Origin of the sequence: Pseudoalteromonas amylolytica (assembly GCF_001854605.1) — a bacterium.
GTDB lineage: Bacteria > Pseudomonadota > Gammaproteobacteria > Enterobacterales > Alteromonadaceae > Pseudoalteromonas > Pseudoalteromonas amylolytica.
Genome location: NZ_MKJU01000025.1, coordinates 115,343 through 173,013, shown reverse-complemented (window position 1 = coordinate 173,013; position 57,671 = coordinate 115,343). Strand labels below are relative to the sequence as shown.

Here is a 57,671-nt window from a genome sequence, read left to right as displayed (position 1 = left end):
ACGAAATCGACTTACTAAGAAATTATCCAAAGTCTAAACGTGACACAAAAGGTCGAGCAAAAGTTATTACTGAAGCTGATCGTGAAATAGCCCGTCAATACGGTAAAGACTTTTTCGATGGCGATCGTACCTATGGATACGGCGGTTTTAGCTACATGCCACGTTTTTGGCAACCAGTAGTACCCGACCTACAAGCGCATTTTGGCCTTACAAACGACAGCTCTTTGCTAGATGTCGGATGTGCCAAAGGGTTTATGCTTTATGACTTACAACAGCATATTCCAGGGATCACGCTACGTGGCGTGGATATTTCTCAGTACGCTTTAGAGAATGCAAAAGAGGAAGTTAAAGATTTACTCTCTCAAGGTGATGCAAAGGCGCTGCCTTTTGAAGACAACAGCTTTGATGTTGTGATGTCTATCAATACTATCCACAACTTAGACGAGCATGAATGTGCGATGGCGCTGAGAGAGATCGAGCGTGTGAGTCGTGGGAAATCATTCATCACTGTGGATGCTTATCGCAACGATGAAGAAAAAGAGCGTATGCTCGAGTGGGCATTAACAGCAAAAACCATTATGCACGTAAATGACTGGAAGCAATTTTTTGCTGATAACGGTTACACGGGCGACTTTTACTGGTTTATACCATAAGGGAACGAGTTCATGAAAAAAGTTGGAATAGTCGGAACAGGTAAAGGCGCCAAAGAACTTTTCCAGTTCTTAACCAAAGTCAACCATAACATCGAAGTCAGTTGCTTTGTAGATGAGCCCAGAGAGGTCTCTGAGCTACCTGCCACCTATTATCATATTGACGAGTTTCTTTTTGAGAAACCTAAATTGGACATTTTATACCTAGCGTCAGAGCGACAAATGTTCAACGACATCGTGCATCTACATTTAAACGCAAGTTATGAATGTAGAAGATACAACTGGCCGATGCATAACTATCTGTTTGATAACAAAGCTAAACTGATTTACAAGCGCTGTCCAAAAGTCATGAACTCATCTGTTTCGAGTCATTTTTACACCGCTACCTATGGTCAAGCACCTCAATTTGATCCTCAAACTCAACGTAGTCTGGACCTCGATCGATACTTTATGGAAAGCCAAAGTATTTGGGAAATGGACTCTGACCTTCAGCAATACTTTAAGTTTGCCATCATGCGAGATCCAATCAAGCGATTCATTTCCGCATATAACCATATTGTATTACGTTCAAAACGTTTTAAATCGAACGATATCAACGATTTCATTAGTAACTTTGCGTTTTACTTAGGTAACTATGATATTCATGACCATTTCTGCCCACAGAATGAATATGTTGGCGATAACATCAGTTTCTATGACCAATTGGTTGATATCAAGCAAGTCTCAACGCTCGAGCAAAAACTAGGGGTGACATTTGCTGAGCATAATGTAACCAAATCGGTTGCGCCTTCATTGGATGGAGAGTCAACCTATGAAATGCTAAGTGAGCAATCTCTCAGCACGCTTTATGCCTATTACCAGCGTGATTACGAGCTATACGCGGATATCGTTGGTTGGGATGTCAGGAGAACCTAAGTGGTAGAGTTAGAAAAAATCAGCGCAAATATTCGCTATACGCTGTGTGATGTATCATCCAAAACATCAACACCTCACTTGGGGAGTTGTTTGTCGTGTACAGACATTCTTAGCACGCTATATTGGCAAGTGCTAAATGTAGAGCCACAGCAACCAAAGAGCAAAGACCGAGACTACTTTTTACTGGGCAAAGGCCACGCGGCCAGTGCACTGTACACTACACTCGCCTATCGTGGGTATTTTCCCATCGAAGATTTATATCAACATGGTAGCGACGGTTCTCAATTTGAAGAACATCCAGGCATTCACGCACCAGCCGGCGTAGAAACCGTATCAGGTTCATTAGGGCACGCATTGTCTCTTGCCTCTGGCATGGCCTTGAGCGCTAAAGTTCAGGGTCTGAGCAATCGATTTTATGTGCTTATGGGTGATGGTGAAATCAATGAGGGCACGGTGTGGGAAGCTGCTATGTTTGCGCCTGCAAAACAATTGAATAACTTAGTTGCGATTGTTGATTTTAATAAATTGCAAGGTACTGGAGAAAGCTGCGAGATCATGCACCTCGAACCTCTTGATGAAAAGTGGCGTGCTTTTGGCTGGCACACCATACGAGTGAATGGACATGATCATCAAGCACTGATAGAAGCGTTTGATGCAGCGCAAGTACAACAACAACCTGTTTGTATTATTGCAGATACTATAAAGGGGAAAGGTATCTCTTTCATGGAGAACGATAACAACTGGCATTACCGAATTCCTACTGTTGATGAAGTCATGATGGCAAAAGAGGAGCTAGGCCTAAAATGAGAAACGCATTTGCCGCCAAACTAACAGAATTAGCCAGTAATGATGATAGCATCATGCTGTTTTATGCGGATATTGGTAACAGGCTGTTCAACAACCTAAAAGAGGTTGCACCCACTCGTACAATTAACGCAGGGATAGCGGAAGCGAATATGGCGTCCATGGCATCTGGTGCAGCCATGATGGGGCATAAACCCTTTATTTATACTATTACACCCTTCACCACCGCTCGTAATTTTGAGCAAATCAAAATCGATATTGCATATCAGAATCAGCCAGTGATCATTGTTGGTACGGGCTCAGGTTTGTCTTACGCTAATTTAGGACCAACTCACCATTCGTTTGAAGATATCGCATTAATGCGAGCGTTACCAAATATGAATATCGTGTGCCCAGCTGATGCTGACGAGCTGGCTATCTTGATGCCTCAGTTAATCGCTCTCAATGCACCTTGCTACTTTAGAATTGGTAAGAAAAATGAACCTAAAGTACACAGTACACTACCAGCTCTAAAGTTTGGTCAAGCTTACGTGATGAATCCAGGAAAATCTGTAGCCATCTTGGCGAACGGTACAATTATGCCCGTAGCCCAACAGCTTCACCAAGAATTGCTGCAACATGGTATCGAAGCCGAGCTAGTGAGCTTTCATACGGTAAAACCACTAGATTCCACATACCTCAGCAACGCAGCATCAAGGTTTGAACACCTTATCACACTCGAAGAGCACAACGTCAACGGTGGCTTTGGTAGCGCAGTATTGGAGTATTACAATGAACAATGTATGGCGGTGAATGTACATCGCTTCGGTATCCCTGACAGGTTTATTGATCAGGTGTCATCACAACACACTGCTCGGATAAAAGCAGGGCTTGATATAGATACTATTGTGAACACGTTAAAAAGCAGGCAGGTACTATGAGGCTCGGAATAGATTTCGACAACACCATCGCCAATTACACAGGGGTGTTTCATCGAGTTGCTCATCAGCTAGGCTGGATGCCTGAACATATCGGGCACTCAAAAGAGCAGGTTAAGCAGTACTTTTTTGATCAAAATAACGAAGCACAATGGACGCAATTGCAAGGCATAGTGTATGGCGAAAAGATCAATGAAGCTTCACCATTTCCTCATTGCTTGGAGGTACTCAAAGCGCTTCAAGCACAAGGGCATGAGCTATTTCTCATCTCACATAAAACACAGTACCCTTTCATTGGCAAACAGGTGGATTTGCATGAAGCTGCACGTAATTGGCTGGTGGACCAAGGCCTGTTAGGGGGTGACGATGCTGTTTTTTGCGACAATCGGATATTTTTTAATACCACAAAGGAACAAAAACTAGAAAGGGTTGCAACACTCCAAATTGATGTATTTGTCGATGACTTAGAGTCAATCCTGTTGGCGGAGTCTTTCCCAAGTACAACGATAGGTGTTCTGTTTGCAGAGCAATCACACCCAGTGTTATCCAGCATTCAATGTTGGTCTAAACTGCCTGCATTGGTGGCCAATCTGCACGCAAAGAGCATTTAGCTGTTTTTAAGAGTAAGAATTTATCGTTATGAGTAAAGAGATTACTATCGTCTATGGCGTAACATCTTCTGCCTATAAATTTATTGGCTCAGTGTTTAATACTGGGAACAACCTTTTTGTAACCACAGACGGTGGGGAGTTTTTTGAAAATGAACGTGCGCTGTCACTCAAAGAGCTGGCTGACGCCAAGGATTTGCACATTGCACGCATAGTTATTTGTTCAGAAGCTGTTACTGCTATCTTGTCATCGTTATATGAAGCAAATTTGCCGGTTGAAAAAAGTTTCTTTTACAATCACTCCATCAACAAGCTTGTGCCATACAACGAGCTAAAAACACCAACCATCAATGAACATTCAGTGTTATATGCGGTATATGATTTGTCGTGCAACTTGCCTTGCTTTGACATCACGAACTTTGTAATTTTGTCTGAATTTGAAAGACGACAAAGAGGCCTTGAACACATATGCTTTGTGATCTTACCCAATCAATCATGTTCTGAGTCATACATGGGAGTAAGGCAGTTTCACGCAGTTGACGACTATCAGTGGCGCATAGACCATATAATAAAGAGTATGATGCGCTGTATTCCTAGTTGCATCTCTATCGTTGAGTTACCTTTTAGGGAAAAACTGTCTACGTTAATTGGCACTCATACTCATGTTTACCCCGAAGAGGTCGTTTCTGGTTCAGCAAAACAGAAATCATCGACTCTTCTCCTTAAACCACTAGCCGATGCAGGACATAGCCTGTCTTTTTTGCAGCCTCCGAAAAATGCTGTTGCGCTAGTAAAAAATTTTCTCGACCAGCGCGTACAAGGGAAAAAGCTCATTACAGTGACTTTGCGTGAGTACCAAGAGCAAGCGGTTCGTAACAATGATTTGAACAGTTGGGGCCAGTTCTTAAGTGAGCTGGATACTCGTGAATATTATCCTGTGATTATTCGGGATTCATACTACTTAACCTCAGCCATGCCTGAGCAACTTAAGCAATACAGTACATTTACAGCGGCATCGTCTGACTTTTTGGTCAGATTAGCACTGTATCAGGCGGCCTATATAAACATGGGTATTTCCACTGGACCAACCTACACGATTAGTTTTCTGCAAGGCGCTAAATCACTTATTTTTCATCCCATAAATGAAGATAACCCAGCATCAAGCTCCATGACCGCTGAGCGTTGCGGATTAACTGTCGGCCAAGATTACTTTTTTAACGATAACGCATTGCAAAAAACCATTTGGCAACGTGATACACATGAGAATATTACTAGTCAATTTAACCAGTTAGTCGCGTTAATAGCTCAACAAGACAATGCAAGAGGCAACTATGGCAACTAAAGACAACCAAGCTGACTATCTAGAAAGCTACCACGATTTCTTAGATGAAACAGAAGTAAACCGTTTAGGCCTGATGAGTAACGGCACATGGGATCTAGACCCAAGACGCCTCGGGATCATGCTATCGCGCTATAAATTCGTATCAAAAATGTTTGCTGGCAAACAAAACGTCATCGAAATTGGCTGTGGTGATGCTTTTGGCAGCCGAATTGTAAAGCAGGAAGTGGAACAACTTACAGTAGCAGACATAGAGCCGCGATTTATTGCCGATGTAAAACAGCGCAACTCCAAAAAGTGGCCACTTATTCCGATTGTGCATGACATTCTTGAAAAGCCTCTGGACGCAAAATATGATGCAGCCTATTCTTTAGATGTCTTGGAACATATTCCAGCAGATCAAGAAGATAGATTCATCAGTAATATAACCTCTTCTCTAAGCAGTGATGGTATGGTGATTTTAGGTATGCCTTCTTTGGAGTCGCAGCAGTACGCATCACCGGCAAGTAAAGCTGGCCATATAAACTGTAAATCAGGACTGGACTTTAAGGCACTGTGTAATAAACACTTTAAACACGTATTCTTATTTTCCATGAATGACGAAGTCGTGCATACTGGCTACTACCCCATGGCTCACTATTTAATTGCCTTGTGTATTAAATAAACGATGAAAGGTTTTGTCCATCAGCATGTCGTTGCCCCATTTGAGTTACAAGCGCTATCAGGTGGTGCCAACAGCCGCGTGTATTGTGTTCGTAGTGCATGTGGCCAGTACATACTTAAGCAATTCTTTACTCGCTCAGAAGATTATAAAGAAAAGTGCTTAAGAGAGCTTAATTTTCTTAATATGCTGATGCGCAAGGGTATGCCAAACACAGCAAAAGTGATAGCCCATGACATTGAACTGGGGTTGCTACTGACAACACATTTGTCTGGGGAGAAAATCACCTCACCTACAGCTGAAAATGTAAAAAAAGCGTTCGAGTTTATCGTTGACTGCAACCAGACCTGCGCCCAGCCGCTGCGTTCATTGCCTCAAGCCAAAGATGCAGTAACTACATTACGTGATTTCATCACGTTAGTTGAAAACAGAATAGCCGCTACAGAACAATCAGGTATATCGCCCGCCTATCAAAGGCTCGTAAACACGAAAATCAAACCTTTGTTCGCTGACATTCTTACAACACACAGTCAATTGAATTGGGAGCAGTCTGTTAATTGCGTCCACCTGTCTCCTTCAGATTTTGGTTTTCATAATATTTTACAAGCTCAAGATACACTATACTTTTTTGACTTCGAATATGCGGGCATTGATTCATTATGGAAGCTCACAGCAGACTTTTTTGCACAGCCGCAAATACCTGCGCCAATAGAAAGTATTTCGGTACTCAAAGATATGCCATTGTTTGGTTTCATATCTGAGTTTAAAGAGGAATTTATCTTTGCATATCAACTAACAAGAATTAAGTGGTGCTTCATAATTGGCAGTTGTTTTATCACTCAGGTTCAAAAAAGAAGAGCATTTGCCGATAAAGGTAATGTGCTAGATGAGCATCAAACAATTAAGACGATAGAGCACTACCTTGCACAAACTGCACAACACGTGCAATTAATGACCAAACAGCTTTAAGGACACGCTCGTGAAGTGTATTGTTTGCGAACAAATTTCCAGTAATATTACTCACTCTATCACTGTGAGTAAATCTATTGCCTCTGATTGCCGGCCATTGAACTTCGCCGCACAGATACAGCAGTGCCCCCATTGCAAACATTATCAAAAATACGCAGATGAAACTTATCTGACAAACACACAAAGCATCTATTCCAGCTACGCACCATACGATATCAATCAAGGCAAAGAACAACAAAACTACAGCGCTGATGTCCCTTTTACACGTTGCAGTGAGATTCTGTCTATATGTGCTCCAATGCTCCCCGACACAGCGCGATTTCTAGACATCGGTACTGGCAGCGGTGTAATGCTAGAAGCGGCCACACAAAGCTTTAAGCACTGGCAGTTAAATGCCCATGATGTATCAGATCACCAACAACTCAAGTTACAGGAAAAATATAACCTACACGCGTTTTTTTGCGGTGATCTATCACTAATAAACACAGTGTTTGATGTCGTGACATTAGTTCATGTGCTGGAACATGTTCCTACACCCAACGCATTCCTAGCACAGTTATCGTCACGGTTATCAGAACAAGGTATCGCAATAATTCAAGTGCCAAACATCACTGAAAATGAATGGGACTTTGCCATTTACGATCATGTCTCCCATTTTTCAAAAGAAACGCTAGCTAAGCTGCTCAACAAGCACTTTAAACATGTATTCTTTCCAAGCGCACAGCTGAACAAAGAAATCACCGTGTTGGTCTCAAATTCAATGTCATTTGATTCAAACAAACAAGCATGTAAAGACGAACAAAGTAATCCAATCAAAAAGCTGTCAGAAAAGTTGGACATGTTAGCGCAACTCCCTCAATGTTATGTACTGGGTACAGGGCCTGCTGCCTGCTTTTGTGCACATCTGCTTGATAATAGATTTCTGGGGTGGTTAGATGAAGATCAAAGTAAAATAGGTAAGTTCATGGAGAACAAGCAGATTCTACCTGCTAACCGATTATATAATGCACCCATACTACTCCCTTATCCACGGGCACAAATTGAAAACATTTGTGCCAGATTGCCCGACAATCACTACATATATTAAATGGAACAATCAATATGAAAGCTGCTGTATTATTTAAAACTGGTGAACTACTGACTTTAGTCGACAATTTGGTCGCACCCGAACTGATTAGCGGTCAAGTCAAAGTCGACATCATATACACAGGTTTATGTCACTCTCAGCTCATGGAAGTAAAGGGACTACGTGGTGAAGACAAGTATCTTCCTCATCTGCTCGGCCATGAGGCCGTTGCCAAGGTCAAGGAAATTGGCCCACAAGTAACAAAAGTACAAGTAGGTGACATCGTCGTTTTGGGCTGGATCAAAGGTGAAGGTTTGGATGCACCTGGCGGTATTTACAGCTACCAAGGCACGAAAATAAATGCCGGTGGTGTGACAACATTTTCCCAAGAATCAATTGTCTCAGAGAATAGGGTTGTAAAATTACCCGCTGGTATACCGTACAAATTAGCCATTTTACTTGGCTGTGCACTTCCCACTGGTGCAGGGTTGGTACTCAATCAGCTCAAACCGCAGCACAACGCTAAAATTGCGGTGTTTGGTTTAGGTGGTATCGGTCTCAGTGCACTTATCACCGCTAGACTGTTCAAACCAAACATGCTTATCGCCGTTGATATTGAACCTAAAAAACTTGAGCTAGCCGGTGCGCTCGGCGCAACACACTGCATCAATGCGCAAGATGAGAATTACCTCGAACAAATTGTCGAACTTACGCAAGGTGGATGTGATTACACAATCGAAGCTGGAGGTACATGTAGCTCAATTGAAGATGCCTTCACAGCGGTAAAAGAGCATGGTGGACAATGTATTTTTGCATCTCACCCAGAAGAAGGAGCGACCATACAATTAGAGCCTCACGCATTTCACCGTGGCAAACAAATTATGGGGAGCTGGGGCGGCAGTTCACACCCAGATACTGATATTCCAAAACTCGTAGAGCTGTATAACGAACATAAACTACCGTTTGAAAAGCTACTATCCGACAGCTACAGCTTGGATGAGATAAATCAGGCCTTGCAAGATTTAGATGAGCGTAAAATAACCCGAGCACTCATTGCCGTGAACCCACAACTGGATCCGGATAATGGCTAATGAGTAAAAGCAAAACGCTAATCATAGGTGGTGATGCAGCATTAGGCCGCTACTTGTGTCAACAGGATAATACTTTGCGTTATACATCAAGGCGCAATACACCAGGTGCAATCACGTTTGATTTAGCAAAGCCTGAGCATTTTGACTCTCTTAATCACTTCATTAAGTCGGAACGAATCCAAAACGTGGTCGTGTTAGCAGGCATTACTAGCATAAAGCTGTGTGAACAACAGCGAGAATACAGTGAATTTATCAATGTTGAGCGCACCAAACTATTGTTAGATATGTTACACACCGCGGGTTGTTTTAGTATTTTTCTATCTACAAATCATGTTTTTAGTTGTAACAAGGCTTATACGCCATGGAATGAGCCGTCTTCTCCGTGTTCTGTGTATGGCCGCCAGAAGCACCAAGTAGAGCAGTTTATTCAATCACACGATTTAAATACCATGGTAGTCAGGCCTTCGAAAATACTGACTAAACCATTTCAACTTATTGATAACATGGTAAATACCTTAATACAACAGCAAACGTTTGATGCCTTTGACGACCACTACTTTTCGCCTATTTCAGCACCATTTATCGCGCGCCACATAAACACTATACTTAATAAGCAAACCAGTGGGATTGTTCAAATAAGTGGTGCACAAGATATTTGTTACTACGAGTTTTTAAAAAAGGTGGCTGGCATGCTTAACTTGAATGCAAATTTAATTAACCCAATAAAGGCTGCAACAAAGGGCGTACTAGCAACTAAGTTTGGCACATTGCAGCCATATACCCCTTATCAAGAAACAACGTCAAGTCAGAGTATCGAAGATGCCATCAATGATTACCACTATTTAGGGGAGCGATAATGGCCAAAACAAAAAAGACAGTGCTCGTTGTAGGCAATTTTGACGTCCTACACCCGGGCCATATTCGGTTATTAAAATTTGCCAAAGAGTGTGGCGATCACCTGATTGTAGCGGTAAATGAAGACGACAATATGAGTGTGAAAAGTCGCATATCAGAACGCCACCGCCTCGAAATGGTTCAATCACTAGAATGTGTTGATGAAGCATTTTTAAACGAAGCCGACAGTGTCACCTTAATTAACCAATATCAGCCGTATGCTGTGGTAAAGGGTAAAGAATACGAAGAAAAAGACAACCCAGAATTAGACGCATTAAAAAGCTACGGTGGTAAGCTCATTTTTGGCTCTGGAGAGTTTGAGACCAATGCGGAGCAATTTATTCGCCGAACGCCAAGTATTGGTAAAAACTTCGATTATTCGGAAGCTAAGCGCTACGCCAGTCGCCATAGCATCACTCTAGAATCAGTATTAGAAGCTTTTGACTCAATAAAGCAACTTAACGTGTTGGTCATCGGCGAAGTAATTGTTGATGAATACGTACAAGGTAGCGCCGTGGGCTTATCGCAAGAAGATCCAACTATTGTAATGACGCCCAATAAAACGGATACCTTTTTAGGTGGAGCGGCTATCACAGCGGGACACATCAAGGCCATCGGTGCCAATGAAGTGAGCCTTATTTCAGTACTCGGGGAAGACAGTGCCGCTGACTATGTAACTCAACACATTGATAAATATAATTTGAGTGAACACTTACTGGTTGACAACAGCCGCCCAACTCCGCTCAAAACGCGCTACAGAGCCGGCAATAAAACCCTGCTAAGGGTGAATCAAGTACGCCAACACAAGATTTCCAAAGAGTTACAAAACACCATTATCGATATTGTTAAGTCAAAAGTCTCTAGTCTCGACTTGTTGGTTTTCTCTGACTTTAACTATGGACTGTTACCACAAAGTTTAGTCGATGCTATTACCCTATTGTGCCATGAACACTCAGTAAAAGTAGTCGCTGATAGCCAAACCTCTTCCCAAGTAGGGGATATTTCAAGATATAAAGGTATGGATCTTATTACACCGACCGAGAGAGAGGTTCGAGTCGCACTGAACAACCCTGATGATGGCTTAGTTATACTCGCACAAAAGCTGGCTCGTAAATCTGGTGCCAAAAATATTGTTATCACCTTAGCCGAAGAAGGCATTCTGATCCATTTACCCAACAAAGACTTTAGCAACTGGGAAAATGATAACCTTTCAGCTGTTAACAAGCATGCCGTTGACCCTGCAGGTGCTGGAGATTGCTTTCTTGCAGCCAGCTCACTGGTTATTGCAGCCAACAAAATGCCTTGGCTGGCCTATTACTTAGGAAGCATTGCAGCAGCTTGCCAGGTCGGCGCTGTGGGTAATACTCCTTTAGATTTTAATGTGCTTAAGAAAGCCGTAATTGACTCATTTGAATAAACTATGAAAGCAATACTATTAGCGGCGGGTTTAGGGACGCGCTTGCGTCCACTCACCAACCATATTCCAAAGTGCTTAGTACCAATTGATGGAGAGTGTTTACTTGGTTTGTGGATAGATAAACTCATTCATTTGGGCGTAACTGAAATTCTAATTAACACCCATTATTTCTCACAACAAGTTGAGCAGTATATTGCCAAACACCCTCATCGAGATTTGATAACGCTTGTTTACGAACCTCAATTGCTAGGTACTGGAGGGACATTAATTCAAAATAAGGGGTTTTGGAAAGACGATACATGCTTCGTTATACATGCTGACAACTACTGCCATAGTACACTGACCGATATGCTCCGAGCGCACCAACACAGGCCTAAACACACAGACCTGACTTTGTTGCTATTTCAAACGGAACACCCAAGTAGCTGTGGGATAGTAAAGTTAGATAAACATCAGGTTGTCTGTGAGTTTCACGAAAAGGTCGCTAACCCACCCGGTAACTTAGCTAGCGGTGCACTATTTCTCTTTTCGCCACAAGTCTATGAAAAGTATTTTCGCACTTTGTCTGAACAAAAATTCTATGATCTAAGCTCAGATATTGTGCCTAATATGATTAATGCAATGCTAGGTTGGTGTACAGATGGCCCCTACTTAGATATTGGCACTATGGACAATTACAATAAGGCGCAAGAACTACACCGCCAAAGTGGCGGCACTTAGTTTCGCAGTGACAATACCCAAGTAAAGGATTGTAGCCAAAATAAGACTACAATCCCCAGTCACATTTGGACTCTATGTTGATTGCATAGTCCTCTTTTATTTCTGTGACATAATCAATCCACAGCTGATTTAAGCCTGCGAATTTTTCTAACGTAAATTGCTCATCTTGATAGCTATATAGCAATGTGAGCAGCGGACAATGGTAATACAGCAGTGAGCCTTTAATTAGATGGAACAAGTGTCCTAACGCAGTATCACGATATGCATATACATAACGTTGTTGCCGCTTTAAGTTATCGGCAGCTTGCTCTCTGCTGGTTACAGTTTCATTAGCAATCGATAGAATATTGTCACATAGAGCGTTAAACTTCTCGATAGCTTTATACTGTTCAGTCACCTCATCTACCGGTAGCGAGCTGAAAAAACGTTGCTTGATGCGTTCAACTTCTTCAAGCTTATCTACATCAGACTCAAGATCAATAAGGTCGTCAGCTCGCAGAGGAACCGCATTCGCGATTTTAGCTCCGTTGCCAACATTCATGACACTTGTTACATGATAGTGCTCGATCAACTTTTCCAGCTGCGCATGCGCTATCATAAACAAATCATTAGAGACGACCTCACCACCAAGGTTACCCGGCAATTTCTTGCCCTTAATGGCCATGCTCTTATATCCTTGTGTATCATCATCATTAGACACCTTATAGATACTGTCTTTGCTGTGATGTTGGCCATTTTCAGTTTTTCCATTATCAACACCGAATAGATAAATATTGCGATATCCCATAAATAAGAAATACGACAATGCAGTATTTGCCACAACGGGATTACAGTATGGTATTTTGGGCAGTGTTCTACCCAATGTCTTCAATGAGATAAGATCCATTAACGAAGTCCCTGCCTCGTTACCCTTAACCGCAACTCCGGACCACTTGTAGCGAAAGTTAGTATCAGGGTACAGCATGTTCAAGCCAAGTAGGTTTACCTGCTTGTACTCATGCTCGGGGAGAATTTCACCAAATATTTTGTAATTTTGATAGGGCCTTTCAACTAACACATGAAAGTCAGTCCGAACCCCTTTTTTGTATAATGACGATATAGAGGTGCCAGCAGATACAACAATGGCCTTATCACAATTGTTTTTAATAAATGTTTCAGCTTCATCTAAAGAAGGCCCATTACCGACAATAAAAATGGGGGTGTCATAATCAATATCTTTGCTTTCTTTGACTAATATCGCAGCTTTATTTCTGACATGATGAATACTGTGCGCCAACCCAGTAATGGCATCATTGTAGAAGCCGTGGCCGAACTGAAATCTAAAATAATCCGAACACCATTTTCTAATCAGCGTATTTACATCTGCACCCGGTGTGTGTTGATAACAAAAGCTGCGAACCAAAGAAAATGCACCAATGTCTTCACCAATTTTCTCAACATCTTGTATAAAAGATAGGTGGTCAGCGCCCAAGTGAAAAAACAAACACCCACCTTGTTTGTCTACCTCTTCAATCACTTCGTACCAGTCAGTACAAAACAGGCTAGCAAAAAATTGCTCAAAGTCTGGCTCGATCAAAAATGTGTAGTCAAATTTAGTTCGTTGCATTAATTGAGGTACATGATAGCCAAGACCAATACCAAAAATAATCGCGGTTGGAAATGAGTCTGGTAACGACTTTATCATTTCTTGGCTATCCTCTCGCACTTTTATCATGTAGCGAGTTAGTTTAGTCATATACTTAGTGTGTATACGGCCGTCTTCTTTTTGAGGATAACCAGTGTAGTCTGTCAAACTGTAAACAGGTGATTGTGTTTGAGCTTGGATCTGCTCTTTTGTTTGCTCAATAGGATCTTGACTATAAAGCAATGCAGACATGCCTTTAGGGATAAAGTTTCCGTGACCACTTTTGGTAACATGTAAACAAAAGTCATCCCTAACTTGGAATGATTTAATTGCATTAGCAATGTCTGGATAGTATTTTTCAAAACACTGAACGTTCTTCTCAAACCTTACATTCGCTTCTTCTGCGAACTTGGCCTCTCGCTGCTGATGTTCAAGTGTTTCAGATAAACGCTGATCAAGCGCTTCTATTTGCTTTTCGAGTGAGTCTTGCTTCATTACATCAACCAGCGATGTTAAGTTTGTTTATAGGCGTTGATTTTCTTTTTATTGCCATGCATTTTCGCTAATTCCGATGCCGTTTTGGAACGTTCATCGGAAAGCGTATTAGAGAGCAACTGAATTTTATCTTGAAGGTTTTGTAGTTCAAAAATCAAGGGATCACCTTCTTTTATTCCCTTGTCAAAGATTTGGCGAAGCTGACTATCAAGCGCTCTCATAAGCCCTGCGGCGATATCATGTTCACCATTTCTTACTGCCAGCTCAATCTCATTTAGATGTTCACTAAGAGACTTGCCATTATCCTGCATGCGCATCCGCACCATTTTGGCTTAGTGTTTGCTCTCGTACATCATGTGGAATCGCGTCCCATGCTGATTTAATTTCTTTCAGTAAGGTCGATGTTTCTTCTACAAACTTAGCTTCATTTTGTATACTGGCATCCAGTAACCGATCTAACATGTACGAGTATAGTGCATACAGATTTTCCGTTACTTCACCACCCACGTCAAAGTCTAAACAACCTCTCAGTGCTTCGATTATCGCTGAGGCTTTTGAAATATGCTCAGCCTTTGCTTCAAAGTTACGTTTTTCTATCGCCACCTTAGCTAATACCATTTTTTCAATCGCACCAGCCATCAGCATTTGGATTACTTCGTACCGATCAGCCCCTGCAATTTGCGTTTTCAAGGCTTCTCGTTGATAATTTTTTACTCTCGCATTGTACATAGTAATACCCTCTATGATTTAGCTTTTGTGAAACCTGGCAAATTAGCAAGTTGAGCGCCTAAATACTGCTGAGTCTGTTGCATTTGTGCAAGCAACACATCTAAGCCAGCATATTTCTTACGTAATCGCTCTTCCAGTGATGCCATTCGATATTCATGATTTGCAATATCATCTTCAAGATCATCTAACTGACCATTTAAGTTAGTCTCACGTTCTTTAATCAGGCCACCCGAATCGATATAGCCACTAAGTAACGTCTCAAGTTGTGACGCCACCCCTCCCTCTCCAGCAAAAGCCGTGCCAATATCATCGAAGTTACTGTCCATTGCTTCACTTAGACTTCGTACCAAGGAGGTTTTTTGCAAGTAGCCTTCTTTATCAACACTGATACCAATGTCAAAAATAGATTCAAAAGGCCCTGCATCGGTTAGTGGGGTAGAAAGGGTATTAACCAACTGACCGCTTAATGAACGCATTGACGCATCACCGTTAAGTGGTTTGCCAATTCGAGTTTGAAAACCAATATTACCAATTAGGTTGTTGTAGGCTGTAACAAACTCATCAATCATCTTATTGACTGACTCTCGGTCATATTCAACGCTCAGTTTCGCTTCATCATAGATGCCTGCTCCAGCCGTTTGTTCACTTTCAGCCAAAGCTTTGATGGTCATATCCTGAACGGCATCTTCAAAAGTGTTCGTGTCACTGTTTACCGTTAACCCATCGACCAAGATAATTGCATCTTGTGCTGATTGCTCTGATGTCATACCACCAGCACCGCCGGCAAAAGCAGTTGTACTGATAGCATCCAGCTCTGCGGTATCTGAGGTCACAGTAAGATCATTAGTATCACCCGTTACGTTCGAGGTTAACACTAACTTAGAACCTACAGCAGGATCACCGGTGTTCACAATGTTTGCTGTTACGCCAAAGTTATCTGACGAGCTATTGATCGCATCTCTAAGCTCAGACAACGTAGCTCCAGCGTCTAGCGTTAGAGAAAAAGAGTTGTCAGCACCAGCGCCGAAGGTAAGAGTACCTCCAGATGCAGTTACCACATCATCTACAGAAGAAAATGCGGCGTCCGCAGAAACCAACCGACTACCTTGTGCAAGTTGTTGCACTGCAATATCAAAAGTACCGACTGATATATCAGAAGTCGGTGTAACACTAATGATATCTCCTGTAGAGGGCTGTGTTATATTAGCAACACGTTTACCGAAGTTGTCGGGATCAGCTAATTTCTCAACGATGTCCTGCAATTTAGACATGGCCGATTTAACTTCGCCTATTGCCGATAACTCAACCTGAAGCGACTCCTCTTTTTTCATAAAAGAAAGCATTTTCGGGCGATTTTCCGCATCAACTGACGCCTTGATAATACTCTCTAAATCAAGACCTGAGCCGATACCTGCAGATGTAATAAGTGGCATAAACGACCTCCAACTCCAATAATACTAGGCTGTTCTGTCGAACAAAAAGCCCTTTCCATTTAACTTATCGGCAAATTCGTCCAAAGCTTTAGCTACCGCTCTAAACTCTTCCGACGGGATTTCCCTAATCACCTTATCATTATCTCTATCAATCACCCGAATAAACGGAGGATCACCATCTTCATCAAACTCAAACGACAAGTTTGTTGAAGTCACAGGTATAAACTCATTGAGCTTTTCAAGGTTTTGCTTCACCTCGTCCACAAGTTGCTGCCTGTTTTTTTGAGTATCCAGTTGCGAACCTTCTTCCCCAGCTGCTTCCTTTTCAGACTTAGATGGTTTTTCAATCGCACGCGCCGACTCTTGATTTTTCACTTCATTCAGTTGAGATGAAGGAGAAGTCAAAACATTGGCTACTAGATTTGAAGAGTCAAAATCTTTCATTGAACACCTCCTAGACCCTATACATTATAGCATACGCCAAATCCGGATACCTTGCATCCGGACTGGCTGTATACTTCAAGCTAAATTAACCTAATAGCGACAATGCTACTTGAGGTCTTTGGTTAGCTTGACTCAAGATCGAGCTACTAGCTTGCTGCAAGATTTGCATCTTAGTTAGCATTGCTGTTTCTTGTGCAAAGTCAGTGTCTTTGATTCGTGAACGTGCAGATTCTAAGTTCTCAGAAACGTTTGATTGGTTACGAATTGTAGACTGGAATCGGTTCTGCACCGCACCTAGCTCAGCACGTTTCTTATCAACAACTGCGATAAGTTGGTCCATACCAGCGAGCACTGCTTGTGCGTTTGCTTGCGAAGACACAGAGATGCCACTTGCAGTGAATACGCCAGAAAAAGAAGCATTGTCCGCCGATGCACCAACCACAGTACTGATAGTACCCGCTACGGCACTTAATGATGCACCTGTAACTGAACTCGCAATCCCCGCGATACCAGAGAGAGTAAAGCCATTGTTTGCTGTTAATGAGTTGGCCGTGCCACCCACGTTTTGCATACTAAAGCCGATTGTTTGGATAGCATCAGCACCAACTTGGAAGTTAGCGTCATAAGTACCGTCCAATAAGTTTTGACCACCAAAGGTTGTATCCGCTGCGACACGGTTTACCTCTGAAGAAAGAGAACGGATCTCTTCTTGAATTGCCAAACGGTCTTCATCAGTGTTTGAACCATTAGATGCCTGTTGCGCTAGCGTACGAATACGCTGAAACATTGATGTTGTCTCGTCAAGCGCACCTTCAGCAGTTTGCGCAAGAGAAATACCATCATTAGCATTTCGAACACCTTGGTTCAGACCATTGATCTGGCCTGTTAAACGGTTCGAGATTTGCATCCCCGCCGCGTCATCTTTCGCACTGTTGATTCTGAAGCCAGATGACAATCTTTTAAAAGATGTATCAAGCGACAGAGCTGAGTTATTCAGCTGTCTTTGTGCGTTCAATGAACTCACATTTGTATTTACATATAAAGCCATAATAGCCTCCGCTTCTTTGTTGGATTGGTGAGTAACGGGATACCCCTACCCTGTTACACCCAAGTTAGAGTCCTAGATTTATAGTTCTCTAAGTCAACTATCGGCTTATGAAGCGGAAGCTTTAGCTTTATTTGTAATTTTTTTTAATTTTATCCTTGTAGCAAGCTCAATGCTGCCTGAGGTCTTTGATTTGCTTGACCTAATATTGTTTGGCTTGCTTGTTGTAAAATTTGGTTTTTAGTCAATTTTGCCGTCTCTAACGCAAAATCTGCATCTTTAATTCGTGATTTCGCAGCTTCTAAGTTCTCAGAAACGTTTGACTGGTTTCGGATAGTAGATTGGAAACGGTTTTGCACAGCACCAAGCTCTGCACGCTTTTTATCTACCACGGCAATCATAGCATCCATCCCCGCTAATACGGCCTGTGCATTTGCCTGTGATGACACTGAGATACCACCTGCGGTAAAGACGTTCGAGAATTCTGCAGCATCTGCCGGTTGACCGACAACATTACTAATGGTTCCAGCAGTTGCACTAAGTGAAGCGCCCGATACGCCACTTGCAACGCCCGCCACACCTGACAATGTAAAACCATTGTTGGCAACCATGCTATTTGCAGTAGCGCCCACATATTGCATACTAAAGCCAATGGTCTGGATAGCATCAGCACCCACTTGGAAGTTAGCAGAGTAAGAGCCATCCAATAAGTTTTGACCACCAAAGGTTGTATCGGAAGCAACGCGGTTTACCTCGGCTGCTAATTGGCGAATTTCTTCTTGAATTGCCAATCTATCTTCATCCGTATTCGAACCGTTCGCAGCTTGTTGCGATAAGGTACGTATACGCTGAAACATGTTTGTGATTTCATCCATCGCACCCTCAGCGGTCTGCGCTAATGAAATACCATCGTTGGCGTTTCGGTTACCTTGGTTTAGACCATTGATCTGTGACATTAGACGGTCAGAAATTTGTAGACCCGCAGCATCATCAGCGGCACTGTTAATACGTAAACCTGAAGATAAACGTTTGAATGACGTATCCAATTCATTGCTTGAATTAGATAGCTGTCTTTGTGCATTCAATGCACTGACATTAGTGTTAACAAATAAAGCCATAACTCATTCTCTCTTTACTAACTCGAACCAACAAATGGGTCCATAAGTTCAAATCGAATACAAGGCGGCATTTTTGTCTATCGCGTTTACTTTAGACGGGGCCAAAAATTGCCGCTTTGCGCATAGAAAAACTTCTTATGTGAGTTAAAGCAAAACATGGGCCAACTTGTTTAAGTGGCAGAATAGTTTATTCAAGGCGAGAAAAAAGGGGCTGTATAGCCCCTTTTAAAAGTTTGAGAGTGAGTGTCAATAAATTAGCATAAACATTGGCATAGCTTATGCCTATAAATACTTGTTCATTGAATTTGTGAACAAACTTGGATTTAAAGTACTCCGCTTTTTTGTCCAAACACGGTGTCCGCGTTAATACCCCATTAAGCGCGGACACCCCTTCTAATCTATTCCCTATTATCCTAGTAGACTTAAAGCAGCCTGTGGACGTTGGTTAGCTTGGCTCAAGATTGTTTGGCTAGCTTGTTGTAAGATTTGCATCTTAGTTAGGTTTGCCGTTTCTTGTGCGAAGTCTGTATCTTTGATACGAGATTTAGCAGCCGATAAGTTCTCAGAGATATTTGACTGGTTACGAATCGTTGATTGGAAACGGTTTTGTACAGCACCTAGCTCAGCACGTTTCTTGTCTACTACAGCGATTAACTGGTCCATACCTGCAAGTACTGCTTGAGCATTTGCTTGTGAAGATACAGAAATACCGCCCGCTGTGAATACGCTAGAGAACGCTGCCGCATCAGCTGATTGGCCAACTACATTACTGATAGTACCCGCTGTTGCACTTAATGATGCACCTGTCACAGCACTGGCAATACCTGCAATACCTGATAATGTGAAACCGTTGTTGGCAACTAGCGAGTTAGCTGTACCACCTACGTTCTGCATACTAAAACCAATGGTTTGAATCGCATCAGCACCAACTTGGAAGTTTGCCGCATAAGAACCATCTAAAAGGTTTTGACCACCAAAGGTTGTATCAGCAGCAACACGGTTAACCTCTGAAGATAGAGAACGGATCTCTTCTTGGATTGCTAAACGGTCTTCATCAGTGTTTGAACCATTCGCCGCTTGTTGTGAAAGTGTACGAATACGTTGGAACATTGATGTAACTTCGTCCATCGCACCTTCAGCAGTTTGTGCTAGCGAGATACCGTCGTTTGCGTTACGGTTACCTTGGTTAAGACCATTGATCTGTGAAGTCAAACGGTCAGCGATTTGTAGACCTGCTGCATCATCAGCTGCGCTGTTGATACGGAAGCCTGAAGATAGACGCTTAAATGATGTATCTAAAGCGTTACCTGAATTGTTTAATTGTCTTTGTGCGTTCAACGAACTTACGTTAGTATTTACATAAAGTGCCATGATAGTTCTCCCAATGTAAACTTTCGGTTTACTCTCAAACTTATAACTTTAAGCCTTCAATTTAATTTTTAATCTCTGGCTCGGTTACTTAAGTTATCGGAAGCCAAAAAAAATCCTTTAGTATTTTTTTTAAAAAAATAATAACCAGCTGAATTTAAATAGAAAACAACCAGCGCTGTGAATTAATTGGTAGAAATGACATTTGTAGCTTAACTGTGAGATACAGAATTATTAATAAATAAAAAACAAACAGTTATAGGTTTAAAGCGGGGAAAACAACGTGAAAGAATAAGAAGCTGCCAAAGTTTTGGCAGCCTCAATTTAACGAATATAGTCTAATAAGGATAGATTGGATAAGCGGCCAAATGTTGCCTGTGATGCTTGAAGTGCCGTTTCGTGTTTAGTTAACTCAGTGATTGCTTCGGCCATATCTAGTTCTACTAAGTTTGCTTTAGACAATTTATTGTTAATGTCTAGGTCTGAATTCGCCGCTTCAATTCGTTTAGTTGTGTTTAAACGCCCACCCAATACAGACTGTGTTTGCGATACTAAATTTTTAGCGTTATCCAGACCAACCGTCGCATCAGCGAGAGCCTGCTTATATTGTTCTTGGTCCAAGCTTGTATCCGTCAAGGTGTTGACCAAGTCGTCAAGCGTATTTAACACATTTTGTTTCTGCGGTGCTTCTAGATCGAAGTCAATACTTGCAGGGGCCCCCGTAAATGTGACTTCAAAGCCGTTAACAGAGACTTTATTACCAGAAAACGTACCTGAATCAATGGTTGTTCCGCCAACTTGCAAATCAAACGTGGTGGCTGATGTAAAGTTGATGGTTACCGTGTTGGCATTCGCTGGTGCAGTAGGGTCCGCGTTATAGTTAGTTCGGTGAAAAGTATCAAATGCCCCTTGCTCCTGAACATACACGGTGCTTGTTGCAGGCACAATCGTTGTTTGGTCCACATCGAGACGCTTGCTTGCCTTTTCAAACACATCAAAACCATTATCACTGGATTTAATGCTCACCCCTTCAGCTACTTTAATACTGTGTTGACCTTGATCGCCTTGATACTCGTAACGTCCGGTACCACTGTTGTAAACATATGCCTGCTTGCTATCTTGATAACCGGCAAATATAAACCCACCATCTTCGGATTTCGCATTCATCAACTCAAAAATTGACTCTTTTAGAGAGCTAATCTCCGCAGCGACCCCTTCTCTATCAGCATCAGACAGCGCACCGTTACCTGCTTGCACAGTCAACGTTTGCGCTTTCGCAATCGCGCCTTTGATATTTTCTAAGACACTTTCTTCCATTTCTAGACGACTACTTAGCATGGAAGAGCTTTTCGCAAATTGCTCGTTAGATTGGATCTTATCTGTGTATAGCATTGAGCTGGCAATCGCAGAGGGATCATCTGAAGCTGTGAGTACCCGCTTTTGCGTGTTAACTTGCTGCTGAGCCCTGTTCACTTCCTGCTGATTGTTCAAAATCGTGTTCAGGTTATTTCTGAACATTAAATTGTTAGATAATCGCATGATTAATTACCTCGCCGCACTGAGTAGCGTATCAAATATGGTACGCGCCGCAGATATTATCTGCGCTGATGCTGAATAAGATTGTTGAAAGCGTAGTAAGTTGGCTGCTTCTTCATCTAAGTTTACACCCGATATGGACTCGAACCAGGTCTCAGACTGCGTTGCTAGCGCATCAAAAGCAGCGCCATTAGTTTTAGCTTGATTAGCAATCACCCCAATTTCAGTGACCAAACCTGCGTATGACTCATTAAATGTTTTCAAATTATCTGCACTGGCTATCACACCTTGGCGAACTAGTTCTGTATCTTTCAATTGACTCAAAGCCAAACCATTTCGGTTATCATCAAAACCATCGGTATTTATATCAATGGTAAATACATCACCTGTAGCAGGCTGCCCTGAAATGTCGAAGTCAAAACCATAGCTATCATAAGGCGCACCAGCTTGGTTAAGAACCCCATTACCCGGTGGCGTAATGGTAATTAAGTTCGTACCATTGCCATCATTGATTTGATACTGGTTTGCCACTGCCGTTTTGGTAATAGTGATCTGCCCTTGTGTCAGTGTGATCGGCGGACTCGAAAAGTTACTCGTCGCGCCAGTGTCTGTTACCGTGCCAGCAGAGATGCTTGCCGTACTAATATTGTTCGCGCTCACTTGTGTTCTGATTGGCGAAGCTAGCGCCAAATGCTCTGGTCGCTGTGTCGCCATATCAAGCGAACCCGCAGCGATTGAGTTGAGTTTAACCACATAACTGTCGCCCGCAACCGGTGCACCGGTGACTGTCATATCTAAACCGAAAGATTCACCAGAAGTAATAGTACCCGAGTTAATTGCCCCTGCCGTTACATTCGCAGTTGACGGTGTACCAATGACGTTCCCCTTACTATCTATTGCTGCGATTTCAACAGTCGTTGCAGTTAGAAAAGTTACTTGGAAATCAGTTGCTGGTAATGAGTTACCCAAACCCGACTCTAACGTCGCATTCACCACACCCGTACCGGTATTATCCGAAAACGCATAGCCTTGGACTGTCGGTATATTAAAAATATCACCACCAAAGTTGCCATCTAAATCCATACCTAAGGCATTTTGCTGATTAAATGCATCCGCGATTGAAATACCAATTTGACCCAGCTGGTTTTGTGCCGGTTGTAGGATTTCATCACGAAACGCCAACAGGCCACCAATTTTTCCTTTCAGCGAGCTAAGATCTACCTCCAACGCTATGGCGGTGCCGCCATTTACGTCTAGCTTCAAATCTTTCACGTTTGGATCTGGGTCACCATCCAGTGCAAACGCATTGAACGTACCATTTTCCATCACAAGGGACTGACCAGAACCCAAAAAGATGAGTTTTTCACCGTTTGGGCCATCCAATGTTTCAATATCAACTAACTCTGATAAGTCTCGAATCGCTTGATCTCGTTCATTTAAAACTGAAAGTGCTACAGTTCGGTCATCACTGGTATGCGTTGACGCAACTTTATTATTTAGTTCACTGATCTTCTCAATCAAACTGTTCGCTTCATCGGTGTACAAGCTGAGTTGCTCGTTAACGACGCTCTTTTGGTCAAACACGATATTCGACAAACGATGCATTTGCTGAACAAGTCCCTCGGCAGAGTTCATGAACAAAGAACGAGATACGGTAGATGCCGGCTGGTTCATTGACTCTTGCAAGCTATTAAACATATTGTTTATGCTTGTGCTCAAGCTATTTGACTCCTCTGCGAACAAAGTATCTATGCGAGAAGACTCTGTCACAAATTGATCATAATACGCTTTGTTTGAGGTATCACGGTTAAGTTGTTTAACTGCAAATTCATTGATCAACCTTACGGTTTCACCACGCCCAACCAAATTGCCCACGGTTGTCGCATGCTCTGTACGTTCGCGAATATAGCCTTTCGTATTAAGGTTTGAGATGTTTCTACTGGTGGTTTGCAGTAACTCCGTGCTGGCACGAACGCCGCTGGTACCAATATGCATTAAATCGAATGACATCTTAGTTTACTCCTTGACGAATAAGCGATGTCAGCATTTGCTTGAACTCGCCACGCTGTAACACACTTTTAATTTTTTGCGCATAATTTGGATCTGTCGCGTACCCTGCTTGCTGCAACGCATCCAAGTACTGAGCCGGTTGTTTCACTTTTTTCAGTGCCTCTTGATAACGAGGGTTACTTTGTAAAAACTCGATGTAGTCATTAATACTCTCTTTAACAGAATCATACGCTCTGAAGTTTGCTTGTTTTTGCACTGGCAAACCTTGTTCAAATTCCAAAGTCAACTTTCTGGCGCTTTCGCCCTGCCAAGACTTATCGGACTTGATGTTGAATAAATTAAAACTGCTAGAGCCATCTTGTTTGGCTATCACGTGTTTGCCCCAACCAGTTTCAAGCGCCGCTTGAGCGATCATAACCGCAGGATTTAGACCTATTTTTTCAGCAGCTTCTTTTGCATGGTCCCACATCGCTGTAATGAATGATGCGGGATCATCAAAGCTACCTTGTGGCGTGTCTTGCCCAGTTTTATCACTCTTTTCAACGGCATCTGTAGCCACGCTTAATGGAGCTTGACCACTTGCGATTTTGTCACTTTGCAACTCAGCGTTTGTACGTAATACAGAAGCAGGGGTATAGCCTTCACTATTTGGCGATAGTTGTTGCACTATCAAGTCTGCCAACCCAAGGCTGCCTTTGCCTGAGAGCTCAATCGATAGTTGCTGGTCATGCATTTCTTCAAAGAACTTCACGCTACTTGAATTAAATGGACTGTCTTTGTCTTCTAATACTTCGTTGGCTTTACGCATACTCTTTAGCAGCATCTGCGTAAAAATGGATTCAAACTGTTGGGCAGCCTTTTTTAACGCGTCATTCGATGCCTTTTGATCTGAAGCACTTTTTAAAGCATCCTGACGTAGAGAATCTAGGTTCCCCAAATCAAAAAAGTTCTGCTTGTCTAACTGATTGGTATTCATCTGCTCAACGACACAAAATAAAAATTCATAGTTAAATAAATGCAAGAAGCGAGCCAAAAAAAAGCCTCGATATTTCGAGGCTAACCGTTTGATTAAAAATAAAACTTTATATGACGACTAATTGACCATTAATTGCACCGGCTTCTTTAAGTGCTTCTAAAATCGCCATTAAGTCGCCAGGTGCAGCCCCAACCTGATTTATTGCTCGCACCAAATCATCGAGGCTCACACCTGGGTCAAAAACAAATGCTCTAGAATCGTCAGAATCGATATCGATGATGCTCTGCTGAGTAACAGCGGTTTCACCTTCAGACAACGCTTGAGGTTGAGACACATTTTGCTGCTCAGCAATGGTTACTGTTAAACCGCCATGAGTGATCGCCGCAGGTTGTAGCTTGACATTTTTGCCTATCACGATGGTACCTGTGCGCGAGTTAACAATGATTTTGGCATTGGTGTCAGCAGGTTTGAACTCTAAGTTTTCCAAGGTCGATAAATAGGCTACACGCTGTGAAGGATCACGAGGTGCGATTACTCTTACAGATGCTGCATCCATAGGTTTAGCACTATTAGGGCCAACTAATTCATTAATCGTATCCGCTAAACGCTTGGCGGTCGTAAAATCTGGGCTATTTAGATTAAAAGTAATATGATCACCTTGTGTAAAAGGACTCTTTACTGCGCGCTCTACCGTTGCGCCATTTGGTACTCTACCAACCGTTGGGGTATTGATTACAACACGACTACCATCTAGACCTTCAGCGCCAAGGCCTCCGACTATCAAGCTACCTTGAGCAATGGCATATACATTACCATCAACACCTTTTAAGAAGGTTTGTAACAGTGTGCCACCACGTAGGCTTCCTGCACTACCTATTGATGAAACTGTCACGTCAATTTGCTGGCCCGGTTTTACAAATGGTGGTAAGTCTGCGTGCACCGCCACCGCTGCGACATTCTTAATTTTCGGTTTTAGACTTGCAGGCATGGTGATACCAAAACTGCTCAACATGGCTTTAAAACTTTGCTCTGTAAAACGGCTTTGTTCACCCGTACCAGGCAAACCAACAACCAAACCATAACCGACCAATTGGTTCGCCCTTACACCTTCGACCATGCTGACATCTTTTATACGCTCAGCATATGTGTTTTGCGCGAACAAACTGCCAAACAAAACGCATACTACAAGAAACAATCTCATCGTCTTTACCCCTAAAATGGCATTAATGTACTCATGAAGAAACGCGCCAACCAGCCGGGACTTTGCGTTTCTTGTTGTTGACCTTTGCCTGAGTACTGGATTCTGGCATTGGCGATGCGATTCGACTCGACAGTGTTATCCGCTTTAACATCTGCGGCTCTAACTAAGCCTTCAAGGCGAATAAACTCTTCTCCCGTGTTAAGTGTTAACCACTTCTCACCACGGATCACTAAATTTCCGTTTGGCAATACGCGCATCACATTCACTGATATATTACCGAATAAGCTGTTAGATTGATTGGCTTGACTGTCACCCTGAAATGAAGACTCTGACTCCATTCCAAACTGAATGCTTTCTCTGCCAATATTCACTGCAGCCCCACCTAGCCCAATAATAGGGTCCAGCTCTATCTCTGATTCTTTATCCATTTGGCTGTTTGCCGCTTTTGACGCTTGCGTAGACTCTCGCAGCACAACCGTAATAATGTCACCAGTTCTCAAGGCTTTTTTGTCAGAGTACAGGTCATTGGCACGATGCTGATTAAACAAAGAGCCCGTTGCAACGATAGGTTCCGCCTCCTGCTCTGGATACATAGGCGCATAGTATGGATCATCTCTGACCACATCACTATTTTGTGTTGATACACACCCTGAAAGTAAAGCAGTCGCTATAATAAATAAGCTAAGATCACGCATACAGCCCCCTAATGCTTATAACTGTTGATTGATGTAACTAAGCATTTCATCAACTGACTTAATTACTTTCGAGTTCATTTCGTATACTCGTTGAGTTTCGATAAGATTTACTAGCTCTTCGGTAACGTTTACGTTGGATGTTTCTAACGCACCTTGTACTATCGTACCTAACCCATCAACACCTGGGTTGCCTTGTACAGGAGCACCACTTACTGCTGTCTCTGTATAAAGGTTTTGCCCCATAGGCTCTAAACCAGACGGATTGATAAAATCACTTATCACTAATTGACCAATCACCACGTTCTCGGCTTGTCCGGAAATGGCTACCGAAACCTCTCCATCTTGAGACACCGTTATTGATTGCGCATCGTCGGGTACGTTCATTTCTGGCTGCACAGGAAAACCTGCCCCCGATGTTACAACACGACCTTCTTCATCCGTCGTAAACTGACCATTACGTGAATAGGCGGTTGTACCATCTGGCAATTGAATTTCGAAAAAGCCTGGGCCCTGTATCATCCAATCCAATGAATTTTCAGTGCTCAGTAGATTACCCTGAGAGAAATTCTTTTGGTTCGCGACAACCTTCGAACCGGCACCTAACATCAAACCTGAGGGTAACTCAGTATCTTGTGACGAGCGACCACCTGGTTGATTGATATTTTGATAAAGTAAATCTTCAAAAATAGCGCGGCTTTTTTTGTATCCAACCGTACTGGCGTTTGCAAGGTTGTTGGAAATAACGGCGATGTCTGTCTGCTGTGCATCTAAGCCTGTTTTACTGATCCATAATGCTGGGTTCATAATATCTACCTCACTTGGTTAGACTATACGCAACAGAGAAACATGGCGTTCATCCATCTCTTCTGCGGTTTTCATTAGTTTCATTTGCATTTCGAATTGGCGCTGATGGTTAATCAAATCAATCATTTCATGAACTGGATTAACATTAGAGCGCTCCAATGTGCCACTCATAACGCGTGCTGTGGGTGAAATATCACAAAACCCACATAACCCATTTACGAGGGCATCTTCTTTGGGGCGAAATAGACCATCATTGCCCTTTTCAAGCTGACTGTTGTCTGCATCAATGATTTTGAGTCGATCGACCACTTCCATAAAGTTGGCAGGAGCACCTTGCGGGCGCACTTGCACAGAGCCATCGTCGCTAAAAATCACCTTATCAATAGGGATAGGCAAAATAATTGGACCGCCCTCGCCAATAACTTGACGTCCGTGACTTGTGATTAATGCACCATCGGCACGAATGTTAAGGCTGCCCACTTTGGTATAAGCCTCATTACCCGCCTCATCAACCACACTAAGCCAAGACTCCTGCGTTACAGATATGTCTAGGTCACGTGCTGTTTCAACAATAGGCCCAGACACTAAGTTTGTGCCAGGCCTTTCCTGCATCGCGAAAACTCGCGTAGGTAACCCTTCACCAAACGCTTGCATAGAACGAGCTTGCGCAAAGTCGGCCTTGAAACCTATGGTATTGGCATTGGCAAGGTTGTTTGCTTTTACAGCGACACCACGTAAGTTTTGCTTAGCGCCTGACATAGCGATATAAAGCACTTTATCCATATCACTAACCCTATTGTTAAATTCATCTGGTTAGATAAAGCAATAATGGTGCCAACAAATAAATGACAGTTATTTTGAGAAATGAGCAGTAATAAAAAAAGCCGCATGTAGCGGCCTTTTCTGTAGGTTTGATATTATCGGATCTGTAGGATGGCTTGTTGTAGTGTTGAATTCACTTCTAGCGCACGTGAGTTCGCCTGAAAATTACGCTGAGCGCTGATCAAATCCACCAGCTCATTTGTTAAGTTAACGTTTGATTGCTCAAGTGACGATGAACTGATACTGCCCAAGGTTCCTGACGCAGGCTCACCCGCAATAGGCTCACCTGATGTTAAACTTTTCTTCCAAGCAGTGTTACCAACAGGCGATAAGCCTTGTGAGTTGGAAAAACGTACCATTGCTACTTGGCCTAAGTAAGTTGAATCACCGTTACTATAGGCCGCGATGATCTTACCATCAGACCCAATGTCGATACTTGATAAACGACCAACTGTTGCACCATCCTGCTCAAGTGCCTTCACTTCAAAGCGGCTTGCATATTGTGTTGGCAGCTTGTTTGTCGTGTTCGCCTCGTCTCGCCAGTTCATCGTAACGTCATTTGGGAATGTCGCACCATTTGAAAGCATACCAGAGAGGTTAGCACCTGTTAGGGTTAACGGGTCAAACGTAGAGCCTGTATTGGCAGTACCGTCTGTTGTTGATGGTAAACCACTGGCATCAAAACCAAATGTTGTGATTGGTGTGCCTGCACCCGCTGTACCCGTATTATCAAATTGCGTACCATCCAATGTCCCAAACACCTCCCACGTATTGGCAGCGGACTTTCTGAAGAACAGCTGCATGACATGTGGTTCACCCAAAGAATCATATACCGTGGTCGACGTTGACGAGTTAAACGAAGCGCCTTCCGTTGGGTCAAATGGAATCGTTGGCACTTGTTCACGAGAGTCAACATTAAATGATGAGTAAATCGTTGACGTTGCGCGTGGAGAGCCCGAAGCATCCGGGATCTGTAACGCGGTAGAGGTGCTTAGACTTACTGAGGTTGTGTCACCTGTTGATGCATCAACCGGGAAACCTTGTAAAAAGTTACCCTGCGCATCAACAATGAAATTATCACGGTTTAACTTAAACGCACCTGCGCGAGTAAAAGTGTAATCCTGAGAGCCAAATTCTTCGCTCATTGCAAAGTAGCCTTCACCTGTAATGGCCAAATCCAATGAATTATTGGTGAACTTCAGCGAACCTTGGTGAAACTGCTGGGCAACCATGGTTGTTTGTGCACCATCACCAGCTTTAGTCTTCGCAGAACTGAATACTGATGCGGCATATACATCTGCAAACTCGGCTCGTGATTCTTTAAAACCTGTGGTATTCACGTTTGCAATGTTATTTGCGGTCACATCTAAATCTTTTTGCGCGGCCGCCAAACCTGTTAATGCAATATTGAAACTCATACTCTCACCTCTTGTACTGTAAGGTTAATTCTGTGACTAACGATAGTTATGCGATTTCTGCGACATCAGTGAGTTTCACCGCGCCAGAAGATGTGTTGATTATGATGCCATTGGCACCATTCACATTTACACTATCTATGTTTTTAAATGTTGCTATCGGCAAACTGGTAAATTGACCATTCGCTCTACCTTCTGCCTTAACTGTATACTCACCATCTGGCATCATAGTGCCATCTTGGTTTTTACCGTCCCACTCGAACCTTAATGCTCCAGCTGTGCGACTCCCCATATCCATGGTTCTAACCAATTGGTTCTTTTCGTCGTAGATACTAATGGTCAGGTTTTCAACAGGCTCTGTTGTTATAACCGATCCCTTCGCAAGCTGATCTGCGCCAATATTAATCGTATCTGATTCGAGTAATGCTTTTTTGCCAACTAGCGTCGATGCCTGTAATGCGGAGTTGGACGTCATTGACGCCGAAAGCATTTCAAACTTTGAGTTAAGATTTGAGATACCTTCTGCCATGGTAAAGTTCGTCATTTGTGCGATCATCTGATCGTTATCCGCAGGCTTACTTGGATCTTGATATGACAATTGCTGTGTTAACAAGGAGAAGAAATCTTCCTGCGTCAACGTGTCATCCTTTTCTTCTGGTCTATTTTTTTCAGACCAACGAAGCGAATCCAAATAAGAAGACGATGCGGCATTAATATCATTACTCATCAGCTATACTCCCGTTAACGCTGACCAAGTAGTAAAGTTTTGCTAAGCATTTGTTTAGCGGCGTCTGCTACTTGTACATTTGTCTGGTACGAGCGTGAAGCGGAAATCATATTGGTCATTTCTTCCACGACATTCACATTCGGTTTATAGATATAGCCATCCTTATCTGCACTTGGGTGGTTAGGGTTATACTCCACTTGTAGTGGTTTATTGCTTTCCACAATACCTAACACCTTTACACCAACTGATGCACCTAACTTAGTGGGATCTTGCACCGATGATGCTTTCGTTAACTCAGCAGCAAAAACAGGGTGTCTCGCACGATATACTTTATCTTGGCTCGAACTAATACTGTTTGCGTTTGAGATGTTACTGGCAGTGGTATTGAGGCGAATATTCTGAGCACTCATACCTGAACCTGCGATATCAAATACGTTATATAAACTCATAATAATTACCCTTGACTACCGAGGGCTTTATTTAGCCCTTTAAACTTACCAGAAAGAAACTGCAAACTTGCTTGGTACTCTAATGAGTTTTGTACATACAAGTTCCGTTCCACTTGTACATCTACCGAGTTCCCATCACCTGTATCTGCTTGATTTGGATTACGAAATAGTTCAACGCCGCCGGTCATTTTAGTGCCACCATTGAGGTGATTTTCATTGGTACGGACCATAGTGTTGCCGCGCTGCTGGCTCGATTTTGCCGCCTTAAATGCCTGTGCAAAATCGATATCTTTGGCTTTATAGCCTGGGGTGTCGGCATTGGCGATATTACTTGCTAGAATTTCCGCTCGTTGAGACCGAATGAGCATTGCATGTGGATGTACGCCCAACGCCTTATCAAAACTAATTGCCATAACACAACTCCAAAAATTTGACTCTTAGGAGTTAAAGCAAAAGGTGGGCCAAAAATAATGCCGGCGGTAAAACCGCCGTATACTATTGTTTTTTCTGGTAAATAATTCCTGGGTTACAGCGGATCATATCAAATGAATCGCTTAACCCTGCCATTGATTCGGAAGCGCCAAGAAACAAATATCCCTTAGGATTTAATGCTTGGGCAAACTGTGAAATGATCTTAGCTTTGACTTGCGGAGAAAAGTATATCAGTACATTTCGGCAAAATATAACATCAAACTTTCCCATTAACGCATAGGAATCGAGCAAATTAAGGTGCCTAAAATTAACCATTTTGCGAATAGGGTCGACCACCTGAGCCATACCATTACCACTATCTTTAAAAAACTTCTTTCTACGCTCAGCCGACAACCCTCTGGCAAGAGCAAGCGCATCATATTCTGCATTTTTGCACATATCCAGCATGGTGTTAGAAATATCGGTGCCCGTTATTTGGACACCCATCTTTAGACCACCTGGGCTTTTGCTTTGAAATTCGCTCGCAGACATGGCAATAGAATATGGCTCTTGTCCTGATGAACTGGCCGCTGACCATATCTTAACTGGCCTTCTTAAATCGCTAAATTCAGGAAAGATCTTAGTTTTTAGTAACTCAAATGGATAGGCATCCCTAAACCATAAAGTCTCATTGGTGGTCATAGCATCGACCACCGCGGCACGTAATTGCCGCTCATGAGGGCTTAAAGTCTTACTGACCAATGCAGATAACGTATCAACACCAAATCGAGCCATCAATGGTGCCAAACGACTTTTCACCAAATAAAGTTTGTTATCGCCAAGTACGATACCACACTGCTGCTCTAGAAAAGTTCTGAATTGATCGTATTCGCTTTGTTGAAGGTGTTTATTTTCCAAAGTATTACCGCCATTCATTAGTCACAGTGAACCCACTTTTTAACGGCAGCTGCCAATTCATCCGGGTTAAACTTTGCGATAAAATCATCTGCACCGACCTTTTCGATCATGGCCTGATTAAATACCCCGCTCAAGGAAGTATGTAAGATAACGTGTAAGGGTGCCAATTTTGGATCCGCTTTTATTTCTGCTGTTAATGTATAGCCATCCATTTCAGGCATTTCAACGTCAGAAATAAGTAAACCTACTCGCTCGGTAATATTATTTTGACAATCTACTTCAGCGATTTCCCGAAGCCTCAATAGCGCTTCTTTACCATTTTTAGCAAGCTCAGTTTGTACACCTAACGGCTCAAGTGCTCGTTTTACCTGATTTCGCGCTACCGCTGAGTCATCAGCAATAAAAACAATTCGCTCACCTAAATCTTTTTGCATTTCGCCATCTGATACTATGTCTTGACTAACCTCGGTATCCACAGGACATATCTCATTGAGAATTTTCTCGACATCTAATATTTCAACTAGTTCATTTTCAATCTCAGTGACCGCGGTAAGGTATGAATAACGGCCTGCACCCGAAGGCGGTGGCATGATCTTTTCCCAGTTCATATTTACGATGCGCTCTACAGCACCAACCAAAAACCCTTGAACAGAGCGATTGTATTCGGCAATGATGATAAAGCAGTTATGGATGTCTTCAATAGGCGGGCCACCTACAGCCAAAGACATGTCTATCACCGATATGGTTTGCCCTCTAATATGTGCTACTCCCCTAACGAAAGGGTTTGACTTAGGCATGTTCGTCAATGGTGGACATTGGAGCACTTCACGTACTTTAAATACGTTAATGCCGAAACGTTGTCGACCCTTAAGCCTGAAAAGCAACAACTCTAGGCGGTTTTGCCCAACCAACTGTGTCCGTTGGTTTACTGAGTCTAAAATACCTGCCATCTCAATCTCCTACCTATAACATTGCTTAACGGAACGATACTTGCAGACGCTAATAAAGGAACTTTAACTCTTGAAGAGGTGCCACAATTAACGCAAAATCTTTATACCCTTTTTCACATGATAAGCATAGTCGAAACATCATGAGTTTGTTAAAAAAAACCAAAACCTTCGGGTTTTTTTCCACAATGGTATATATTCTACTCAGTTGTGAAGTTTATGCTCAAAATTACAACAATCAAGCACTTGAAGAAGCTGCTAGGACCTATATTGCAGACTTAATTGCAATGAAGCCTGATAGTAAACTTCAAATTAGTGCAATTCCTTTGGATGCAAGACTTCCAATCCGTTACTGCGAGCAACCAATCGATATATCTACAAATGCGTCGCCACCGTTTAATCGGCAGGTAACCGTACAACTTAAATGTGACGATTTATCTGGTTGGACACAGTACGTTCATATTCGTGTTGAGGAACTATTCCCTGTCATCGTCAGTAATGCCCTTATTTCCAAAGGCGAACTGTTGACTGAAGAGCACCTAAAATTGGAGTATAGAGCCAAGCACTTCGTCAGAGCTTCATATATAGACGATAAAAATTTACTAATCGGCAGCCGAAGTAAGCGAACTTTGCGAGAAGGTATGCCTATTGGGATGCATCAAATCTGCATGGTATGTAAAGGCGATATCGTCAGCATTTATGCCAAAACAGCAACTTTGACTATAAAAACAACGGGAATAGCTTTGCAAGATGGAAACATCGGTGAGCAAATTCAAGTTAAAAATCAAAAGTCTGGAAAAATACTTTCGGCAAGGGTAAAAGATGTTGATTCTGTTGAGGTCAATATCTAAAATTTTTGCTAAAGTTATACAAGTAGCAGCCGATATTCTAAACAAGAAAGTAATTTTTGGGTCACAATCATGGTAAATAACGTTAAAGGTCAAACGCAATCTAGCAGCGTGCTTAATAATATTAAGCAACAAAAAGCTGAGTTGCAAAAAAATGAAGCAAATGCGAGTAGCAATGCGCAAACTAAAGCGCCTGAAAAAGCCGCATCTGATTCTGTTAGCCTAACACCTCAAGCTAAGCAGTTGAAAAGCCTGCAGGACAAAGCGCAAGATGCGCCAGCATTTGACAATGAAAAGGTAGCTGAACTTAAAAAAGCTATCAGCGAAGGCAAGTATCAAATAGACGCTCAAAAGTTGGCGAAGAATATTGCTGCATTCGAGTTTGACATGTATGGATGATCAACTCTCACTTTGCATACATAAGCTAGAGAAGCAGCTCACTCATTTAACAACTCTGACCCAGTTGTTAGATAGTGAGCTTGATGCGCTGGCGGCTAAGAAAGGTGATGGACTGAAGGGTCTCGCTAAGGAAAAGTTACAGCTACTCAACACAATTCAAAAAGTTGACAAAGAACTGTCAGGCTTTGATAAGAGTTTATTTCAACAACAAGAAGCCAAAGATTACGCTTCAAAAATTGATGCACTACTGCGAGAGTGTAAGCACAAAAACGAAGTAAATGCGCATGCAGCACACTTAGCACATCTAAGTGTAAGAGAGTTAAAAGATATTTTGATAGGTGTGCCCTCTTCCGTTACCTACAGCCAAGATGGTGCTGTCGTTTCACGAAATAACGAACTCGTTAAAAATCTAAAAGCATGATCGTCAGGCTCTGTGATTAACAGAGCCTCAAGCCACATCAGTAATAAGTAACCCGCTTGATTTTTCTAGGTTTCACTTGAGTAATGTACAAATCATGTACACGCTTCATATCAAGCTCTAGTTCTGTCACATATGTGTCGCCTGCTGAATAGCTCTTCACTACTTTTGCGCCTCGAATGACACCATTCACTTGACTCTGCAATCCATCGTTTTGTGCTATCGCACCTTTTACCGTCATCGTTGACGAGATATTTTGGCCATAAACCTGCTCAGTCAGTTCACGATATGCTTCTAGTTTTGAAACCTTAACAGCCATAAGCATTTTTTGCGTGTCATTTTCTCCAGGCTGAGCACTCAATGGCGCATACCCAATTGCTTTTAACACGGGGTAATGATCTGGTTCAATGTACTCGTATTCAATATGCTTGTCGAAAACACTACTACAACCAGTTAGAATAAACAGTAAACTTGCCGTCACTATAAAATTAGCTAGATTTATCGTTCTACTGATGTCCATCTTTGCTCACCTCATAAAAATAATGCATTTCACGATGCACAATCCTTGCCAAAAATTATGGTACATGAATTGCTTTAGTTAACTATCAATCTTTCGAGGTTCTATATTATGATGAAGGCAATCACATTATTCGCACTATGTGTGATGAGCTTAGGCGTTAAGGCTGAGTGGTATGAGGTAGTTGGCTATGCTAGCACCCAAGGGCGTGATGTATCTCAAGCTCGTCAAGCAGCCGTAAAAGATGCTATCACACAAGCACTTATATTCTCAGGAGCAACCGTGACTAGCGTGCAAAGCGTTGCTGATGGGGTCTTGGCTCAAGATGATTTGAAAATAAAATCTCATGGTGAAATTCAACAAATTAACCTCGTCAGTGAAAGTAAAGAGCAAGATCAATATACCGTCACACTACATTTAGATATTTATGCGACAAAGGGACAATGTTTAGCACAACAATTTAATAAGCAAATAGCCATCACGCAAAGTCAGCTAACTCAGCCGCACCAAGCAAGACTGGGTCAAATATTTGACATATCTAAATCGGTGTCACAAAGACTGTTTAATACTCTGAACGAGCGCACCAATGCGGTTAAGCCTATCCCTTACTTGAATACCGCAATAAACGTGCAAGAGTATTTTACGCAACAGTTTGACTACAATCACTTGCTTGTTGAAACGATTGCCATGAATAGTAACAGCCAATATGTACTACTAAGTCAAATCACAGATGTAGCTGGGTTGGATAAACTCAATAACGACTACGCGTTCTGGCAAGATGATGAATACCTGAGAAGCTTTAAGATAGATTTTGCGCTTTATGATGCCATGACCTTTGAAAAAGTATGGTACCAACACTATACAACTCAAGGGATTTGGCCTTTCGAAAAGACTGAATTAATTGATGTATACAGCGAAAAGTTTTGGCGCTCTCATTATGGGCAGCGCATTCAGGAAGTTTTTAATAAAGTGAGTCAAGACCTCAATACAGCTGTGTCATGTATTCCCACTAAAGGTAAAATTCTATATTTAGACAGTGAGCAGGTTGTCATCAACTTAGGTAAAGATCATGGCCTGGAACCTGGCAAGGTATTAACTATCATGCATCGCAGCGATATCATGATGGGTAATGGCAATATCATTAACTCAACGACAAAAACAATAAACCAGCTCAAAGTAGTCAATGTAAATATGCAAAGTGCAACAGCGGTAAACTTAAATACTCGCCCGCTTAGCAATGTACAACTCAATGATATTGTACAAGTACAAGTCAAAAGCGAAGAGAGTTTTGCTCTGGATAACTAGTAACTTTAATTCACTAGGTAGCGCGGTTTCTTCGCGCCACCTAGATCAACCGACTATCAATAGCTCTCAGCTCGATAAGCTACACAGCTATAACACCCAGGGCTCGCATTGTGAATGTGCACGTAATCAATTTCTGGATTAGCGAATATCTGATGTATCACTCCCTTTACCTGTTCCCCTTGTGCACTAACGGCCTCCAACATGTCATGATGTGCGCTATACCCTCGCAATGACAGTAATCGCTGGCTCAGTACTTCGGGGATCTCATTCACCGATAGGTTAGCTGTTTTTGCCTGCTCTCTTACAAAGATTGGGCCAGATGAACGATAAGGAGAAGTACTATCATGATGAAAAAAGTGCACAAGCATAACTCGCTCCCCAACCTGTGCATCAACTAAAGAAACACGACATGGGAAGCCTGGCACAGAGTCCACATAAACCCACCTAGCATCGACCGCAGCTAACGCGCTCTGATCCAAAGACATCAGTGGTGTGAAAAGCTCTAAATCTAGCGCTTTAATAATAAAATCAGTGTTCATATGCCCATCCTAGTTAGATAAAAGGTGAGTATAAGATCGATGACTTTATGGGGCTGGCTATAAATGGAACTGTCGCTATGTAAAATCTGATCTGAGATGGGTATTAAGAGCTGGCGGCCCCTGCAGGAATCGAACCTGCAACTATCCCTTAGGAGGGGACTGTTATATCCATTTAACTAAGGGGCCAAAGTGACTAAAAGTATAGCCCTTTGGCTTCTTTAATTTCAATACTTTTTTATAAAAGTCAGCAACTTAATTGTGCTTCAATTGACGCTGGACAAGACGATATTTGCGCTTTGTAGCACATAATGAGGCAGCAACTTCGTACTTGTCGCAATCACTTGCTTTGAATCTATATCTATCACACGCGCATTTACCTCCACCCCCATACTGCGATATATCATCGTGCCTGAAAGTATATGACTAGCAATACGTTGATTCGTTAGTGCCTTCACCTCTCTTGAGAATGAAAAGTCGCCACTGGAGGTTACAGAAACCGAATTAGCAGTTTTAAAATCTACGACCCCATAGCCAAACTTTTGTAGTTGGTGAATAAAGGTCTCCGCTAGCTGATTTCCTAATTGATTTGTAGTACGCAAATTGTTGTCAAAATCTACAAATGATGCCACTGCAATACTAATATCTTGCTCAGAATTCATGGTATCTACCAAATCAAGCGCCATTTGTTCGACATAATTTGCTAAACGTAAGTGATGTTGAGATGGGTTAAAGCGACGTGTATTTTGTAGCGCCGAAAACTCGTCCGCTAGTTCGTCCTCAATTAACTGTTGCTTGGTTTGAGCATTGCTGGACTGGTTGTGTGCGGTACGCTCTTCTTCTACATAGATCTTAGTTGGGATCAGAAGTTGGCACCCACTAAGCGCAAGTACCAGTGTGCTCAGAAGGTAAATTCGCTGTTTCATACTATACCTCAGTTACTGGCTTTTTTTAGTAAAATACCATCCGTTCTGTAGCTATTACCTAATGCATCAACTACAGATTGGGGAATAAATCCTTGCGCAGAACCAACCACAGCTTTACTGTTTATGCCTACTATACGTGCGTTAACCAACACCCCGCCTTGGTGATTAACTAAAGTACCAGCAAGTACATACTGAAAGCTTTGTGTTTCATTCAATTCCAAATAATCTCGACTAAACACAAAATCGCCATCTGGGGTCACTCGCATATAATCTGTCGTTTTAAAGTCCACTACCGCAACACCAAACTTATGTAACTCATGCATAAAGCTTTCTGACAATTGATTGCCAAGTAGTGTCGCTTGATCATAGTTATCATCTAAATAAACAAAACTAGAGACCGCCAAAGGCGTTTTTGAATTAACATATTGCAGGTTCTCGACCATATCTTGCATTATTCCACGTACATAGTGATTAATGTTTTTGCGGCTCATACTAGCCATCTGGCTCGCCGTGTTGGGTATTGCATTACGAGACTGAAAAGCTTCTTTTGGTGCACTTGGAGCCTTTACACTGCGCTGCCCACTTTCGACAGTCTCTTGTTGCTGCGTTGGCTTCTCCCAACTGCTCATCATGTTCGCACAGCCAACACTCAACGGTAGTAGTAAAATATATAAAAAATTCTTCATCGTATGTTCCTCATCAATATTCACTACGATAGATCAAGCCATCGCGTTGCTGTACTTTTTCATCTGACCACATCACATTGATGGGGATCTCTGCTGTCGCCGCAGAGACAATTCGGCCACTTTGCATATCTATAAGTCTAGCATTAACAATATATGCATGTTGCTGCTGGGTTAATGTTCCTGCGACTATAAAGTCAATGTTCTGACGTTCACGCAAATTCTCTAGATTACGACTAAGCATACTGTCGGCATTCGCAAGCAAAGTAAGTTGGTCTTCTAAACGGTGCTCTACTGTGTGATAACCTAACTGAGTGAATTGAGTTAACAAGCTTTCTTGGATCTGCTGACTTAAACCTGAAGCTTGCTGATTTGCTAGTTTCTCACCTAAGCCATCGGCTTTAAAAAAGCTCATCACAGCGATTCTAGCATTACGCTTTCGGACACCAGAAATATTGCTTAGCTGTACACTTAAATCCCCCACATATTGGTGAACAGTATACGCAGCCATTTTCTTTTCAGGGGTGACGTACAATGTATGTTGCTTTTTGGCATCATTGGGGCTTTGACACCCAATCAAGCCTACACATAGCGCAAGTAGTAAAAACCGCATGATTATTTAACCTAAGTAAATTACTCTGCTTAGCAAATGCAAAAAGCATACCCAAATTATTGGTTCTACGAGTACTACATATTTAAACCCATATTCCTAACTTGCTTGAGCATGGTTACGCTGACCTACATAAAGTTATTATCGGCTGCCTCTTTCATAATTTTAGTATGGCAATACTTTGCCGCTGTAATCGCCTATACATAACAAAAAAGGCGCCATATTAGGCGCCTTTCATTAACTTTGTTGATTACTTTATATAAGACCTTTTATATGTGCTTTAAGCTCTTTGCTGAACTCACTGCACCTTAATGCGTATTCAACATTTGCCTGTAAATAACCCAACTTGCTACCGCAGTCGTGGCTTTTACCCTTCATGGCATATGCTTGTACCTTTTCTTTTTCCATTAACATTGCAATAGCGTCAGTCAGTTGAATCTCTCCACCAGCACCAAGCGGAGTCTTTGAAAGTAAAGGCCAAATATCTTTACTCAATACATATCGGCCAACAACAGCCAGATTTGAAGGCGCTTCGTCTACACTCGGCTTCTCTACTAGAGTATTTAAATCTGCACTTTCACCCGCTTTAAGCTTTTTGTCACCAACATCTGCGATACCAAACTTATCCACATCTTTATGAGCTACAGGCTCCACCATGATTTGGCTTTGACCATTTTCTTTAAAGCGGCCAATCATTTGCGCTAAATTATCTTTAGACAAGTCGCTTGCAGCTTCGTCAATTAGCACGTCTGGTAGCATAACAGCAAACGGCGCATCTCCGATAATAGGGGCTGCGCAGTTAATAGCGTGACCTAAGCCCTTCGCTTCACCTTGACGAACATGAATAATCGTAACACCCGCAGGACAAATTGACTGTACTTCTTCAAGCAATTGACGCTTTACACGCTTTTCCAACATAGCTTCTAACTCAAAACTTGTGTCAAAGTGGTTCTCAATTGAGTTTTTACTTGAATGTGTAACTAAAACAATTTCTTTAATACCAGCTGCAACCGCTTCGTTTACAACATATTGAATGAGCGGTTTATCGACAATAGGCAGCATTTCTTTTGGAATTGCTTTGGTCGCAGGTAACATTCTAGTGCCTAAGCCGGCCACTGGAATAACAACTTTCATTAAATCTCCTAAATAGCAACAGGTGCTTTAATATGTGGATGAGCCTGATACCCTTCAAGCTCAAAATCTTCGTAGGTAAAAGAAAATATATCTTTCACCTGAGGGTTAATCTTCATCGTTGGTTTGGCAAATGGCGTACGTGACAGCTGCTCATCAACCTGCTCCAAGTGATTCAAGTACAAGTGAGCATCACCAAATGTATGGATAAAATCCCCAGGTTGTAAATCACAGACTTGTGCAACCATCATAGTCAGCAAAGCATAGCTGGCGATATTAAAGGGTACGCCTAAGAATATATCTCCGCTTCTTTGATAAAGCTGGCATGACAGCTTGCCATCCAATACGTAAAACTGAAACAAAGTATGGCAAGGCGGCAGTGCTTGCTTACCCATCGCTGCGTTTTCTTTGGGCGAATACTGTGTATCAGGCAATAATGCTGGATTCCAAGCACTCACAATTAATCTGCGAGAGTCTGGGTTGGTTTTTATTTGGTGAATAAGGTCTTTAATCTGGTCCACTACTTGACCATTTTCACCCGTCCACGAGCGCCACTGTTTACCATAAACCGGCCCAAGTTCGCCATCTTCGGTCGCCCATTCATCCCAGATCTTTACACCGTTCTCTTGTAAATAAGCGATATTCGTTTCACCTTTTAAGAACCACAAGAGCTCGTGAATAATAGAACGAAGGTGGCACTTTTTAGTGGTGACAAGAGGAAAGCCCTCTTGTAAATTAAAGCGCATTTGGTAGCCAAAAACACTGATTGTGCCTGTGCCAGTTCTGTCTTGTTTTACAGTGCCATGTTCTTTGACATAGCGCATTAAATCTAAATATTGTTTCATAGCGGTGATCTTAGTTATTTTTCAGAATGATTCAATATGGGCTTTGCTCTATACGCCCAAGCAATCAATGCGGCACCTGCTAGCACCATAGGTAAAGACAATATTTGCCCTTGAGAAATCATCCCTGCATATAAGCCGATATGCGCATCAGGCTCTCTGAAGTACTCGATGCCAAAACGGAACACCCCATAGCCAAATAGGAACAGTCCAGCAATACTCCCTGCTGGTCTTGGCTTTTTAGCAAACCACACCAGCATAATAAACAAGACTAAACCTTCAAAAAACGCTTCATACAACTGTGAAGGGTGTCGTGGTAGAGGGCCACCTGTTGGGAATACAAACGCCCAAGGCACATCCGTCGTGCGCCCCCAAAGCTCCCCATTGATAAAATTACCAATCCGTCCGGCCATTAGACCAACAGGAACTAGAGGAACAACAAAGTCACCAACCGACAAAATTGACTTCTTTGTACGCAAAGCAAAAATCACGATGGCCGCTATCACTCCAAGTGCTCCACCATGAAAAGACATACCCCCCTGATCTATCCTAAGCAGATAGACTGGGTTTTCAACAAAGTATGAAAACTGGTAAAACAGCACATAGCCAATACGTCCACCTAGAATTACCCCGAGCATGCTATAAAATAACAAGTCACTAACTTGTTCTTTGCTCCACCCTGAATTCGGCTTTTCTGCTTGTCGATTTGCCATCCACATTGCAAATAAAAAGCCAATTAAATACATCACCCCGTACCAACGCACGCTGAGCGGGCCTATCGAAAAAATAATTGGGTCTATTTGTGGAAACTGCAACGCCATCGCCTTTCCTTAACTAATGATCATATTAATAGCAATTACTAGTAGCAATGCTGCGAAAATTTTCTTTATCGTCGACACAGGTAAAAACTGTGTTGACTTTGCTCCCAAAGGCGCCATAAACCATGAAGTGAGCACTATACCAAATAAAGCTGGCAGGTAGATGAACCCCGCAAAACCTTGTGAAAAAGTATAATGGGCACTACCTGCGGTAATATAACCTAGCGAACCGAACAAGGCGATCACAATGCCACAAGCTGAGGCACTACCAATGGCCTTTCTCATGTCCATAGAAAAAAAACTAAGTAGCGGTACTATCAAGGCCCCACCACCAATGCCTATCATTGCTGATAATCCACCCATCACACAGGTTAAGGCACCAAGCACCGGACCACTGGGTAAGGCACGCTGTGTGACACTTTTCTTCGAGCTACTGTATAACATTTTTATTGCGATCAAAACGACGCTTACGGCAAAAATACTTCTTATTACAGGTTCAGGTAACAAAGCCGCTAAAAAACCACTTATTAACGCACCAAATGCAACTCCCCCCATGACATAAGGAGCTATATTCCAAGGCACATTTCCATTGCGATGATGCGCCAACGCGGAAGAGGTTGACGTAAAAAGAATCGAAGCCAGCGAAGTGGCAATAGCCACCAGTACAATTTGAGACTCGGGTACAATGTTAAAGTAACGTAAAATACCAGACAGCACAGGCACAATGACTAAACCACCACCGATACCAAGCAACCCAGCAAGAAAACCAACAAAACTACCAAGCAATGCGCAGCTGACTACCAGCAAAATGGCTTCGCTCATACATTCATATCTCTCAATTATTTGAGCGCGCTATGGTAGCGCATTATGCGCGACAGTGCACCCTTGCGTGCTTTTCTATTTAGACTGATAAAACAGTTCGCTGAAATTATTCTCAATCATGAAATTGCGCATTAAACGATGAACTTGTTTAGCCGAGGATTGTGCTAAACATTCCTGTAAAAGTGACTCCATACTACTGACATGTAACCGGCGCAGCACCCATTTAACTTTGCTCAAGGAGGAAATATTCATACTCAAGCGTCGGTATCCCATAGCAACCAGAAGAATAGCGCCTTCAGGCTCTCCCCCCAACTCACCACATAAACTAAAGGGCAGTTCAAATTCTTGACAGCTACTTGCAATACTATTTAGAACACGTAAAACACTCGGATGATAAGGGTCGAATAATTCTGCTACCTGCGCGTTGTTTCTATCTACTGCTAATAGGTATTGCGTAAGGTCGTTGCTACCCACAGAGCAAAAATCAACTTTTTTAGACCACTCTGGCAGTAAAAATACACTTGATGGTACTTCCAACATCACGCCAATTTCTGGTTTATCGATCAATAAGAATTGATCCGCCCACTCTTCTTGCAATTCAAAGTAGGCTTGCTCTAGCAGGGCCAGTGTTTCATCAACTTCTTCAGTATGACTCACCATAGGTAACATAATACGCAAGTTGCCCAGACCCGTATTAGCCTTAATCATAGCTTTTAATTGATCTAGAAATAACTCAGGGTGATCAAGTGAAACACGTATGCCGCGCCAGCCTAGAAATGGGTTCTCTTCTTTTATATCAAAGTAATCTAGTACTTTGTCCCCACCGATATCTAGTGTGCGCATAACCACAGGTTCAGGGTGATACCGCGTCAAAACTTCTCGATACCACTCTTCTTGTTCTCTTTGCGATGGAAATCGCCCCTTTTGCATAAACCACGCTTCGGTTCGATAAAGTCCCACCCCGTCACAATATTTAGCGGTCAGAGGCTCGGTACTTAAATCTAAACCAGCGTTGAGCAGTAAACTGATCCGTTCACCATCGAGCGTCATCGGAGGCAAAGCATGCTCTGCTTCAAACTTGTCATGCAACAAACTTTCTTGATGACGCATCTGCTCATATTCATGGCGCAATGATTGGGAGGGCGAGATATACACTCGCCCCGCATATGCATCTAGAATCATTTCCTTGCTTTCTAGCTGAAGCAACGGAATATCCTCGATACCCCAAATTGCGGGAACCCCCATAGCCCTTGTCAAAATGGAAGCATGGGAGTTTGCGGCACCATGCACGCTCACGACCCCTTTTAGTTTTTCTTTGGGTACTTCAGCTAACATACTCGGTGTCAACGTATGAGTAACAAGTATGGTATTGTTGGGATAAGACTTAACCGCATGTTCAGTACTCACTAGATGATGAAGTACACGCAAACCGATGTCTTTTACATCTACAGCGCGCTCCTTAATGTAAGGGTCTTTCATCGCGTTAAACTGATTCACCAAACTTTCAATCACATGCTTAAGCGCACTTTTGGCATTCCATCCTAAACTGAGTTGAGCATCCACTTGCTGGCCCAAGCTTTGCGCATCCAACAACTGTTGGTAAACTTCAAAAACGGCCAAGGCTTCTTTGGGGATACTATCGCTTAGCGTATTAGCTAGAATATGAAACTCTTGGCGTGTTGCCGCAACAGCCTGTAGAAACAACTGCCTTTGTTGTTCCGTATGCTCTGATTTTTGTGGCTCAATACTATCAAAGTCTAGTTTTGGCAGAACCACATACCCTTCACCAATTGCAATACCAGGTGCACTAGAAACCCCTTTCAGTACTGATGTTTGATGTGTCGTTGCTTCTTGTGCAAATACAGTTTGAATTTCAGCATGCGCCAACTGAGAAGCCAACTGTGCAGATAAGGTTATTAGGAAAGATTCTTCGTCATGGCTAAAAACTCGTGCCATTTTTTGCTGAACTACAATGACTCCAAGCACTTTTCGCTGGTGCACCACAGGCACAGATAGGAAGGCGTTATACCCTTCCTCATTAACTTCGGGTGATAATTTAAACCGAGGGTGAGATTGAGCATGAGCAATGTTTATCGGTTCTTCGCGTTGCGCAACTAGTCCAACTAAGCCTTCTGTAAAACCGATACGAAACTGACCGATGGCTTGTGGGTTCAAACCATCGCTGGCCATTAAGACAAAGTTGTCTTGTGTATAATCAGCAAAGTAGATAGAGCAACATTCAGTGTTCATGGCCTCTTTGACCAAACTCACAAATTGCGTCAGCGCATCCTCCAAATTGGCTTGCTGTGAAACCGACTCTACTATCGACCGCAACGTTGCTAACACTGTTCACTCCTTTATCGGCGTTGTCGCCAATTGGTGTCTCGGCCCTGTTGCTCTCTCTTATTGAATGGCATCGCAAATGGCGCAAACTCTTTCATTACGCGCCGATACACATCTCTTTTGAATGAGACAACTTGCCTAACTGGATACCAATAACTTACCCAGCGCCAATCATCAAACTCAGGATGATGAGTATGTAGCAAGTCTACATCTTCATCTTTACATCTAAGTTTAAGTAAAAACCATTTTTGCTTTTGGCCAATACAAACCGGACTTGAATCTCTGCGGATCAAGCGTTTTGGTAATTTGTAACGTAACCAGTGCTTCGAACTGGCTACTATCTCCACATCCTCAGGTTTTAAGCCAACTTCTTCATGCAATTCACGATACATGGTTTGTTCAGGGGTCTCCCCTTCATCCACACCACCTTGGGGAAACTGCCATGAATGCTGACCAAAACGCCGAGCCCAAAATACTTGCCCTTGGTTATTACAGATAACAATTCCGACATTGGCACGAAAACCTTCGGCATCAATCACCTTAGTGCCTCTTTTATAAGTCGATTTTTAATGATTGTTCCACAACTTCTTACACACAGCAAATATTATTCCTGCTTTTACTCAAGTTACTCACAGGTTGTGCATAAAACCCCGTAAACATGCTTAATTAACAAACAAATCCACAATTAACTCGTTTATACAGTACTTTCTCCACAGAAACTGTGGATAATTGTGTTTATATAGTTGTATTTATCCAAAACCTGTTATCTCTAACAGGTTGTAGATTGTAAACAGAAGACAAAAAACCATTTACTTTCAATAAGCTAAAATAAAACACTGGATATTTATGCGGGGAATAAACAACCAAAATAAGAATAGTTCAAAAATCAACCGCTTACTTTATCAACATTTCTTTATTATGGACTCTTTCGCTACAATACGGGCCATTGTTATCTTCATAAGCTGCTCATCATGAACAAACCACAGCCGCCGGAGTCCATCACACACCTGATGCAACGCGTCGATGCAATCGCAGGGCTTACACTCGGTGAGTTAGCCCAGCAATACCAATTTAAAAGCCCTGAACACTTGCTGCGCGAAAAGGGCTGGCCTGGGCAACTGCTTGAATATGTGCTGGGCGCCAGCGCGGGTTCAAAGCCGGTTCCCGACTTTGAGCACTTGGGCATAGAGCTAAAGTCACTTCCGATTGACTATCAAGGCAGACCTCTTGAAACCACGTATGTTTCGGTAGTGCCCTTAACAGGACTAACGGGCGCAACTTGGGAAAACAGCACTGTGAGGAAAAAACTCAACCATGTTTTATGGCTACCAGTGCTCGCTGAGCGAGATATACAGCCAGTTAATCGAACCATAGGCCATGGTTTTTTGTGGCAGCCCACGGAGCAACAAAATGCGCTACTAAAAAGAGATTGGGAAGAGCAGATTGAGTTGATTGCCCTTGGTCGAGTAGAAGAGATATCAGGCCATTTGGGACAAGTAATGCAGATAAGACCAAAGGCGGCCAATAGCCGTGTAACAACTGATGCTATTGGGCCCAATGGCAAGCTCATCAAAACCTTGCCTCGCGGGTTTTACCTTAAAACCAATTTCACCCAAGATATTTTATACAACCAATTCAAAGCATAAAAAATGCCGCTATTTAGCGGCATTTTTCAAATTGATAACCTGTCGAGGTTATTGGCCTTTGATTTCGCTACGGCCTTTGTAAGTAGCCTTTTCACCTAGCGCTTCTTCAATACGAAGTAGTTGGTTGTATTTTGCTACACGGTCTGAACGACACAGTGAACCGGTCTTGATTTGACCTGCCGCAGTACCTACCGCTAAATCAGCAATCGTTGCGTCTTCAGTTTCACCAGAACGGTGAGAAATAACAGCTGTAAAGCCTGCATCTTGCGCCATCTTGATTGCATCAAGCGTTTCTGACAGTGAACCAATTTGGTTAAACTTGATAAGGATAGAGTTACCAATGTTCTCATCAATACCGCGCTTAAGGATCTTAGTATTGGTTACAAATAAATCGTCTCCCACTAACTGAACTTTACTACCGATTTTATCAGTCAGTACTTTCCAGCCAGCCCAGTCACTTTCATCTAAACCATCTTCAATTGAAACGATAGGGTAACGTGCAGCAAGATCAGCTAAGAAATCAGCAAAACCTGCTGAGTCAAACGCTTTACCTTCACCTTTAAGGTCGTATTTGCCATCAACGTAGAACTCAGACGCAGCACAGTCTAGTGCTAACGTGATGTCTTTATTCAACTCGTAACCTGCGTCACTCACCGCTTGTGCAATCACTTCTAGCGCTTCTTCGTTTGATTTTAAATCTGGTGCAAAACCACCTTCATCACCAACAGCGGTGTTCAAGCCACGTGCGTTTAGTACTTTTTTCAAACTATGGAAAATTTCAGCACCCATACGAAGTGCTTCGCGGAAGCTCTTTGCGCCAACAGGCTGGATCATGAACTCTTGAATATCTACGTTATTATCCGCGTGCTCACCACCGTTGATGATGTTCATCATCGGCACTGGCATTGAATACTGACCTGAAGTGCCGTTGATGTCAGCAATATGCTCGTATAGAACTACGCCCTTTTCCTGAGCTGCCGCTTTGGCATTGGCTAGAGATACCGCCAAAATCGCATTTGCACCTAATTTTTCTTTATTCTCAGTGCCATCTAAATCGATCATGATCTGGTCAATCGCGCGCTGTTCCAACGCATCTTTACCTTCTAGCGCCTGAGCGATGTCTACATTGATGTAGTTAACAGCCGTTAAAACGCCTTTGCCTAAGTAACGAGCTTTATCACCATCGCGTAGCTCTAGCGCTTCACGTGTACCTGTTGATGCACCTGATGGTGCACAAGCACGACCCCATGCGCCTGAAGCTAAGTGAACATCAGCTTCAACCGTCGGGTTACCACGTGAGTCCATAACTTCACGGCCAATCACTTTTACGATTTTTGACATCTTGATTCCTCTTATTCCCAAAGTGGTGAGTGTAATGTGTATGTAACTTATAAAATAAGCACTGGTTTGAACTTATAGTTTAAACTCAAAGCAACACTTACTTTTGCATAAAAAAGCCGTGCATAAGCACGGCTTTAAATACGTTAAGATTCTGCTTTTTGGTGGCTGTATGCCGCCGCAACAAAACCTTCAAATAGTGGGTGTCCATCACGCGGAGTCGACGTAAACTCAGGATGGAACTGAGCTGCAATAAACCAAGGGTGATCTTTATTTTCAATGATCTCCACCAGTTTTTTATCCTCAGACAGCCCTGTAAATTGCAAGCCCGCCTTTTCAAGACGCTCTACATAGTGATTGTTCACTTCATAGCGATGGCGATGACGCTCTACAATTTCATCACTGCCATACACGTCATGAACTTTTGAACCTTTCTTCAGATGACATTTCTGTGCACCTAGGCGCATTGTTCCACCTAAATCAGACTGCTCATCGCGCACTTCTACATTGCCCTCGGCATCTAACCACTCAGTGATCAAACCAACTACAGGATGCGCTGATTTAGAATCAAATTCGGTTGAGTTTGCCCCTTCAAGGCCAGCTACGTTGCGTGCATATTCGATAAGCGCAACCTGCATCCCCAAACAAATGCCTAAATAAGGCACTTTGTTTTCACGTGCATATTTAGCCGCAAGAATTTTACCTTCAACGCCACGATGGCCAAATCCACCAGGTACCAAGATAGCATCTAAATGTGCAAGTCTCTCAACACCTTTGCTTTCAATATCTTGTGAATCAACATATTCAATGTTTACGGTTAAACGGTTTTTAAGTCCCGCATGTTTTAGGGCTTCGTTTACCGACTTATACGCATCAGGTAGCTCGATATATTTACCAACCATACCAATTGTCACTTCACCCGTCGGGTTAGACTCTTGATATAACACCTGTTCCCACTCAGAAAGATCCGCCTCTGGTGCTTCTAAATAGAAACGACGACAAACAAGGTTATCTAAATCCTGAGATTTAAGTAGTGCTGGGATTTTGTAAATGCTATCTACGTCAGGCAGTGAAATAACCGCTTTTTCTTCTACATTGGTAAACAGTGCAATTTTAGCGCGCTCATTGGCTGGTAATTTACAGCTTGAACGGCAAACAAGAATATCAGGTTGAATACCGATTGAGCGTAACTCTTTCACAGAATGCTGTGTTGGCTTAGTTTTTACTTCACCTGCAGTACCAAGGAATGGTACTAACGTTAAATGCATGAATAGCGCATGTTCACGGCCTAGCTCAGTACCTAACTGACGCAACGCCTCAAGGAAAGGTTGTGATTCGATATCACCTACAGTGCCGCCTACTTCAACAATGGCAATATCATAGCCGTCAGCGCCTTCAAGCACACGGCGTTTAATATCATTGGTGATGTGGGGAATGACCTGAATCGTTGCACCTAAGTACTCGCCTCTACGTTCACGACGTAATACATCTTCAAAAACACGACCTTGTGTGAAGTTGTTACGACTGGTCATTTTGGTGCGAATAAAACGTTCGTAGTGACCTAAGTCTAAGTCGGTCTCTGCACCGTCCTCGGTTACAAATACCTCACCGTGTTGAATTGGGCTCATGGTGCCGGGATCAACATTGATATAAGGATCCAGCTTAAGAATAGTTACATTCAAGCCACGTGCTTCTAAAATAGCGGCCAAAGATGCAGCTGCAATACCTTTACCCAAGGAGGAAACAACTCCGCCCGTTACGAAGATAAATTTTGTACTCATGCGAACCCTAGAATATCAGGAAAAATGGAATTTAAATAAGAATCAAGACGGGGCGATAGTATAGCAAAGAGCCATAAATCAATCCAGCTAAATATTCACACCAGCAAATCTATTATCGCCTACTTTGTTGTTTTTTAACTTGCTCCCAAGCTAGGTCCATTTCTTCTAAAGTTGCATCTTCTAGGCTTAGCCCTAGTTGATTGAGCGTGCTGTCTACCTGTTCAAAACGACGTACAAACTTATCACATGCTAGGCGCAATATTTGCTCAGGATCGTGCCTAGCGTGGCGCGCTACATTGACCGTAGCAAACAAAAGGTCTCCTAACTCTTCTGCACTGTGCGCTGAATGAGGGTCAACCGATAATGCTTCACTCACTTCTTGCACTTCCTCAGCTACCTTATCCAATGCACCGTGATAGTCGGGCCAATCAAACCCTAAAGCAGAGGCACGCTTTTGGATTTTTTGCGCCCGTGACAACGCAGGCAACATTCTGGGAATATCATGCCAAAGTGGCTCACTGGTTGTAACGCTCTCCTTTTGCGCGCGCTCCTGTGCTTTTATCGCTTGCCACTGGGCCTCTAGCTGCGTATCTGATAGCTGCTCTTGCTTCTCAAATACATGAGGGTGTCTACGGATGAGCTTGTCATTTAACCCCGAGACAATATCAGCAAAATCAAAAGCACCTTGCTCTTTTGCCATCTGAGCATAAAACACAACTTGGAATAATAGGTCGCCCAGTTCATCCTTAAGTGCTGCCATATCATTGCGCTCAATGGCGTCAGCCACTTCATAGGCTTCTTCCAGTGTATGCGGAACGATAGACTCGAACGTCTGCTTTTTATCCCAATCACAGCCCAGCTCAGGGTCTCGTAATGCAGACATTATCGATAAAAGCGCTTGCAGCTCTCCACTCATGTAAGTACTCACTTTCTTTAATGCTGGCGTTTGGCTTCAAACACACCTTCAATCTGGTGTAATTTGGTCAATAAACGATTCATAGCTGACAAATCCGAAACTTCTATCTTCATTTCAAAGATAGCCACGGCCCTTTCATCATTAGTCTGCACATTCATACTCAGCACATTCACTTTTTCATTGGCAAGTACTGAACTGATGTCTCGGATCAAGCCTTGTCTATCATGTGCTTCAATGCGTACCGTAATGGCGTAAGCGGCTTGAATTTCTTCGGACCAACTCACAGCGATTTCCCGTTCAGGATGACGTTCACATATATGTGCAAAAGCGTCACAGTCCGTTCTGTGTACCGCAATTCCTCTACCTTGTGTGATATAACCGACGATTTCATCACCTGGCACAGGCTGACAACATTTGGCAACATGACTCATTAAACTACCAACGCCATCAACCACGATGCCATTTTTATCACCTCGTTTTTTACGAGGCGTGCCAATTTTCAGCTTAGGCAGTTCTTCTGGTTTGTCCTGAACAAAGTTCAAAAACTGATTAAGACGAATATCTCCAGCACCTATCGCCACCATCAAATCATCAATTTCTTTGAAGTTGAACCGCGCAATAGCGGGTTCTAGTTGTTTGTAGGTTAAATCCAACTTTGCAAGCTGCGCATCCAGTATCTCCTTACCAGCTTGTAAATTTTTGTCTCTGTCTTGTTGTTTAAACCAATGATGGATTTTACTTCTTGCCCGCGATGAGTGGATATAACCCAACGAAGGGTTCAACCAATCTCGGCTCGGTGAAGCATTCTTTTGGGTTAATATTTCAACTTGATCGCCGGTTGACAGCTTATAGGTAAACGGCACAATTTTGCCAAAAACCTTAGCTCCAATACAGCGGTGGCCCACGTTAGAGTGAATGTAGTAAGCAAAATCCAGCGGTGTTGCGCCCAAAGGCAAATCGAAAATATCTCCTTTAGGTGTAAATACATAAACGCGGTCTTCAACAACTTGGTTTTTTAGTTCATCTGCCAAGTCGCTGCCATCAACCACTTCTTCTTGCCATTGTAAGAGTTTGCGCAGCCAACTAATTTTTTGCTCGTAACCTGAGCCTCGTCCCGGCAGGGCCCCTTCTTTATACATCCAGTGTGCAGCAACACCAAGTTCAGCATCTTGATGCATTTCTTCTGTGCGAATTTGTATTTCAACCGTTTTACCTTCAGGGCCGAACACTACGGTATGAATTGACTGGTAACCGTTTTGTTTTGGTGTTGCAACATAATCATCGAACTCTTTTGGCAAATGTCGCCAACTCGTGTGTACGATACCTAGCGCAGCATAACAATCCTGAATTTCGTCTACCACGATACGCATAGCACGAATGTCAAATAACTGATCAAACTCGTAGTTTTTCTGCGACATCTTTTTGTAGATGGAATAGATGTGTTTGGGTCGTCCATACACTTGCGCATTAATTCCGGCTGCGCTTAGCTTATCACTGACCAACGCAACCATATTTTCCATATAAGCTTCTCGGTCAAGGCGCTTGTCAGCAAGCTGTTTGGCTATTTTTTTATAGGTTTGAGGGTGTAAGTAGCGAAATGATAGATCTTCAAGCTCCCACTTTAATTGACCAATGCCTAGACGATTAGCCAAGGGCGCAAAAATATTCGCTGTGGCTTTAGCTGCGATGACCCGCTCATCTTCATCGGCATTTTTTACGGCTCTCAAATGGCAAATCTGCTCGGCAAGTTTTATTACAACAGCACGCACATCTTCCACCATCGCCAATAACATGCGACGAATATTATCAATTTGCACATTGCCCTTACCTTGATGGGCCAGTGTACTGATGGTAGCCATCTGTTCCACACCGTTTAGCAGCAGTGCAATATTATCTCCCAGCTCACTTTTAACCTTATCAATATCAACCAAACCAGCGAGATAATAAGGGGTTAAATAGGCGGTTGCTAAAGACTCAGCGTCAAGGTTTAAATCGGCTAGTATCTCTACCATTTCAATAGCATTGTTAAGCATTTGCGAATCAGGCTCTGCAGGACACAAACCATGTGCTTGCTGCAGACGCATCAGCTTCTCATCCGACAATGCTAATAATGAAAGCCTCGCTGAAAAGTCAGCGGGAAGCTGCTGTTGATGCGATTGGCGAGTTGCAACCATTCCTATTACCTCCTTTGGAACAACGCCATAGTTTCAATATGCCCAGTATGTGGAAACATATTCATAAGGCCAATTTTTTGGACTTCAAAACCGGCTTGAAGTAGCAATGCGCTGTCACGGGCTAAAGTCACAGGGTCACACGAAACATACAATACCTTTTCAAACTGCTTCAGTGGCATTTGCGCTAAAATCTCATGTGCTCCCGTTCTTGATGGATCCAGCAGTAAAATATTCAACTCATTCGAAAACCACTGAGCGCCAGCCAAAGGTGCTGTTAAGTCAGAGCAAAAAAATTGCACATTGCTGATTTGATTAGTGTGCGCATTTTGTTTAGCCATTGCAACCGAAGACTCTGAGCCTTCGACCCCTATGACACTGTTTGCTCGTTTTGCCATCAATAATGAAAAATTACCGATACCACAAAATAGATCTAGCACTTGATCATCTTCTTCGAGTTCCAACCACGCTTGAGCCTGAAGTAACATTTTTTCGTTCACAGCTTTGTTAACTTGTATAAAGTTGCTCAGTTTAAATTCAAATGTTAAATCAGCCACGCAATAGTTTGGTAACCGCTCATAATCGATGTTCTGTTCACCATCATCCCAAAGTAATAACCAGCTTTGCTCATCTAAAAGCGCTGCAAGTTTTTCTTTATTTTGCTCATTAATATGCTTTGTATGGCGCAACAGTAAATATTGCCGGTTATCAGCATCACAGAGCTGTATATGACTGACACTGGCAAACGCTTTGTCGCTATTTAGCGCCACGCGTAGCTTTTCAAGACAATGAGCGAATGGTGTTGATAAGACATCACAGCTTTTTATATCAACGATGTGTTTGCTTTTGGCACTACGAAATCCAACTTTAAGTCGCTGGCTTTGCCTGTCATAAAAGCAAGCAATGCGTGCAGCCCTGCGATAATGCATCGGTTCACTTTCAATGCTTGGCTGCCATGGTAATTGCTCAGTTTTAGCAAACTTAGCAAACAACTTGCTCAATGCTTGCTGCTTTACATCGAGTTGTTCTGTATGCGCCAAGTGCTGCAACTGACAACCACCACATTCATTATAGTGCGCACAAAAGGGACTCACTCGGTGCTCACTGCTTTGCTGTAACTTAACTACTTTAGCAATCGTAAGCTTAGATTTATCCTGTTGAATTTGTGCTTTCACACGCTCGCCTGTCAACGCGCCATCAACAAAACAGACTTTGCCCTGATGTTTGGCTACTCCGCGCCCTTGGTGATCCATCGACTCAACAGCAAGCTCTATGGTTTTGCCCTTAGCTGATGATGCCTTAGCACGAAAAAACTGCGCCATACTCTACCCCTTAAACATTGCTAATCAGCGCCTAACTAGATAATCTATTGAAAAATAAACGACCTTGCTCACTGCCCAACATGACTAAACTTAGCCTTCGTGACAGCATTCTTGCATTAACTATAATTCCTACAGTGCTGATAGGCTTAATACTTGGTGGCTATTTTACAGTAAATCGTTACGTTGAGCTTGAAGAAATTCTTTATCAGCAAGGCAGTAGTATTTCTGAGCCCTTAGCCATCGCAGCTGAACAGGCCGTGTTAAAGCAAGATAGGGCCGCATTACACCAGATCATTAGTACCGCGCATAACAAACACTCTCCTTTGATAAAAAGTATTGCGTTATTCGACCAAGATAATCAGCTGTTATTGACCAGTAACTATCACGAACAATTTGAACAACTCTACTTCTTTGGTGATGTTTCTCAGTTACATAAAACAGAGTTAGTTAAACTCAACGACTCATTTGTATTTTTCACCCCCATCAAACATTTTTCAAAGCAGTCAGACCGATGGCACACCACACACCCAAAAACACTGGCAATTTTGGCAATAGAAGTGAGCCAGAATCAGGCCTTGATCTCGCAACAAAAGGCGCTTATTTGGAGTAGCAGCATTATTTTATTTGCGCTGTTTCTTGCTGCGTTTTTATCATTTCGGATCAGTAAAATGTTCACCCAGCCCCTGTCTGCGCTGTTGCTTGCCACTGACAAGCTAGTTGAAGGTAAACGGGATATTGATATTGAACATGAGATGATTGGGGAGTTTGAGCTATTGCGTCAGGGTCTCAATACTATTAATGAGAAGATGATCAGTCAACGTGACGAAATGCAAAAGCATATCGATCAAGCCACCAGTGATTATAAAGAAACCCTAGAACAATACGAAACACAGAATATTCAGCTTAATATTGCCAAACGAGAGGCGCAGGATGCCAACCGAGTAAAGTCAGACTTTCTTGCCAAAATGAGTCACGAACTACGGACTCCGCTCAACGGTGTTATTGGTTTTACTCGCCAGCTTTACAAAACACCACTGAATAAACATCAAAAAGATTACTTAGACACCATAGAGTTATCGGCAAACAGTCTTCTGACAATTATCAGTGATATTTTGGACTTTTCTAAGCTCGAAGCAGGTGCGATGGACTTAGAAAGTATTCAATTTCAACTACGTGATGCTGTCAATGAAGTCATGACCCTACTCGCCCCCAGCGCACACGAGAAAAATCTGGAGTTGTCTATTGCTATCAATCGTCAAGTACCCGATAACTTGGTAGGCGACCCTACTCGCTTTAAACAAGTACTCATTAATCTTGTGAGTAATGCGATTAAGTTCACAGAAAAAGGCTCTGTAAAAATAGATGTTTCATACCGTTTGCTAGATGACTCTCATGCTTCACTACTGGTATCTGTTAGCGATACGGGTGTTGGTATTGCAATGGATAAACAAGATGCTCTGTTCACACCATTCGCACAGGCCGACTCAAGCATTACACGCAAGTTTGGTGGCACAGGTCTTGGGTTGATCATCACTAAACATATTGTTGAAGCCATGAAAGGTAGGATCACCCTCAACTCAGCGCCAGGTAGTGGTACTTGCTTTACGTTTAATGCAATTTTTGAACTGCCTAACCGTATTTACAACGACGACTTGCCTAATAGCTCCTTGGCAAATAAACGTATCCTCTATTTCGAGCCTCAAAGTCATACTCATGCAGCCGTAGTCTCTCAACTAGAAGAGTGGGATATGCAAGTCACTTCATGTGAAGATGAAAAGTCATTTTTTGATGCATTAGAGAAAGAGTTTAGTTTCGACATCTGTCTCATTGGCAATATGGCAAGTGTTGAGCATATGCAATTGGTGAAAAGCTATATTGCTAAAGCTCGAGGGGCTGCCGATTATCTCTATTTGATGCTTAATACCATCTCGCATAACATGCGAGAATCTCTTATTGGCAGCGGAGCAGACGCCTGTTTGAGTAAACCGCTTAACCACCGTAAATTATGCGAAGTTCTGGCAGCACCTTACCGACTTGATCACCCAAGTATCGCCATCGAAGAAAGTGATACTCAAATACTGCCTATGAAAGTCCTTATTGCTGATGACAACGACGCTAACTTAAAGCTACTGTCAACATTACTTGAAGAGCAAGTGGAGTTAATTGATACCGCTCATAATGGCGCCCAAGCGGTTGGTTTATGTAAGACCCATAAATATGATCTGATTTTTATGGATATACAAATGCCGATCATGGACGGGATCACTGCCTGCAAAACCATCTTAGAGTCCTCACTAAACGAAGATACTCCCATAATTGCCGTGACTGCTCATGCGTTATCGGGTGAAAAAGAGCAATTGTTAAAGGATGGCTTTAAAGGTTACTTAACCAAACCTATCGACGAAGATATGTTAAGGCAAACAATCAGTGACCACAGTTCAACTTTGCCAGTCAGTAAGCAAAAAAGTAAAGTGGTGAATGAGCATAGCGTTGCGCCTTTTGAAAGTTCATTACTCGACTGGCAACTCGCCTTGCAGCATGCTGGCGGTAAGCCTGACCTTGCGCTGGAGATGTTAAATATGCTGTTAGATGGTTTAACTCCCCTGCTGGAAACTATCGAAGCCGCTTATGAACAACAGGATACAGAAGCTCTACTGAGTGCGATTCATAAGTTTCATGGCGCTTGTTGTTACACTGGGGTGCCTAAACTCAAAAGTTTAGCAGAAGTGTTAGAAACAGCACTGAAGCAATCTCAACCCATTGCTCAGTTTGAACCCGAGTTGCTAGAACTCATCGATGAATTGTCAAACCTTCGCCGCGACGCACAAGCATAGAACACACCTTTCGTCATCACTACTTGCCGTTGCGCACTTTAGTCGCAACTGAGCGGCTTGAGTACCATGACTCGAACGCGTAGCTTTGCCATTCTTTTATGCAAGGTTTTTAGACCTCAACATCAATTGATAAAAATTCAATAAATTATCAGTGAATCTCTGCTATTTTACTGCCATTTAAAGATCTCTAATCTATATTTGTTAAGACAATACAACGATTTGTTATGTGAGGTACGTTTGAGCGAAC

57 protein-coding genes and 1 tRNA gene (2 of these 58 running past the window's edge) are annotated in these 57,671 nt (G+C 42.6%); 20 read left to right on the top strand and 38 right to left on the bottom strand.

All coding sequences use genetic code 11. The features are described 5' to 3' along the window. The 13 genes in view from BET10_RS07245 to BET10_RS07185 are tightly spaced (at most 28 nt apart) and all read left to right on the top strand, a layout consistent with a single transcriptional unit that may run on beyond the window. On the top strand, positions 1 to 653 hold the 3' portion of the coding sequence (locus BET10_RS07245; RefSeq protein WP_070984473.1) for a class I SAM-dependent methyltransferase. 10 nt of this gene lie to the left of the window's left edge; 653 of the gene's 663 nt are visible here — the last part of the coding sequence; its start codon lies beyond the left edge, outside the window; its stop codon occupies positions 651 to 653. Between the two features lie 12 nt (positions 654 to 665). Then, a complete protein-coding gene (locus BET10_RS07240) occupies positions 666 to 1,565 on the top strand; it encodes a sulfotransferase family 2 domain-containing protein (protein WP_070984471.1) in 900 nt (299 codons plus the stop codon). Continuing rightward, on the top strand, positions 1,566 to 2,372 hold the full coding sequence (locus BET10_RS07235; RefSeq protein ID WP_070984468.1) for a transketolase: 807 nt from the start codon (positions 1,566 to 1,568) through the stop codon (positions 2,370 to 2,372). Next, the gene (locus BET10_RS07230) at positions 2,369 to 3,289 is read left to right on the top strand and encodes a transketolase family protein (RefSeq protein ID WP_070984467.1); all 921 of its coding nucleotides are present in this window, start codon (positions 2,369 to 2,371) and stop codon (positions 3,287 to 3,289) included. The genes BET10_RS07235 and BET10_RS07230 overlap by 4 nt, the downstream gene beginning before the upstream one ends. Next, positions 3,286 to 3,897, top strand: coding sequence for an HAD hydrolase-like protein (locus BET10_RS07225; protein ID WP_070984466.1), 612 nt, complete (start codon positions 3,286 to 3,288; stop codon positions 3,895 to 3,897). Before BET10_RS07230 ends, BET10_RS07225 begins: the two co-directional genes overlap by 4 nt. 28 nt (positions 3,898 to 3,925) lie before the next feature. After that, a complete protein-coding gene (locus tag BET10_RS07220) occupies positions 3,926 to 5,236 on the top strand; it encodes a hypothetical protein (RefSeq protein ID WP_070984465.1) in 1,311 nt (436 codons plus the stop codon). Continuing rightward, positions 5,226 to 5,897: a class I SAM-dependent methyltransferase gene (locus BET10_RS07215; RefSeq protein WP_070984462.1), complete on the top strand. Its 672-nt coding sequence runs from the start codon at positions 5,226 to 5,228 to the stop codon at positions 5,895 to 5,897. The genes BET10_RS07220 and BET10_RS07215 overlap by 11 nt, the downstream gene beginning before the upstream one ends. 3 nt (positions 5,898 to 5,900) lie before the next feature. Next, on the top strand, positions 5,901 to 6,863 hold the full coding sequence (locus BET10_RS07210; protein ID WP_070984460.1) for a phosphotransferase: 963 nt from the start codon (positions 5,901 to 5,903) through the stop codon (positions 6,861 to 6,863). 10 nt (positions 6,864 to 6,873) lie between these two features. Continuing rightward, positions 6,874 to 7,950: a class I SAM-dependent methyltransferase gene (locus tag BET10_RS07205; RefSeq protein WP_070984458.1), complete on the top strand. Its 1,077-nt coding sequence runs from the start codon at positions 6,874 to 6,876 to the stop codon at positions 7,948 to 7,950. Positions 7,951 to 7,964: 14 nt separating this feature from the next. Beyond that, positions 7,965 to 9,020 (top strand): zinc-binding dehydrogenase, encoded by a 1,056-nt coding sequence (locus tag BET10_RS07200; protein WP_070984456.1) that lies wholly within the window; start codon positions 7,965 to 7,967, stop codon positions 9,018 to 9,020. Then, the gene (locus tag BET10_RS07195; protein WP_070984454.1) at positions 9,020 to 9,877 is read left to right on the top strand and encodes a sugar nucleotide-binding protein; all 858 of its coding nucleotides are present in this window, start codon (positions 9,020 to 9,022) and stop codon (positions 9,875 to 9,877) included. The genes BET10_RS07200 and BET10_RS07195 overlap by 1 nt, the downstream gene beginning before the upstream one ends. Next, positions 9,877 to 11,331: a PfkB family carbohydrate kinase gene (locus BET10_RS07190; RefSeq protein WP_070984451.1), complete on the top strand. Its 1,455-nt coding sequence runs from the start codon at positions 9,877 to 9,879 to the stop codon at positions 11,329 to 11,331. Before BET10_RS07195 ends, BET10_RS07190 begins: the two co-directional genes overlap by 1 nt. 3 nt (positions 11,332 to 11,334) lie before the next feature. Further along, positions 11,335 to 12,051, top strand: coding sequence for a nucleotidyltransferase family protein (locus BET10_RS07185; protein WP_070984449.1), 717 nt, complete (start codon positions 11,335 to 11,337; stop codon positions 12,049 to 12,051). A 46-nt stretch (positions 12,052 to 12,097) separates the two neighbouring features. Here the strand turns inward: BET10_RS07185 and BET10_RS07180 are convergent, their stop codons facing one another. The 21 genes from BET10_RS07180 to BET10_RS07080 form a co-directional block, all read right to left on the bottom strand. Beyond that, the gene (locus BET10_RS07180) at positions 12,098 to 14,170 is read right to left on the bottom strand and encodes a motility associated factor glycosyltransferase family protein (protein WP_070984447.1); all 2,073 of its coding nucleotides are present in this window, start codon (positions 14,168 to 14,170) and stop codon (positions 12,098 to 12,100) included. Positions 14,171 to 14,187: 17 nt separating this feature from the next. Next, entirely contained in the window at positions 14,188 to 14,481 is a 294-nt protein-coding gene (locus BET10_RS07175; protein WP_070984445.1) for a hypothetical protein, read from the bottom strand. Continuing rightward, positions 14,471 to 14,899, bottom strand: coding sequence for a flagellar export chaperone FliS (fliS, locus tag BET10_RS07170; RefSeq protein ID WP_070984443.1), 429 nt, complete (start codon positions 14,897 to 14,899; stop codon positions 14,471 to 14,473). Before fliS ends, BET10_RS07175 begins: the two co-directional genes overlap by 11 nt. 11 nt (positions 14,900 to 14,910) lie before the next feature. Continuing rightward, positions 14,911 to 16,332, bottom strand: coding sequence for a flagellar filament capping protein FliD (gene fliD, locus BET10_RS07165; protein ID WP_070984440.1), 1,422 nt, complete (start codon positions 16,330 to 16,332; stop codon positions 14,911 to 14,913). A 24-nt stretch (positions 16,333 to 16,356) separates the two neighbouring features. Continuing rightward, on the bottom strand, positions 16,357 to 16,776 hold the full coding sequence (locus BET10_RS07160) for a flagellar protein FlaG (RefSeq protein WP_070984439.1): 420 nt from the start codon (positions 16,774 to 16,776) through the stop codon (positions 16,357 to 16,359). 85 nt (positions 16,777 to 16,861) lie between these two features. Continuing rightward, a complete protein-coding gene (locus tag BET10_RS07155; protein ID WP_070984437.1) occupies positions 16,862 to 17,824 on the bottom strand; it encodes a flagellin N-terminal helical domain-containing protein in 963 nt (320 codons plus the stop codon). A gap of 149 nt (positions 17,825 to 17,973) precedes the next feature. Further along, complete coding sequence (locus tag BET10_RS07150) at positions 17,974 to 18,939, bottom strand: flagellin N-terminal helical domain-containing protein (protein ID WP_070984434.1); 966 nt, start codon at positions 18,937 to 18,939, stop codon at positions 17,974 to 17,976. A gap of 408 nt (positions 18,940 to 19,347) precedes the next feature. Continuing rightward, positions 19,348 to 20,310, bottom strand: coding sequence for a flagellin N-terminal helical domain-containing protein (locus tag BET10_RS07145; protein WP_070984432.1), 963 nt, complete (start codon positions 20,308 to 20,310; stop codon positions 19,348 to 19,350). A 321-nt stretch (positions 20,311 to 20,631) separates the two neighbouring features. Next, the gene (gene flgL, locus BET10_RS07140) at positions 20,632 to 21,846 is read right to left on the bottom strand and encodes a flagellar hook-associated protein FlgL (RefSeq protein WP_070984429.1); all 1,215 of its coding nucleotides are present in this window, start codon (positions 21,844 to 21,846) and stop codon (positions 20,632 to 20,634) included. 6 nt (positions 21,847 to 21,852) lie between these two features. Continuing rightward, complete coding sequence (flgK, locus tag BET10_RS07135) at positions 21,853 to 23,853, bottom strand: flagellar hook-associated protein FlgK (RefSeq protein WP_070984427.1); 2,001 nt, start codon at positions 23,851 to 23,853, stop codon at positions 21,853 to 21,855. A gap of 1 nt (position 23,854) precedes the next feature. Beyond that, entirely contained in the window at positions 23,855 to 24,829 is a 975-nt protein-coding gene (flgJ, locus tag BET10_RS07130; RefSeq protein WP_070985571.1) for a flagellar assembly peptidoglycan hydrolase FlgJ, read from the bottom strand. 106 nt (positions 24,830 to 24,935) lie between these two features. Then, the gene (locus BET10_RS07125; protein ID WP_070984425.1) at positions 24,936 to 26,030 is read right to left on the bottom strand and encodes a flagellar basal body P-ring protein FlgI; all 1,095 of its coding nucleotides are present in this window, start codon (positions 26,028 to 26,030) and stop codon (positions 24,936 to 24,938) included. Positions 26,031 to 26,041: 11 nt separating this feature from the next. Beyond that, the gene (gene flgH, locus BET10_RS07120) at positions 26,042 to 26,725 is read right to left on the bottom strand and encodes a flagellar basal body L-ring protein FlgH (RefSeq protein WP_070984423.1); all 684 of its coding nucleotides are present in this window, start codon (positions 26,723 to 26,725) and stop codon (positions 26,042 to 26,044) included. Positions 26,726 to 26,740: 15 nt separating this feature from the next. After that, on the bottom strand, positions 26,741 to 27,529 hold the full coding sequence (flgG, locus tag BET10_RS07115; RefSeq protein WP_070984421.1) for a flagellar basal-body rod protein FlgG: 789 nt from the start codon (positions 27,527 to 27,529) through the stop codon (positions 26,741 to 26,743). Positions 27,530 to 27,547: 18 nt separating this feature from the next. Next, positions 27,548 to 28,312, bottom strand: coding sequence for a flagellar basal body rod protein FlgF (locus BET10_RS07110; protein WP_070984418.1), 765 nt, complete (start codon positions 28,310 to 28,312; stop codon positions 27,548 to 27,550). 134 nt (positions 28,313 to 28,446) lie between these two features. Beyond that, positions 28,447 to 29,769, bottom strand: coding sequence for a flagellar hook protein FlgE (gene flgE, locus BET10_RS07105; protein ID WP_070984415.1), 1,323 nt, complete (start codon positions 29,767 to 29,769; stop codon positions 28,447 to 28,449). 46 nt (positions 29,770 to 29,815) lie between these two features. Then, the gene (locus BET10_RS07100) at positions 29,816 to 30,493 is read right to left on the bottom strand and encodes a flagellar hook assembly protein FlgD (RefSeq protein WP_070984412.1); all 678 of its coding nucleotides are present in this window, start codon (positions 30,491 to 30,493) and stop codon (positions 29,816 to 29,818) included. A 14-nt stretch (positions 30,494 to 30,507) separates the two neighbouring features. Next, positions 30,508 to 30,942, bottom strand: coding sequence for a flagellar basal body rod protein FlgC (gene flgC, locus BET10_RS07095; protein WP_070984410.1), 435 nt, complete (start codon positions 30,940 to 30,942; stop codon positions 30,508 to 30,510). A 5-nt stretch (positions 30,943 to 30,947) separates the two neighbouring features. Further along, positions 30,948 to 31,355, bottom strand: a complete 408-nt coding sequence (gene flgB, locus BET10_RS07090; RefSeq protein WP_070984408.1) for a flagellar basal body rod protein FlgB — start codon at positions 31,353 to 31,355, stop codon at positions 30,948 to 30,950. An 82-nt stretch (positions 31,356 to 31,437) separates the two neighbouring features. After that, complete coding sequence (locus tag BET10_RS07085) at positions 31,438 to 32,271, bottom strand: CheR family methyltransferase (RefSeq protein WP_070985570.1); 834 nt, start codon at positions 32,269 to 32,271, stop codon at positions 31,438 to 31,440. A gap of 17 nt (positions 32,272 to 32,288) precedes the next feature. Then, entirely contained in the window at positions 32,289 to 33,221 is a 933-nt protein-coding gene (locus BET10_RS07080) for a chemotaxis protein CheV (protein ID WP_070984406.1), read from the bottom strand. 140 nt (positions 33,222 to 33,361) lie between these two features. On the opposite strand from BET10_RS07080, the gene flgA reads away from it, so the two are divergent. The 3 genes from flgA (at position 33,362) to flgN (ending at position 34,886) form a co-directional block, all read left to right on the top strand. After that, entirely contained in the window at positions 33,362 to 34,069 is a 708-nt protein-coding gene (flgA, locus tag BET10_RS07075; protein ID WP_070984404.1) for a flagellar basal body P-ring formation chaperone FlgA, read from the top strand. Between the two features lie 69 nt (positions 34,070 to 34,138). Then, a complete protein-coding gene (flgM, locus tag BET10_RS07070; RefSeq protein WP_070984402.1) occupies positions 34,139 to 34,465 on the top strand; it encodes a flagellar biosynthesis anti-sigma factor FlgM in 327 nt (108 codons plus the stop codon). Beyond that, entirely contained in the window at positions 34,458 to 34,886 is a 429-nt protein-coding gene (gene flgN / locus BET10_RS07065) for a flagellar export chaperone FlgN (RefSeq protein WP_070984400.1), read from the top strand. Before flgM ends, flgN begins: the two co-directional genes overlap by 8 nt. Before the next feature lie 37 nt (positions 34,887 to 34,923). Here flgN and BET10_RS07060 read toward each other — a convergent pair whose 3' ends face one another. Further along, the gene (locus BET10_RS07060; protein WP_083330462.1) at positions 34,924 to 35,403 is read right to left on the bottom strand and encodes an LPP20 family lipoprotein; all 480 of its coding nucleotides are present in this window, start codon (positions 35,401 to 35,403) and stop codon (positions 34,924 to 34,926) included. A 108-nt stretch (positions 35,404 to 35,511) separates the two neighbouring features. Here BET10_RS07060 and BET10_RS07055 point away from each other — a divergent pair, with 108 nt between their 5' ends. Further along, positions 35,512 to 36,705: a flagellar assembly protein T N-terminal domain-containing protein gene (locus tag BET10_RS07055; RefSeq protein WP_070984398.1), complete on the top strand. Its 1,194-nt coding sequence runs from the start codon at positions 35,512 to 35,514 to the stop codon at positions 36,703 to 36,705. A 56-nt stretch (positions 36,706 to 36,761) separates the two neighbouring features. Here BET10_RS07055 and BET10_RS07050 read toward each other — a convergent pair whose 3' ends face one another. The 11 genes from BET10_RS07050 to rppH form a co-directional block, all read right to left on the bottom strand. Next, positions 36,762 to 37,244: a DUF1203 domain-containing protein gene (locus BET10_RS07050; RefSeq protein WP_070984395.1), complete on the bottom strand. Its 483-nt coding sequence runs from the start codon at positions 37,242 to 37,244 to the stop codon at positions 36,762 to 36,764. Between the two features lie 111 nt (positions 37,245 to 37,355). Further along, positions 37,356 to 37,430: transfer RNA gene (locus BET10_RS07045), tRNA-Arg, on the bottom strand. Positions 37,431 to 37,507: 77 nt separating this feature from the next. After that, positions 37,508 to 38,167 (bottom strand): FlgO family outer membrane protein, encoded by a 660-nt coding sequence (locus BET10_RS07040; RefSeq protein ID WP_070984393.1) that lies wholly within the window; start codon positions 38,165 to 38,167, stop codon positions 37,508 to 37,510. Positions 38,168 to 38,175: 8 nt separating this feature from the next. Then, a complete protein-coding gene (locus BET10_RS07035; RefSeq protein ID WP_070984391.1) occupies positions 38,176 to 38,853 on the bottom strand; it encodes a FlgO family outer membrane protein in 678 nt (225 codons plus the stop codon). A 13-nt stretch (positions 38,854 to 38,866) separates the two neighbouring features. Beyond that, the gene (locus tag BET10_RS07030) at positions 38,867 to 39,463 is read right to left on the bottom strand and encodes a FlgO family outer membrane protein (RefSeq protein ID WP_070984388.1); all 597 of its coding nucleotides are present in this window, start codon (positions 39,461 to 39,463) and stop codon (positions 38,867 to 38,869) included. Positions 39,464 to 39,715: 252 nt separating this feature from the next. Further along, a complete protein-coding gene (gene galU, locus BET10_RS07025) occupies positions 39,716 to 40,594 on the bottom strand; it encodes a UTP--glucose-1-phosphate uridylyltransferase GalU (RefSeq protein ID WP_070984386.1) in 879 nt (292 codons plus the stop codon). 8 nt (positions 40,595 to 40,602) lie between these two features. After that, entirely contained in the window at positions 40,603 to 41,436 is an 834-nt protein-coding gene (locus BET10_RS07020; RefSeq protein ID WP_070984384.1) for a thymidylate synthase, read from the bottom strand. 14 nt (positions 41,437 to 41,450) lie between these two features. Further along, positions 41,451 to 42,254 carry a prolipoprotein diacylglyceryl transferase gene (gene lgt, locus BET10_RS07015; protein WP_070984382.1) on the bottom strand — a complete coding sequence of 268 codons (804 nt, stop codon included), beginning with the start codon at positions 42,252 to 42,254 and terminating at the stop codon, positions 41,451 to 41,453. 9 nt (positions 42,255 to 42,263) lie between these two features. After that, entirely contained in the window at positions 42,264 to 43,073 is an 810-nt protein-coding gene (locus tag BET10_RS07010) for a sulfite exporter TauE/SafE family protein (RefSeq protein ID WP_070984380.1), read from the bottom strand. A 75-nt stretch (positions 43,074 to 43,148) separates the two neighbouring features. Beyond that, positions 43,149 to 45,419 carry a phosphoenolpyruvate--protein phosphotransferase gene (gene ptsP, locus BET10_RS07005; protein WP_070984377.1) on the bottom strand — a complete coding sequence of 757 codons (2,271 nt, stop codon included), beginning with the start codon at positions 45,417 to 45,419 and terminating at the stop codon, positions 43,149 to 43,151. A gap of 11 nt (positions 45,420 to 45,430) precedes the next feature. Further along, on the bottom strand, positions 45,431 to 45,955 hold the full coding sequence (gene rppH, locus BET10_RS07000; protein WP_070984375.1) for an RNA pyrophosphohydrolase: 525 nt from the start codon (positions 45,953 to 45,955) through the stop codon (positions 45,431 to 45,433). A gap of 432 nt (positions 45,956 to 46,387) precedes the next feature. Here rppH and mutH point away from each other — a divergent pair, with 432 nt between their 5' ends. Beyond that, positions 46,388 to 47,062, top strand: a complete 675-nt coding sequence (mutH, locus tag BET10_RS06995; protein ID WP_070984373.1) for a DNA mismatch repair endonuclease MutH — start codon at positions 46,388 to 46,390, stop codon at positions 47,060 to 47,062. Between the two features lie 48 nt (positions 47,063 to 47,110). Here mutH and eno read toward each other — a convergent pair whose 3' ends face one another. From eno to rlmD, 5 genes are all read right to left on the bottom strand, one after another. After that, on the bottom strand, positions 47,111 to 48,403 hold the full coding sequence (gene eno, locus BET10_RS06990; RefSeq protein ID WP_070984370.1) for a phosphopyruvate hydratase: 1,293 nt from the start codon (positions 48,401 to 48,403) through the stop codon (positions 47,111 to 47,113). 143 nt (positions 48,404 to 48,546) lie between these two features. Then, complete coding sequence (locus BET10_RS06985) at positions 48,547 to 50,181, bottom strand: CTP synthase (protein WP_070984368.1); 1,635 nt, start codon at positions 50,179 to 50,181, stop codon at positions 48,547 to 48,549. A gap of 112 nt (positions 50,182 to 50,293) precedes the next feature. After that, complete coding sequence (mazG, locus tag BET10_RS06980; RefSeq protein ID WP_070984366.1) at positions 50,294 to 51,097, bottom strand: nucleoside triphosphate pyrophosphohydrolase; 804 nt, start codon at positions 51,095 to 51,097, stop codon at positions 50,294 to 50,296. A 17-nt stretch (positions 51,098 to 51,114) separates the two neighbouring features. Further along, the gene (relA, locus tag BET10_RS06975) at positions 51,115 to 53,271 is read right to left on the bottom strand and encodes a GTP diphosphokinase (protein ID WP_070984364.1); all 2,157 of its coding nucleotides are present in this window, start codon (positions 53,269 to 53,271) and stop codon (positions 51,115 to 51,117) included. Between the two features lie 5 nt (positions 53,272 to 53,276). Then, positions 53,277 to 54,590: a 23S rRNA (uracil(1939)-C(5))-methyltransferase RlmD gene (gene rlmD, locus BET10_RS06970; RefSeq protein ID WP_070984362.1), complete on the bottom strand. Its 1,314-nt coding sequence runs from the start codon at positions 54,588 to 54,590 to the stop codon at positions 53,277 to 53,279. A gap of 80 nt (positions 54,591 to 54,670) precedes the next feature. Between rlmD and barA the strand changes: the two genes are divergently transcribed. After that, positions 54,671 to 57,424, top strand: coding sequence for a two-component sensor histidine kinase BarA (gene barA, locus BET10_RS06965; RefSeq protein ID WP_070984359.1), 2,754 nt, complete (start codon positions 54,671 to 54,673; stop codon positions 57,422 to 57,424). A gap of 237 nt (positions 57,425 to 57,661) precedes the next feature. Next, positions 57,662 to 57,671, top strand: partial view of a sensor domain-containing diguanylate cyclase gene (locus BET10_RS06960; RefSeq protein WP_139158547.1) — the 5' portion only. Its footprint extends 1,268 nt past the window's final position; only the first 10 of its 1,278 coding nucleotides appear in the window; it begins with the start codon at positions 57,662 to 57,664; the stop codon falls past the right edge of the window.

Bases quoted from the DNA above. Each gene is read 5' to 3' on its own strand.
- BET10_RS07160 (WP_070984439.1), bottom strand. From the start codon at position 16,776: ATGAAAGATTTTGACTCTTCAAATCTAGTAGCCAATGTTTTGACTTCT.
- fliD (WP_070984440.1), bottom strand. From the start codon at position 16,332: ATGCCACTTATTACATCTGCAGGTATCGGCTCAGGTCTTGATTTAGAG.
- flgH (WP_070984423.1), bottom strand. From the start codon at position 26,725: ATGCGTGATCTTAGCTTATTTATTATAGCGACTGCTTTACTTTCAGGG.
- BET10_RS07155 (WP_070984437.1), bottom strand. From the start codon at position 17,824: ATGGCTTTATATGTAAATACAAATGTGAGTTCATTGAACGCACAAAGA.
- flgB (WP_070984408.1), bottom strand. From the start codon at position 31,355: ATGGCAATTAGTTTTGATAAGGCGTTGGGCGTACATCCACATGCAATG.
- eno (WP_070984370.1), bottom strand. From the start codon at position 48,403: ATGTCAAAAATCGTAAAAGTGATTGGCCGTGAAGTTATGGACTCACGT.
- BET10_RS07190 (WP_070984451.1), top strand. From the start codon at position 9,877: ATGGCCAAAACAAAAAAGACAGTGCTCGTTGTAGGCAATTTTGACGTC.
- relA (WP_070984364.1), bottom strand. From the start codon at position 53,271: ATGGTTGCAACTCGCCAATCGCATCAACAGCAGCTTCCCGCTGACTTT.
- flgM (WP_070984402.1), top strand. From the start codon at position 34,139: ATGGTAAATAACGTTAAAGGTCAAACGCAATCTAGCAGCGTGCTTAAT.
- BET10_RS07180 (WP_070984447.1), bottom strand. From the start codon at position 14,170: ATGAAGCAAGACTCACTCGAAAAGCAAATAGAAGCGCTTGATCAGCGT.
- BET10_RS07020 (WP_070984384.1), bottom strand. From the start codon at position 41,436: ATGAAACAATATTTAGATTTAATGCGCTATGTCAAAGAACATGGCACT.
- BET10_RS07220 (WP_070984465.1), top strand. From the start codon at position 3,926: ATGAGTAAAGAGATTACTATCGTCTATGGCGTAACATCTTCTGCCTAT.
- BET10_RS07150 (WP_070984434.1), bottom strand. From the start codon at position 18,939: ATGGCTTTATTTGTTAACACTAATGTCAGTGCATTGAATGCACAAAGA.
- flgG (WP_070984421.1), bottom strand. From the start codon at position 27,529: ATGAACCCAGCATTATGGATCAGTAAAACAGGCTTAGATGCACAGCAG.
- BET10_RS07050 (WP_070984395.1), bottom strand. From the start codon at position 37,244: ATGAACACTGATTTTATTATTAAAGCGCTAGATTTAGAGCTTTTCACA.
- BET10_RS06985 (WP_070984368.1), bottom strand. From the start codon at position 50,181: ATGAGTACAAAATTTATCTTCGTAACGGGCGGAGTTGTTTCCTCCTTG.
- flgK (WP_070984427.1), bottom strand. From the start codon at position 23,853: ATGTCATTCGATTTAATGCATATTGGTACCAGCGGCGTTCGTGCCAGC.
- BET10_RS07110 (WP_070984418.1), bottom strand. From the start codon at position 28,312: ATGGATAAAGTGCTTTATATCGCTATGTCAGGCGCTAAGCAAAACTTA.
- lgt (WP_070984382.1), bottom strand. From the start codon at position 42,254: ATGGCGTTGCAGTTTCCACAAATAGACCCAATTATTTTTTCGATAGGC.
- mazG (WP_070984366.1), bottom strand. From the start codon at position 51,097: ATGAGTGGAGAGCTGCAAGCGCTTTTATCGATAATGTCTGCATTACGA.
- BET10_RS07030 (WP_070984388.1), bottom strand. From the start codon at position 39,463: ATGCGGTTTTTACTACTTGCGCTATGTGTAGGCTTGATTGGGTGTCAA.
- BET10_RS07125 (WP_070984425.1), bottom strand. From the start codon at position 26,030: ATGAGATTGTTTCTTGTAGTATGCGTTTTGTTTGGCAGTTTGTTCGCG.
- BET10_RS07040 (WP_070984393.1), bottom strand. From the start codon at position 38,167: ATGAAACAGCGAATTTACCTTCTGAGCACACTGGTACTTGCGCTTAGT.
- rlmD (WP_070984362.1), bottom strand. From the start codon at position 54,590: ATGGCGCAGTTTTTTCGTGCTAAGGCATCATCAGCTAAGGGCAAAACC.
- flgN (WP_070984400.1), top strand. From the start codon at position 34,458: ATGGATGATCAACTCTCACTTTGCATACATAAGCTAGAGAAGCAGCTC.
- galU (WP_070984386.1), bottom strand. From the start codon at position 40,594: ATGAAAGTTGTTATTCCAGTGGCCGGCTTAGGCACTAGAATGTTACCT.
- BET10_RS07080 (WP_070984406.1), bottom strand. From the start codon at position 33,221: ATGGCAGGTATTTTAGACTCAGTAAACCAACGGACACAGTTGGTTGGG.
- mutH (WP_070984373.1), top strand. From the start codon at position 46,388: ATGAACAAACCACAGCCGCCGGAGTCCATCACACACCTGATGCAACGC.
- BET10_RS07145 (WP_070984432.1), bottom strand. From the start codon at position 20,310: ATGGCACTTTATGTAAATACTAACGTAAGTTCGTTGAACGCACAAAGA.
- BET10_RS07215 (WP_070984462.1), top strand. From the start codon at position 5,226: ATGGCAACTAAAGACAACCAAGCTGACTATCTAGAAAGCTACCACGAT.
- BET10_RS07200 (WP_070984456.1), top strand. From the start codon at position 7,965: ATGAAAGCTGCTGTATTATTTAAAACTGGTGAACTACTGACTTTAGTC.
- BET10_RS07210 (WP_070984460.1), top strand. From the start codon at position 5,901: ATGAAAGGTTTTGTCCATCAGCATGTCGTTGCCCCATTTGAGTTACAA.
- flgL (WP_070984429.1), bottom strand. From the start codon at position 21,846: ATGCGATTATCTAACAATTTAATGTTCAGAAATAACCTGAACACGATT.
- flgC (WP_070984410.1), bottom strand. From the start codon at position 30,942: ATGAGTTTATATAACGTATTTGATATCGCAGGTTCAGGTATGAGTGCT.
- BET10_RS07035 (WP_070984391.1), bottom strand. From the start codon at position 38,853: ATGAAGAATTTTTTATATATTTTACTACTACCGTTGAGTGTTGGCTGT.
- flgE (WP_070984415.1), bottom strand. From the start codon at position 29,769: ATGAGTTTCAATATTGCATTAACAGGTTTGGCGGCCGCGCAAAAAGAT.
- BET10_RS07055 (WP_070984398.1), top strand. From the start codon at position 35,512: ATGATGAAGGCAATCACATTATTCGCACTATGTGTGATGAGCTTAGGC.
- fliS (WP_070984443.1), bottom strand. From the start codon at position 14,899: ATGTACAATGCGAGAGTAAAAAATTATCAACGAGAAGCCTTGAAAACG.
- barA (WP_070984359.1), top strand. From the start codon at position 54,671: ATGACTAAACTTAGCCTTCGTGACAGCATTCTTGCATTAACTATAATT.
- flgJ (WP_070985571.1), bottom strand. From the start codon at position 24,829: ATGAATACCAATCAGTTAGACAAGCAGAACTTTTTTGATTTGGGGAAC.
- flgA (WP_070984404.1), top strand. From the start codon at position 33,362: ATGAGTTTGTTAAAAAAAACCAAAACCTTCGGGTTTTTTTCCACAATG.
- BET10_RS07060 (WP_083330462.1), bottom strand. From the start codon at position 35,403: ATGGACATCAGTAGAACGATAAATCTAGCTAATTTTATAGTGACGGCA.
- BET10_RS07230 (WP_070984467.1), top strand. From the start codon at position 2,369: ATGAGAAACGCATTTGCCGCCAAACTAACAGAATTAGCCAGTAATGAT.
- BET10_RS07195 (WP_070984454.1), top strand. From the start codon at position 9,020: ATGAGTAAAAGCAAAACGCTAATCATAGGTGGTGATGCAGCATTAGGC.
- BET10_RS07100 (WP_070984412.1), bottom strand. From the start codon at position 30,493: ATGAGTAATGATATTAATGCCGCATCGTCTTCTTATTTGGATTCGCTT.
- BET10_RS07185 (WP_070984449.1), top strand. From the start codon at position 11,335: ATGAAAGCAATACTATTAGCGGCGGGTTTAGGGACGCGCTTGCGTCCA.
- BET10_RS07225 (WP_070984466.1), top strand. From the start codon at position 3,286: ATGAGGCTCGGAATAGATTTCGACAACACCATCGCCAATTACACAGGG.
- BET10_RS07010 (WP_070984380.1), bottom strand. From the start codon at position 43,073: ATGAGCGAAGCCATTTTGCTGGTAGTCAGCTGCGCATTGCTTGGTAGT.
- BET10_RS07175 (WP_070984445.1), bottom strand. From the start codon at position 14,481: ATGCAGGATAATGGCAAGTCTCTTAGTGAACATCTAAATGAGATTGAG.
- BET10_RS07240 (WP_070984471.1), top strand. From the start codon at position 666: ATGAAAAAAGTTGGAATAGTCGGAACAGGTAAAGGCGCCAAAGAACTT.